General features: G+C 61.0%; 35 protein-coding genes. 17 read left to right on the top strand and 18 right to left on the bottom strand.

Going from position 1 to position 57,671, the window contains the following annotated elements; translation table 11 throughout:
- Positions 1–77: 77 nt before the first annotated feature.
- The 5 genes from BFP99_RS26885 to BFP99_RS26865 form a co-directional block, all read right to left on the bottom strand.
- Positions 78–1,388: an ABC transporter substrate-binding protein gene (locus BFP99_RS26885; protein WP_065948640.1), complete on the bottom strand. Its 1,311-nt coding sequence runs from the start codon at positions 1,386–1,388 to the stop codon at positions 78–80.
- A gap of 274 nt (positions 1,389–1,662) precedes the next feature.
- Complete coding sequence (locus BFP99_RS26880; RefSeq protein ID WP_065948639.1) at positions 1,663–8,055, bottom strand: hypothetical protein; 6,393 nt, start codon at positions 8,053–8,055, stop codon at positions 1,663–1,665.
- A 207-nt stretch (positions 8,056–8,262) separates the two neighbouring features.
- Positions 8,263–14,820, bottom strand: a complete 6,558-nt coding sequence (locus BFP99_RS26875) for a hypothetical protein (RefSeq protein WP_141690830.1) — start codon at positions 14,818–14,820, stop codon at positions 8,263–8,265.
- Positions 14,821–14,969: 149 nt separating this feature from the next.
- Positions 14,970–15,875, bottom strand: coding sequence for an AraC family transcriptional regulator (locus tag BFP99_RS26870; protein WP_027606399.1), 906 nt, complete (start codon positions 15,873–15,875; stop codon positions 14,970–14,972).
- 72 nt (positions 15,876–15,947) lie between these two features.
- Entirely contained in the window at positions 15,948–17,237 is a 1,290-nt protein-coding gene (locus tag BFP99_RS26865) for a glycosyltransferase (RefSeq protein ID WP_065948638.1), read from the bottom strand.
- A 159-nt stretch (positions 17,238–17,396) separates the two neighbouring features.
- Between BFP99_RS26865 and tpx the strand changes: the two genes are divergently transcribed.
- The 7 genes from tpx to BFP99_RS26830 all read left to right on the top strand — a co-directional run bounded on the left by tpx (position 17,397) and on the right by BFP99_RS26830 (position 30,271).
- Positions 17,397–17,897, top strand: a complete 501-nt coding sequence (gene tpx / locus BFP99_RS26860) for a thiol peroxidase (RefSeq protein WP_065927848.1) — start codon at positions 17,397–17,399, stop codon at positions 17,895–17,897.
- A gap of 232 nt (positions 17,898–18,129) precedes the next feature.
- A complete protein-coding gene (locus BFP99_RS26855) occupies positions 18,130–19,428 on the top strand; it encodes an MdtA/MuxA family multidrug efflux RND transporter periplasmic adaptor subunit (protein ID WP_065927847.1) in 1,299 nt (432 codons plus the stop codon).
- Positions 19,425–22,526 carry an MdtB/MuxB family multidrug efflux RND transporter permease subunit gene (locus BFP99_RS26850; RefSeq protein ID WP_065927846.1) on the top strand — a complete coding sequence of 1,034 codons (3,102 nt, stop codon included), beginning with the start codon at positions 19,425–19,427 and terminating at the stop codon, positions 22,524–22,526. The genes BFP99_RS26855 and BFP99_RS26850 overlap by 4 nt, the downstream gene beginning before the upstream one ends.
- Positions 22,523–25,630 carry an efflux RND transporter permease subunit gene (locus BFP99_RS26845; protein WP_065927845.1) on the top strand — a complete coding sequence of 1,036 codons (3,108 nt, stop codon included), beginning with the start codon at positions 22,523–22,525 and terminating at the stop codon, positions 25,628–25,630. The genes BFP99_RS26850 and BFP99_RS26845 overlap by 4 nt, the downstream gene beginning before the upstream one ends.
- Positions 25,627–27,192 (top strand): efflux transporter outer membrane subunit, encoded by a 1,566-nt coding sequence (locus BFP99_RS26840; protein WP_074846476.1) that lies wholly within the window; start codon positions 25,627–25,629, stop codon positions 27,190–27,192. Before BFP99_RS26845 ends, BFP99_RS26840 begins: the two co-directional genes overlap by 4 nt.
- A gap of 181 nt (positions 27,193–27,373) precedes the next feature.
- The gene (locus BFP99_RS26835) at positions 27,374–29,470 is read left to right on the top strand and encodes a putative bifunctional diguanylate cyclase/phosphodiesterase (RefSeq protein ID WP_065948637.1); all 2,097 of its coding nucleotides are present in this window, start codon (positions 27,374–27,376) and stop codon (positions 29,468–29,470) included.
- A gap of 54 nt (positions 29,471–29,524) precedes the next feature.
- Positions 29,525–30,271, top strand: a complete 747-nt coding sequence (locus tag BFP99_RS26830; protein ID WP_065927843.1) for an SDR family oxidoreductase — start codon at positions 29,525–29,527, stop codon at positions 30,269–30,271.
- A 221-nt stretch (positions 30,272–30,492) separates the two neighbouring features.
- Here the strand turns inward: BFP99_RS26830 and mapR are convergent, their stop codons facing one another.
- The 3 genes from mapR to BFP99_RS26815 form a co-directional block, all read right to left on the bottom strand.
- Positions 30,493–31,902 (bottom strand): GntR family transcriptional regulator MpaR, encoded by a 1,410-nt coding sequence (gene mapR, locus BFP99_RS26825; RefSeq protein ID WP_065927972.1) that lies wholly within the window; start codon positions 31,900–31,902, stop codon positions 30,493–30,495.
- 77 nt (positions 31,903–31,979) lie between these two features.
- On the bottom strand, positions 31,980–33,389 hold the full coding sequence (ccoG, locus tag BFP99_RS26820) for a cytochrome c oxidase accessory protein CcoG (RefSeq protein ID WP_065941279.1): 1,410 nt from the start codon (positions 33,387–33,389) through the stop codon (positions 31,980–31,982).
- Positions 33,390–33,573: 184 nt separating this feature from the next.
- Complete coding sequence (locus BFP99_RS26815; RefSeq protein WP_027606388.1) at positions 33,574–33,813, bottom strand: DUF3203 family protein; 240 nt, start codon at positions 33,811–33,813, stop codon at positions 33,574–33,576.
- Between the two features lie 118 nt (positions 33,814–33,931).
- On the opposite strand from BFP99_RS26815, the gene BFP99_RS26810 reads away from it, so the two are divergent.
- The gene (locus BFP99_RS26810; protein WP_065927841.1) at positions 33,932–34,429 is read left to right on the top strand and encodes an MgtC/SapB family protein; all 498 of its coding nucleotides are present in this window, start codon (positions 33,932–33,934) and stop codon (positions 34,427–34,429) included.
- Between the two features lies 1 nt (position 34,430).
- Here the strand turns inward: BFP99_RS26810 and BFP99_RS26805 are convergent, their stop codons facing one another.
- Complete coding sequence (locus BFP99_RS26805) at positions 34,431–35,039, bottom strand: hypothetical protein (protein ID WP_065948636.1); 609 nt, start codon at positions 35,037–35,039, stop codon at positions 34,431–34,433.
- A gap of 182 nt (positions 35,040–35,221) precedes the next feature.
- Positions 35,222–35,389 carry a hypothetical protein gene (locus BFP99_RS33370; protein WP_162844262.1) on the bottom strand — a complete coding sequence of 56 codons (168 nt, stop codon included), beginning with the start codon at positions 35,387–35,389 and terminating at the stop codon, positions 35,222–35,224.
- 204 nt (positions 35,390–35,593) lie between these two features.
- On the opposite strand from BFP99_RS33370, the gene BFP99_RS26800 reads away from it, so the two are divergent.
- From BFP99_RS26800 to BFP99_RS26785, 4 genes are all read left to right on the top strand, one after another.
- Positions 35,594–37,582 carry an alpha-1,4-glucan--maltose-1-phosphate maltosyltransferase gene (locus tag BFP99_RS26800; protein ID WP_065948635.1) on the top strand — a complete coding sequence of 663 codons (1,989 nt, stop codon included), beginning with the start codon at positions 35,594–35,596 and terminating at the stop codon, positions 37,580–37,582.
- Between the two features lie 94 nt (positions 37,583–37,676).
- Positions 37,677–41,024 (top strand): maltose alpha-D-glucosyltransferase, encoded by a 3,348-nt coding sequence (gene treS, locus BFP99_RS26795; protein ID WP_065948634.1) that lies wholly within the window; start codon positions 37,677–37,679, stop codon positions 41,022–41,024.
- Positions 41,021–43,258: a 1,4-alpha-glucan branching protein GlgB gene (gene glgB / locus BFP99_RS26790; protein ID WP_065948633.1), complete on the top strand. Its 2,238-nt coding sequence runs from the start codon at positions 41,021–41,023 to the stop codon at positions 43,256–43,258. Before treS ends, glgB begins: the two co-directional genes overlap by 4 nt.
- Before the next feature lie 51 nt (positions 43,259–43,309).
- A complete protein-coding gene (locus BFP99_RS26785; RefSeq protein WP_065948632.1) occupies positions 43,310–44,476 on the top strand; it encodes a GGDEF domain-containing protein in 1,167 nt (388 codons plus the stop codon).
- An 8-nt stretch (positions 44,477–44,484) separates the two neighbouring features.
- Here the strand turns inward: BFP99_RS26785 and BFP99_RS26780 are convergent, their stop codons facing one another.
- The 3 genes from BFP99_RS26780 to BFP99_RS26770 form a co-directional block, all read right to left on the bottom strand.
- Complete coding sequence (locus BFP99_RS26780; RefSeq protein ID WP_065948631.1) at positions 44,485–46,668, bottom strand: GAF domain-containing protein; 2,184 nt, start codon at positions 46,666–46,668, stop codon at positions 44,485–44,487.
- Between the two features lie 170 nt (positions 46,669–46,838).
- Positions 46,839–47,690, bottom strand: coding sequence for a CAP domain-containing protein (locus BFP99_RS26775; RefSeq protein WP_065927834.1), 852 nt, complete (start codon positions 47,688–47,690; stop codon positions 46,839–46,841).
- A gap of 81 nt (positions 47,691–47,771) precedes the next feature.
- Positions 47,772–48,980: an MFS transporter gene (locus tag BFP99_RS26770; protein ID WP_065948630.1), complete on the bottom strand. Its 1,209-nt coding sequence runs from the start codon at positions 48,978–48,980 to the stop codon at positions 47,772–47,774.
- A gap of 113 nt (positions 48,981–49,093) precedes the next feature.
- On the opposite strand from BFP99_RS26770, the gene BFP99_RS26765 reads away from it, so the two are divergent.
- Positions 49,094–49,978, top strand: a complete 885-nt coding sequence (locus tag BFP99_RS26765; RefSeq protein WP_065948629.1) for a LysR family transcriptional regulator — start codon at positions 49,094–49,096, stop codon at positions 49,976–49,978.
- Positions 49,979–50,034: 56 nt separating this feature from the next.
- Entirely contained in the window at positions 50,035–50,700 is a 666-nt protein-coding gene (locus tag BFP99_RS26760; protein WP_065927831.1) for a GNAT family N-acetyltransferase, read from the top strand.
- Between the two features lie 197 nt (positions 50,701–50,897).
- On the opposite strand, the gene BFP99_RS26755 is transcribed toward BFP99_RS26760, so the two are convergent.
- Positions 50,898–51,491, bottom strand: a complete 594-nt coding sequence (locus tag BFP99_RS26755) for a TetR/AcrR family transcriptional regulator (protein WP_065927830.1) — start codon at positions 51,489–51,491, stop codon at positions 50,898–50,900.
- A 72-nt stretch (positions 51,492–51,563) separates the two neighbouring features.
- Between BFP99_RS26755 and BFP99_RS26750 the strand changes: the two genes are divergently transcribed.
- Positions 51,564–52,163, top strand: coding sequence for an NAD(P)H-dependent oxidoreductase (locus tag BFP99_RS26750; protein WP_065948628.1), 600 nt, complete (start codon positions 51,564–51,566; stop codon positions 52,161–52,163).
- Position 52,164: 1 nt separating this feature from the next.
- On the opposite strand, the gene BFP99_RS26745 is transcribed toward BFP99_RS26750, so the two are convergent.
- The 3 genes from BFP99_RS26745 to BFP99_RS26735 form a co-directional block, all read right to left on the bottom strand.
- Positions 52,165–52,554 (bottom strand): hypothetical protein, encoded by a 390-nt coding sequence (locus BFP99_RS26745; RefSeq protein WP_065927828.1) that lies wholly within the window; start codon positions 52,552–52,554, stop codon positions 52,165–52,167.
- Positions 52,555–52,586: 32 nt separating this feature from the next.
- Positions 52,587–53,843: a 3-phosphoshikimate 1-carboxyvinyltransferase gene (gene aroA, locus BFP99_RS26740; RefSeq protein ID WP_065948627.1), complete on the bottom strand. Its 1,257-nt coding sequence runs from the start codon at positions 53,841–53,843 to the stop codon at positions 52,587–52,589.
- Between the two features lie 90 nt (positions 53,844–53,933).
- Positions 53,934–54,488 (bottom strand): UPF0149 family protein, encoded by a 555-nt coding sequence (locus BFP99_RS26735; protein ID WP_065948626.1) that lies wholly within the window; start codon positions 54,486–54,488, stop codon positions 53,934–53,936.
- Positions 54,489–54,673: 185 nt separating this feature from the next.
- Between BFP99_RS26735 and BFP99_RS26730 the strand changes: the two genes are divergently transcribed.
- Entirely contained in the window at positions 54,674–55,486 is an 813-nt protein-coding gene (locus BFP99_RS26730; protein ID WP_027606371.1) for a crotonase/enoyl-CoA hydratase family protein, read from the top strand.
- Between the two features lie 5 nt (positions 55,487–55,491).
- Complete coding sequence (gene nudC / locus BFP99_RS26725; protein ID WP_065927825.1) at positions 55,492–56,325, top strand: NAD(+) diphosphatase; 834 nt, start codon at positions 55,492–55,494, stop codon at positions 56,323–56,325.
- On the opposite strand, the gene BFP99_RS26720 is transcribed toward nudC, so the two are convergent.
- The gene (locus tag BFP99_RS26720; RefSeq protein WP_065927824.1) at positions 56,293–57,072 is read right to left on the bottom strand and encodes a TSUP family transporter; all 780 of its coding nucleotides are present in this window, start codon (positions 57,070–57,072) and stop codon (positions 56,293–56,295) included. The genes nudC and BFP99_RS26720 overlap by 33 nt on opposite strands.
- Positions 57,073–57,671: the final 599 nt, after the last annotated feature.

The raw sequence follows: 57,671 nt of genomic DNA, 5'->3' as shown, positions 1-57,671 counted from the left end.
CGCGAAGGTATTTCAGGCGCCTTGCGGCGTCGGATGTACCTTTTTCGCGAGCAAGCTCGCTCCTACAGGATCGGGGGTTACTTGGGGTAACCCGCCCGCTTCATTTCACGCTCGGTGGTGGTCTGCGCGGCGGTCAGTGCAGCATCGACCGTTTGCTGGCCGGTCAGCGCGCCGGAGAAGAACTTGCCGACCTGGGTCCCAATCGCCTGGAACTCAGGAATGGTCACCAACTGGATACCGATATACGGCACCGGCTTGAGGGTCGGTTTGGTCGGGTCGGCGACTTTCAGCGATTCCAGGGTCACCTTGGCGAACGGCGCGGCCTTCATGTACTCGTCGCTGTAGGTCGACTTGCGGGTACCTGGCGGCACGTTGGCAACGCCGTCGGTCTTGGCGACCAAGGCACCGTATTCCTTGGAGGTGGCCCAAGTGGTGAACACCTTGGCGGCATCCTTGGCCTTGGAGCTGGTCGGGATCGCCAGGCTCCAGGAGTACAGCCACGACGTGCCCTTGTCGGTTTTTTCGTGGGGGGCAAAGGTGAAGCCCACATGGTCGGCCACTTTGCTTTGGGTCTTGTCGGTGACGAACGAGCCGGCGACGCTGGCATCGACCCAGATCGCGCACTTGCCGCTGTTGAACAGCGCCAGGTTTTCGTTGAAACCGTTGCTGGAAGCACCCGGCGGGCCGGATTTCTTCATGTTGTCGACGTAGAAGTTCAGCGCGTCCTTCCATTCGGGGCCGTTGAATTCAGGCTGCCACTTCTCATCGAACCAGCGCGCACCGTAGCCGTTGGCCAGGGTGGTGATCAGCGCCATGTTCTCGCCCCAACCGGCTTTGCCGCGCAGGCACAGGCCGTATTGCTCTTTGCTCTTGTCGGTGAGTTTGGCCGCGAATTCGCCGATCTGGCTCCAGGTCGGGTGCTCGGGCATGCTCAGCCCGGCGTCCTTGAACAGGTCGGTGCGGTAGTAGGTGATCGAGCTTTCCGCATAGAACGGCAGGGCGTACAGCGAACCCTTGACCGACAAACCGTCACGCACGGAAGGGAATACGTCGTCGAGGTCGTAGGACGCCGGCAGGTCCTTCATCGGTTCGAGCCAACCCTTGGCGCCCCAGAGTGCGGCTTCGTACATGCCGATGGTCAACACATCGAACTGCCCGCCCTGGGTGGCGATGTCAGTGGTCAGGCGTTGGCGCAGCACGTTTTCTTCCAGCACCACCCAGTTCAGCTTGATCTCCGGATGCTCGGCCTCGAAGGTTTTCGAGAGCTTCTGCATGCGGATCATGTCGCTGTTGTTGACGGTGGCAATGGTCAGGGTTTGCGCGCCAAGGCTGACGGCGCTGAGGGTCATACAGGTACAGGCAAGCAGAGCTTTTGCTGTGAACTTCATCGCGCACTCCATTTCCGCGCCCAGGGGCTACGGAAGGACAGTTATTGTTGTTGTGTCTTCCTACGGGGAGTCAGGAAGAGTGTGCGTTGATTACAGCCTTCAAACGGGGTTGTGACAAATCCTTGGGAGCACTTGGACTGATACTTTTTTGCACTCGTTAGGTAAACAGCTGAAACCATCAAGCGTGGTGTGTCGCGTATTCACGCGGCAGCAGCGAGGGGGCACCGTTGCATTGGCTTCCCTCGCTTCTTTCATCATGCTAATGGTTCAGCGGTCAAAGCGTGACGGATTCCTTGGGTGCTTTGGCGGGGCCGAAACGTACAGGTCGATAATCGACTGGAAGCGTGACATATACCGGTTTTTTCGTTGTTCCCATATTGGCCTCGACAAGAGTGCCCACGTCCTTTCTAACGGTAAAGACTCTGAATTTATTATGATAGATTTTATTCAGGTCATTTTCCGCGATCCACTCGATGTCTTCTTGCTTGAATTTCGGGTACTTTGTCCTGGCGCGCTTTAATAGCAGTTGATATTGCTCATTCAGATCTGTACCCGCCATCCATTCGGTCGTTACCGGACCTTCAAATCCCTTTACGGGGACGCCCGTTAGCTTATTCAACTCGTTAGCGAACGAACGAGTGCCGCCACTTGCGGAGAAGCAGGTCAATGTCCGGACATTGGCGTAGTCACGAATGTCTACGCCTCGATCCAGCAGCTTTTGATTAACCTCTGCGGCCGAATAGCGTGCGTCATTGTCACCGACGATTTTTATCGGATCGCCTGGGTTTTCTGGCTCAGGGGCGTGTCCGATAATATTGAGCCGGGGCTTTCCATCATAAGTATCGACAAATGTCTGGATTTCGCCATCAAGTGGCCTGACCGTTTCCATCGGGCCTCCCAGCCTGATTCGGCCATACAGGGCGTCGGTGACGGCTTGCGTTGTGTCAAGGCTGATTGGCCGGGTCAGGTCTCTAACCCGGGCAATATCAAATCTGCGCTGTGCCATCGCATTGATATCAAAGACACCGACGTTATATTTTGGTCCCGTGAATGCGTTGCCAAAATGGTTGAGTCCTTTGCCGACTTTGCCACTGTTCAGTGTTTTTTCCAGCCCGGCTTTCATTGATGTTTCTGAATTGAATGTCGCCAAACCATAGTTGGGATCGTAATAAAACCAGCTTTTTTTGCTGGCGTCGGCGGGGTCGACCCTAACCCCCGCGAGCATGCCATGATCTTTCGCGCCGATCAGCAAGGTCTTCGAAGTCTCGGCGTTACCCAGTGTTGTGCCAATATCCTTGTAGGGCGTGAGGACGCCTGAGGTCCCGGTTTGAAAGGTGCTTTGTCTGTCTACGTTAGCTTGCAACGCTGACAGCTCTGAGATGAATTTTGAACCGCCAGCGGACTTCGGGTTGGCCATGGCCATATGCACGTTATCGATCAACGTGTTTTCGGTGCCCTCCGAGAGCGCGAGCGCCATCGTATTGGACAGGGCAGCACATTCACCGTCTGAGCCTGGTTGTGTCAGGGCAAGATAATAGCCTTGGGACATTCCACGACTGGTTCCGCCCGCACCCTCTACTTCTCGATTGAACGTCTCAATGTTGATGCGGGAATCGGCAATGATGAGTCTTTCCCGTTGCCGAACCAGGCTTCCCACTTGTTCGGCGCTTAGCGGGGTGTCTGCAATCAGTTGTCTGATTCGGTCTTTGCCCATGTCGCTGCGGTAGCCCGGTATAGTTTCCGGTTTCAAGCTGTTGTAGCCGGCTTTAAAGGCTTGCTCATCTCTTAGCTGCGCGTTCATGAGGTTGATCTCGAACCTAGCGGGTATATCCGGATCGGGTTTGGCATCGGAAAAAAAGTCAAACAGGCCATTGACGTTGCGTTGGTTACTTTCGGGCACGAACCCTTTTAGCGCAGGCCCATCAGCCGCCATTGTCTTGGGGTTATAGGCATACCACTCGCCGTCCTGGAAAATGGCCGTGAATTTGACAAGTGCAGAGGTATCGCCGTTTCTCACCGTGCCATCAACCATGTCCGCAGTCGGGACAAACGCCTCTCCAATTGGCTTTGTATATTGGCCGCCCTGCATTCGGCTCACTGAGCTGAACGCCTTCTCGGCGCCGGTGGTAGTCAGGTCTTGGAGCACAATGCTTTCTGTTTCCTCGATCCCAAACCTTTCGACGAATTTCGCCGAGGCCTTGGCCGCCGCCCAGGCCGCGCCGGATTTGGCCACATTGCAGAGTTTGCCGACGCCCTCGGTAAATACGTAGATCGCGATATCAACGCCCAGGTCTTTTACCGCCTCCGCATATTCACCGTGGTAGACGTCCACGAGGCTCGAGCCTCCCGGTAAGAAGCGCAAACCTTTTTGGAAGTAGTCACTGAGCTCCAAACCGTTTTCAACAGCGTTGTTCAGCCCACGTTGCGTAGCGAGTGCAGCCGCCTTGTTCAAGTACACACTGTCAACCAGCACCTCGGCGAGGTGCTGTATTCTTGTTCCGTCATAGCTGGAAAGGTCAGTTTTGTCGTTCTCCGCATATAAGGGCCGCCTGCCGTGTGCAAAGTGATCCGGGTCGACGAGGCTGTTTTGATCAAGGCGTGTTATGAGGACCTTGGATTTGATATCCGGTTTTGGCTGGGCGTTGGTTTTAAACGCGGCTGTGTCGACGGTTTCTTCGGTGGTTTGGCCGTAAGGTGCTCTCTGTTCGATATTGGGGACCGGCACTATTTTTCCATAGGCTGGATAGATCGCGAACGTTCTGGACTGGTCCTTATGGGTGAACTGCATCAGGATGCCACTACCGGTGCCTTTCACTTGCAGGATTGTCGCAGAGCCATTGTTGACGATGTCTCGGTCCGCCAGCGGTAGCTGGCTGAACATGTTTTTGAACAGGGAAATGGTGTGGGTCCTGCGTAGGGCGAAGTCTTCTTCAAATGCCTGATTGAATTTCGCGTTGATGTCAGGCAACTCGGAGGCGCGCGCGCGAAGTGCATCGAAGTCGGGCCCCCTCGTTGACTCCCAGCGCCAACTTTCACCCAGGCGGCCAGCTTCATAGACGTCGACAATACTTGCCCGAGTATTGGAAAACATTCCAAACGGGCCAACCATTTCAGTGAGGTACGGACGCTCATAGTGGGTATCGGTACCCCATTTTTCCCTCAGCTCTGACAGGGCCATTTCCCTTCTGCTTGGTGGGTTGAAATTACTCAAGTAGTGCCTGGCACTGGAGATATCATCATTTTGTTTTTTGAGCTTCTCCTGGCTGCTGGCGAGCTGTTCAAGGGTGTATTCGTCCTTGTCATTTCTCACGATATGGCCATTCACGATGGCCCAATCCAACACCGGGTTCATCCGGGCGACAGAGTGCAGTTGGGATTCACGTTCGGAAATGGGGCTGATCCGGTGAAGGTTCATGACTCGCCCGAAGGTCATACCCGAGGCGGCACCGGGAGCATTCAGTTCGATCCGATTGACGGCGGTCATAAAGCTGACCCAATCGGTCGAGCCCAGCGTCACGGTCGATGGCACATCGTTAACCAGCAGATGGGGCGCAGCGCCCGTCATCAACAGGTGCGCGGCTACTGGCGCAAGGTTTGCCGGGATTTTTCGATTTGTGGTCAAGTGGTTGTTGAACAGCTCACGAATCTTGTCCGTGCCCAACCCCCAATTATCCTTATGCATCAGATCAAAGCCTGCGAGGCTATTGCGTGAGGTGCCGGCCTCGGGATCAAGCTCCAGTACCAAAGCGGTCAGCAGCCACTGCTTGAGACTGGTCGAAGTGACTGCACCTTTCATCTCGGTTTGCAGATTCGTGGCCAGTTCCAGGGCGCTGTCACTGGACAGCAGTTGGTCCAGTGCTTGTGCAGGGCTGCTGCTGAGCTTGGGCACTTGGGCACTCAGGTGGCTCAGGAGGTTGGGATGGGGGCTGATGGATTGTTTTACGAAGGTACTCACGGCCTCGCGTTGGGCCTTGCTCAGCGGGAGGGCCGAGGCCAGAAACCCACAGTTATTACCCAGTGTCGGCGCTTGCGGCAGGGGAGTCTGCAGAGCCTGTAACAGGTTGTCGACCTGCGCTGCCGACTTCGCCTCGTACCAGCCCTGATCCGTGAGGAATTTCTGCACGGTCGTCACGCCTTTAGGGCGGTGGGATGAGCCCGGATCGACAATGAAACGGGTGGTGTCGTCGTTGTCGATATTGCCGTGCTTGAGCTGACTGATCAGTGCATAGCGATCATTGCTATCCCCCAATGCGGTTTTTTGCTGGTTCAGCCAATTCACCATTTGTTCCGGGTGGTCCGGGTTCCTTGGGAACTTCTTCATGCTTTCCAGCTGCGTCATGCTGCGTTCGAATGCCTGGCTGCGGGGGTGCGTAGTGATGCCATAAAAACGGCCTACCCATTCCAGCGGTGCGTTAGTGGTGCTGGCGTCAGACAGCGTGATCGGCCTTCCAGGCGTCGCAAATACCCTGGCGGCGTTGAGCACCGGCGCCAGCACGTCGAAATGCTCGGGGTAGTTTTTCGCAAAGTCGGCGGCGCTGAAGCGCTGGTCAACGCCGTTGACTTTGCCGATCAGCGCCTCGCGATTGGGGTCAAAGCGCAAGGAAGTCAAATCAACCTTGTGTTTCTCCGCCCACTCGATGAAACCGCGCGCCTTGATGGCTTTGTCCAGGTAGCTGCGCCATTGGCCGAACAGGCTGGCGGCCGGGATCGGTCCGATCATCTTCATCGAGGCTTGGGTCGGGTTGTTTTTCACCTCGCGCATTGCGCGATGCGTAGCGACGGCCAGTGCGCTTTCGGCGCTGGCCAGGGCGTCTTGCGGGGACCGTGCGCCGCCCACTGTCGCGCTGGAGCTGGGCTCGACAGCCGCCGCCAGGGTTTCAAGTTTAGAGAGGGGCGCGGGCGCGTCGGCACGCTGTTGCCTGATGGTGTATTGGCGCTCACGTACACCTTTAGAGAAGTTGTCGCCCGTGCTGGGGTCAATGAGTGCCTTGAAGCCATTGTTACGGGTCATCTCGGTACTTCGATCAAGCAGCGATATCAGCGCGCGTTGACGCCAGTCGGCTTGTTGGCCGTTTTGTTGGCGAGGGATCTCTTCGTTGTAAAACCTCATGACCTCATACAGCGATGCAGAGGGTGGGGAGGGGTATCGAACAGGTAGCTCCACTCCAGCCGCCATCTGCCGGACTGCATCTGCAATTTCTGCCCAGACAACACCCCAGCCCGAAAGATCGTTCGGGACAAAGGGGGTATCCTTTCCATTTACCTTGCCTGTCAGCTCACCGGTGACGGGGTGGATACGAACGCTGCCGGGCTCAACGTTGTGCTCTTGTGCAAAGGTTGTAAAGGCACTGCCGGTCAGCCCATCCAGAAGGTTTTTGCGCACCTGGTTGAAGGTCGAATACTCCGGAATCTCTTTGAGCACCGGCGGGAATGCTTCGCCTTCGACTCGGGCTTGAGGGGCGAGCCTCATCACGGCCTGGCTGCACTGCTGCGCCAGGGTTCGATCGGCGTCCTGGACCTTTCGTGCCGCAGTTGAAGATGTGAACCTATCAAGGCGTTGCGTCAACTGATCCGGCGGTAAATTCATAAGCCGCTGACTGGCTTCGTTTTGTCGCTGTTTGACCGGGGCGTAAACGGTCGCGTAGTGCGGATCGGTGCTGCTGAAGGCGGGGAAGGTACCCTCGCGCAGCAATTGTCCGATGCTGAACACCGTGTCGTCGCTGCGTATGCCGCCCAGTTGCAGGCCGTAAAACGAGGCTATGTTGTAAGCCGATGCGTGTTCCCTATCGCGAAACATGACAACGCCTTGTTTCCCCGCGAGGACTTTTCTGGCTGCGCTCATCACTTGGGTCGACGCCGCTGCCCAGTCCGCGTCCCGATGCAGGTAGAGGTTGACCGGCACGTTGTCGCGCATTTCGGTCAGTTGTCCACTGGAGTCGATCATCAATCCGCGAACATCGATCTTCCTGGCCTCGGCAAACGATTTAAAGGGTTCCGAGTGCAGCGCCTCGGCAAGTTCGGCCCAGGCTTGGCCGAAGGTTGAGTCGGCCGGGATGATCACCTTGTCCTCGGCATCGCTGGAGTGACCTTTCTCGACGGCAAGCCGTTGGCGCATCAAGCTATTGGCCACACCTATGGCCAACTGCCGGTCACCGCTGTCGATCAAGGCATCGGTGAATTGGCGAACCGCCGCATTGCGCGTAGCGGAGGCCGGTTCAGGGGCTTGCAGATCTCGGCGTAAGCGCAACGGGGCAGGGCGAGTGTTCGAAGTGTGGGAGGCCGAACTGTCGAGTATTTCCTGAAGAAGTTGAGCGTAGGTTTTTTGCGCGTCGAGGGCGCTTGGCTGGTTCAGGTGTTGCTCCACCTGATTGCGCAGCGCTGTGTCCGTCAGTGGCTCATGACTGCTTTTAATCAACTGGCTGATGCGCTCGGCTACGCTGGGGTATTCCTTTGTCACGGCGAATCTGAGCAATTGCTCGATACGTTTGCGGGCTGACGCCAGTCCATCACTCGATTGCGCGGACGCGGGGAACGTTTGAATATCCTGGAGGCGTTTATGAAAAAACTCGATGACTTTAGAGCTTACTGAGCCTATGGGGGGCGTGGACCGATTCATCTCGCTTGAAATCGTGGTGCTGACAGTGTGTGGCGGATTAAAGCTGATCATGGGACTGCCCCTTTACCGGCGTATTTATAAGAATGGCCTCTCGACAGATACAGAGAGGTACTTCAATACGTGGCCAAGGGACTGATGGGCGTTCCTGTGCAGGGCTGTGAGAACGTTGAGTGATTGTAAGTCTTTGCCTGGATTGGTCAGCGCAGGTTTTGTTGCGTGAAACGCTGCGCTGCCAAACGCCAGGCGTACGAGGGGGTCCTATCCCTGCGCGGCCAACCCGCCGATATACCCATGAGAATAGGGGGTCTTCGGTTTTACGATAAGCTTCTCCAACCATGTTGGGTCCAGCGGGTCAATGGATTTGCCTCCCTCCAAAATCTTCAGGTTTTCACGACTCCAGCGCTTCATGACTTCGCTCAATTTCTGTGTGTACTGGCTGGCTGGGCAGACGATATCTGCCCATGCATCGACAATCCAGGCATCCGCCCAAGCAGGTTCCGAGAAGTCTACTGTGCCTTGGGGGAGCGTGGAGGGACCTCCGACGACGGTGAACGCATGCGCATCTGAAGCTTTCCATTCGTAAGCGCTGCCACCGCTTTTTTCAATGATGTCCTTGGACAGCAAGGCCATTTCTCCACAGTTGCCAGCGCCGGCTTTCAAGATCAGGCTCGGGCGATTCAAGGCATGTTCCGGCACGGTTCTGCGTAACCATTCATTGGTCATGTTTGCCGCCTCTGCGCGTGCCTTGTCCGCTGTTGAGCGGATGATATTGCCGGGCCCCAGCCCGGTTGCCTTCATGGCGCGATCCACGCTGTTTTTTGCCTGGACTGCATAGAACTCGTTTTTTCGTCCTTGTGTCCAACCGGCGAAATCGCGGGGTGGGTTGACCCTGGCAACTTGGTTCGGCCGCAACGCTATATCCGGTTTGCCTATCGCCCTGGTCCGCTGCAACTGATAGATCACTTCGCGCTGTTGTTCGTGAGTAAGGCCTTTACACGATGCTTTTAGTTGATCGATGTCTTCTTTCAGGAAACCGGAACGCTCCAGCTCTTTAAAGGCTGAATCCAGTTTGGGCAACGCAATGAAGTTGGCATCAAAGGGCGCCTCATTGACAGCTTGACGAATACCGAACGCGCTTCGGTAACCTTCTACCAGCGGAAAATCCTGGGGCGTGCATTTATTGAACGTCAGCTCGCCGGTGGAGGCGTCATTCAGCTTGGTGTAATAAAACTCTGCGGTATCAGCCTCTATCACCAGGTATTTGGTTTTACTTGCGCCCCTCTCCACAATCACGCCTCGAAGTTCACGCTTGTCATTGCAGTCATCGCTGATTTTGTTGAGCTTGACCACCCGGGTTTCCTTCGCAAACGAATCACTGGCGTGTGCGCCGGAAAAACCAAAATTGGGATCGTGTTTCAGGCTGCCGCTGATCTGCGATTTGTAGACGATGGGTTTGTTCTGAGGCATCGGGACCAGTTGGGGGCCCATATCGCCATCGACCACCTTGTATCGACGTCGCTCGAAAATGACAACTTGGTCCCTTCTCAAAAAACCTGGCGTCGAGGGGAACAGGCGCTGGTGTTCAAGGGCTTGAAGATCCCGGCGCGATGTTTCGGCGACGATCTCTATTTCCTTGGAAAAGCACGTATCACTGGCCCCGCGCCTGACCCGGCCCAGTGCAACCGGAGGGGCTGGACAGGTCGCTTCAAAACCCTCCAGGGGCTTAAAGTGATCGGCTGACTCCAGATCGCTCAGCACGCCAGGGGTGCGGGTGTCGTAACGGTAAACCTTGCCCTCATTGACCAGATCAAAGCCATGGCTACGGGGCAGGGTATAGGCGTCGGCCGCCAGTGGTTTTTCCGTGACCAGTGCTTGAGTACCGTCCGAAAAGGTCTCTTGTCTCACGACTGAAGACGTATCAGAGACGAACCCTTCCAGGGCTGGCCCGTAAGCTGTCATGGTCTTGGCGTCGTAGGCGTACCATTCTCCATCTTGCCGCACCGCGGTGAGCCTGATCTGCTGCGCACTGCCGGATTGAATAAGCGCACCGTCGGCCCTGTCGGTCGCCATGTTCCATTCACCGTCCGTCTGTTCCACCAGAGGGCTGCCCTGCATACGGCTGACTGCGCCGGACGACTTCGCAGTATTGGCGGCAGTCACGTCTGTAACCGCCATTGAGGCGACGGCTCTTTCGGCTGCAGATTCAACGGCAGTTTCTCCAAACTTGACGGCTGCACGTTCGAAGGCCCCCGCGGCGACTGACCAAACCTTTCCTAATGCACCAGGGACGACAATGCTCAGCGCATCAAATAAGAGGTCCCGGCCGGCCTCGGCGTAGTTGCCTTCGTAAAGGTCTTCGACGCTGCTGACGCCAGGGATCATGCGCGCCAGGGAATTGAGCCGTTCAAGAAACGTGGGGCCTTCTGTTTCCAGAGGGTTATGACCATGATTGATCGCCTTGTACTCGTCTTTGCGCAGGAAGTGTGAATCGACGCAGATGGTGGCGATTTTCTCGAGTTGCTCATTGAAGAACGCGGGCGCCGCGTTTGAGCGGGTGTCGCCGAATGTGGCCCGACCGTCATTTACCAGCTCCCCATTCACCAGCGTGCTCGGTGTGACGCGGTCGACGATGACCTTGGAGATCATTCCGTCTCGTGGCGCCGCCGCCGAATCGAAGGCGGCGAAGTCCAATGGCAATTCATGGGGGCCTTCATCGGCGCCGTCATAAATTTTGCCGAAATGCTTGTTCGTACCGCCTATGGGCATGGGGTTCGGCAGTTTCGACATTGTTTTTACCGTGCCCGCATCGGGGAAGACGGCTACATCGGTGATGTTCCCGTTGTGTCCGGTCGCACGAATCAGTAGGCCATGGCTGCCTTTTTTACCGGTTTTGGCGCTGAGGTTTTGCCATATGCTGGTGTCTGATTCGCGAACGCTGTAGTACTCAATCCTGCCGTTGGCCAGATGGTTGCGGACTTCGGCCGGGAGCCTGGACAGCAGGTCCTTGATAATCACGATCGAGTGCGCGCGCCGAGGGACGAAATCGCTTTCGATCGCTGCGTCGTACTGTGTATTGACGTCGGGCAATTGGTTCGCCTGATCATGCATTGCCTGGATAGGGATACGCGCATCCCTGGCTTCCCAGGCAGGAGTGGTCGAGCCACTTGTCAAACTATCGATCAGGTTTGTTGGCTTGTACGTATCCCCCAATTGTCCGGCTTCATAGGCTTCGACCACGCTCGCCAGGGTGCCGTATAACTGATCGCTCTCTCTCCAGAGGCTGCGTTGTTCATAGGGGATTCCCTTACCAAATTTTTGCTCGAGGTTCTCAAGTGCCAGGGCTCGTCGTGTGGGCTCAGGGTTATCCTTGATATAGCGTTTGGCCTGCGCCACAGCAGTGGTTTGTTCACCCAGTGCCTTGATACACGCTTGCAGCAGCTCTGGCGTGTACTCGTCATTTGAATTCCTGCCGATGATGTCATTGATGATCCCCCAATCAATCAGAGGGTTCATTTGCGCTCTGAGCAATTGCAGCTGTTCATGGGAGGAGAGAGGCTTGACCTTGTGGTAATCCATCACTTGCTTGAAATTCATGTGCCGCGTGGCGCCGGGCGCTATTTGTTCGATCCGGTTTACAGCCGTATGAAACATCGCCCATTGGGGTGTGCCCTGAACAAGGGACGGGGGCAGATCGTTAACCAGAAACTGCGGTGCGGCACCTGACATCAGCAAATGCGCCGCAATCATTGCCTTCTGAGACGGCACGTCGCCGGTGCCGGGCTGATCAAGGTGGAGTGCAAAGCCTTGGCGTATTTCATGCGCAGGCCTGCCCCAGTTTTGCGCCTGCATGAAGTCATAACCCGCCACACGATTGCGCTGCGTGCCGGCCGCGGGATCAAGCTCCAGTACCCACGCGGTCAGTAGCCACTGCTTGAGACTGGTTGAAGTGACTGCACCCTTCATCTCGGTTTGCAGATTCGTGGCCAGTTCCAGGGCGCTGTCGCTGGACAGCAGTTGTTCCAGCGCGCGTGCAGGGCTGCTGCTGAGCTGAGGGGTTTGCGCACTCAGGTAGCTGAAGAGGTTGGGATGGGGGACGATGGATTGTTTCACGAACCTACTCACGGCTTCGCGTTGGGCCGTGCTCAGCGGGAGGTCCGTGGCCAGAAAACCCCAGTTGTTGCCCAATGTCGGAGCTTGCGGCGTAGGTGTCTGCAGTGCCAGTAACAGGTTATCGACCTGCGCTGCCGACGTGGCTCCAAACCAGCTCTGATCCGCGAGGAATTTCTGCACGGTCGTCTCGCCTTTAGGCCGATGGGACGAAGCCGGGTCGACAATGAAGCGCGTGGTGTCGTCGTTAGAAAGGTTGCCCTGCTTGAGCTGATTGATCAGTGCATACCGATCGTTGCTGTCACCCAATGCGGTTTTTTGCTGGTTCAGCCAATTCACCATTTGTTCCGGGTGGTCGGGACTCCTTGGGAACATCTTCATACTGTCCAGCTGCGTCATGCTGGTGTCGAATGCCTGGCTGCCGGGCTGCGTAGTGATGCCATAAAAGCGGCCTACCCAGTCCAGCGGCACGGTGTTGCTGCTGGCTTGAGACAGTGTGATCGGCCTTCCAGGCGTCGCAAATACCCTGGCGGCGCTGAGCACCGGCGCCAGCACGTCGAAATGCTCGGGGTGGTTTTTCGCAAAGTCGGCGGCGCCAAAGCGCCGGTCAACGCCGTCGATTTTGCCGATCAGCGCCTCGCCATCGGGGTCAAAGCGCAGAGAGGTCAAATCAACCTTGTGTTTCTCGGCCCACTCGGTGAAACCACGCGCCTTGATGGCTTTGTCCAGGTAGCTGCGCCATTGGCCGAGCAGGCTGTCAGCCGGGATCGGTCCGATCATCCTCGTCGAGGCTTGGGCGGGATTGTTTTTCAGCCCGTGCATTGCGCGATACGTGGCGGTGGCCAGTGCGCTTTCGGCGCTGGCCAGGGCGTCTTGCGGGGACGGTGCGCTCTCCACCGTCGCGCTGAGACCCGACTCCACAGCGGCCGCCAGGGTTTCAAGTTCAGAGCCGGTAGTGGGCGTGTCGGCAAGCTGTTGGGTGATGGCGTATTGGCGCTCACGTACAGCCGTATACCAGGTGCTGTCCGCGTGGGGGTCTGTGAATGCCTTGAAACCGTTGTTACCGGTCATCTCGATACTTCGATCGAGAAGCGAGACCAGGGCGGGTAGGCCGTTTTGTTGACGAGGTATCTCTTCCTTGTAAAACCACATGACCTCATACAGTGATGCAGAGGGTGGGGAGGGGTATCGAACGGGGCGTTCCGCTCCGGCCGCCATCTGCCGGATTGCATCGGCTATTTCTGCCCAGACGCCACCCCAGCCCGAAAGATCGTTCGGGACAAAGAGGGTGTCCCTGCCATTCACCTTGCCTGTCAGCTCACCGGTGACGGGGTGGATACGCACGCTGCCGGCCTCAACGTTTTTTTCTTGTGCAAAGGTGGTAAAGGCACTGCCGGTCAGCGCATCCAGGAGGTTTTTGCGCACCTGGTAGAAGGTCGAATACTCCGGAACCTCTTTGAGCACCGGCGGGAAATCGTCGCCTTCGATTCGCAATTGAGGTGTGAGTTTCAGCATGGCCTGGCTGCACTGTTGTGCCAGGGCCCGATCGGCTTCCTGGACCTTTTGCTCCACGCTTGAGGGTGTGAACTGCTCGAGGCGCAGTTTCAATTGATCCGGCGGTAAATCCATGATTCGTTGGCTGGCTTCTCGCTGTCGCTGTTTGACCGGCGCGTAAAACGTGGCGTAGTTCGGATCGGTAGTGTTGAACGCGTGGAAGTTGCCCTCGCTCAGCAGTTGTCCGATGGCAAGCAAGGTGTGGTCGCTTTCGATTTGACCCAGTTGCAAGCCGTAGAAAGTGGCGACGTTGAAGGCCGACGCTTGATTGCGCCCATGGAAATCAACGGCCAGCGAGGTGTTCCCGGCGATCCTTTTGACTGCGGCCAATACCGCCCCTGACGCGGCTGCCCAGCGGGCGTCGTTACCCAGGGAGAAGTCGGCAGGCGGCTCCTTGCCTGTTTCGATCAGGCGGCCTTCGGGAGTCATGGTCAGTTGGGAGAGATCGAGCTTCCTGGCCTCGGCAAACGATTTGAACGGTTCCGAGTGCAGCGCTTCAGCCAGTTCCGCCCAGGCGTGGCCGAAGGTGGAGTCGGCCGGGATGGTCACCTTGTCCTCGGCATCGCCGGAGTGACCTTTCTCGACGGCAAGCCGTTGGCGCATCAAGCTATTGGCGACGCCTATGGCCAATTGTCGGTCACCGTTTTCAACCAAGGCTTCGGCGAACTGGCGAACGGGTGCAATGCGTGGGGCGGAAGTTGATGAAGTATCACGGCGCTTTCGGCTCAGGCGCGGCGGGGCAGGGTAAGTGTTTGGTGCACTGGGCGAGGCGCCATCCAGTATCTCCTGAATAAGCTGGGCATAGGTTTTTTGCGGATTTATTGCGCTGGGCTGGTTGAGTCGCTGTCCCACCTCATTGTGCAGCGCTACGTCCGCCAGCGGTTCACGTGTGTTCTTGATCAACTGGCTGATTTGTTCGTCCAGGCTGGGCTGTTCTTTGGTGACCGCAAACCTGAGCAACTGCTCGATGCGCGTGCGGTCTGGCAAGGGTATATCACTCGCTTGGGCGCTCGCCCGCATGGGTTGAGCATCGTTCAAGCGTTTAAGAAACAGCTCGATGACTTGGGGTGTCACTGACCCGGCAGGTTTTGTGGGCAGATTCAGTTCCTTTGGAATGAAGAAACCTGGCGTGTGCGACGGCCGAACATTGATCATGGAACTACCCTATGCCTGCGTAGATTGAGTTCCCCTCTTGCTGGTTAAACGAGAGAGGCACTTCGCTAAGTGGCCTGGGGCTTGTTCCACGTTCCTGTTTGGGGTGGGAATTGCCGACACGCTTTGTAAGCACCTGTTTAGGTGCTGGGTCAGGCCAGGTTTTGTTCCGTCAGACGCTGAACTGCCAAACGGCGGTAGTGAGAGGGGGTCATCCCCTTGAGCTGCTGAAAGCGCCGGTTGAAGTTGGAAATATTGTTGAAACCCGACTCGAAACACACATCCGTCACGGCCTTGTCGCCATCGGCCAGAAGCTCGCAGGACTTGCTGATGCGCAGCCGATTTACAAACTCGATAAACGTGCGCCCGGTCGCCTGCTTGAACACCCGGGAAAAGTACGTCGGCTTCATCCCCAGGTGTTCCGCCACTTCCTCCAGGGGCAACTCGCGCGCGTAGTGGGCGAAAATGTAGTCCACCGCGCGGTTGGTGCGGTCGATACTATGTTCATCCGCCAGTTGCGGCGTGGTCACGCCGGACAGCAACTGGTAGTCCTCACAGCTACTCAACACTTCCAGCAGGATAAAGAAGTGCCCCAGGCGCGCCATGCCCCGGGCGTCTTCGATACGCTGCATCAGGGTCATGGCCTGGGCGATGGTTTTCTTGCAGCGAAACTCAATGCCGGACTGCGCGCGTTCCAGCATGGGCGTCAAGGTCTTGAGCTCGGCAAAAATATGGCTGCCCTGCTCGAACAGCTCATCGGTGAAGTTCACCAGCATGTCGCGCTTGGGCACCACTTCGTCTTCCTCCACCTGGCTGATCCAGTTGTGGGGCAGGTTGGGCCCCGTGAGGAACAGGCTCTCCGGATAGAAGTTGCCGATATAGTCGCCAATAAACACCTTGCCGGAACTGGCGACGATCAGGTGAAGCTCGTATTCCTTGTGGAAATGCCAGCGCACCAGCGGGCAGGGGAAACCATGCTGGCGATAGATGATGGACAGGCCGTTGTGATCGTCCATCAGCTCGTAGGAAGGGTCGGTGATTCGCGTTGCTCGGGTCATGCTGCCGTCGCTTTATTGTGGTTGCTGCTTGGGATAATGCCCCCTCGCGCACGACCTCGCCAGCGCCGCGGTTTACAGGCTACGGTTTTTCGCCTCGATCCACTGGGACATGTACTGCGTACTTTTATGCGCATGGTGGCGCAGCATGCTGCCGGTGAAGTTGCTGCGGCGATGGGCGGCGAGGTGGCTGCGGCAGTGTTCCAGGCACTCCACCAGTGCAGGCCCGTGGACAGTGCGGTCATAACGGCCGGCAATCAGTTGGCGCCCATCCTGCTGGGCCTGGGTCCAGCGTTCGCGATCCTGATAAAGCGCCACGGCCGCCGCCGCCAGGGCTTCGGCGCATTGCTCGATGGCGCCGGGCCATGGCCGCTCATCGCCCATGGCCTCCGCGCCGATGGGGGTAGTGATGTTGGGCGTGCCGCACAGCATCGCATCGGCCAGCTTGCCCTTGATACCCGCGCCAAAGCGCAGGGGCGCGAGGCAGATGCGCGCGGCGCTCATCACTTGCAGGGCATCTTCGGCCCAGTTCATCACATGAAAGCCCTGCGCCGGGTTGTGCAGGGCGGTGGCCTTGGGCGGGGTGTAGGCGCCGTAGATATGCAGCTGGGCGCCCGGCAATTGCTGGCGAATTATTGGCCAGACGCTGTTCTTCATCCACAGTACGGCGTCCCAGTTCGGCGCATGGCGGAAGTTACCGATGCTGAGGAAGTGCGCACGCTCTTCGAACGGTACGAAGGCCTCGGTTGGCGGCGTCATCATCAGCGGGCACCAGTGGAGCAGGGCGGCGGGTAGCTTGAATTGTTCGGTGAGCAGGCGGATTTCCACGTCGGAGATCATCAGGCTGATGTCGCAGCGATAAATCGCGGCGATTTCGCGCTTGGCGAGGTCGGTGTCGGCCATCAGTTGGAACGCCTGCTCCAGGGCCGGGGCGAACAGCGCGCTGAAGTCGTCGCTGCCCGGGTGGGCCTTGAGGTGCGCCTTGAGGCGCCGCTGACGGGCGTCGCGCAGGCTTTGCAGGTCGGAGGTTTCCAGCACGCGCAGGGCGTCGGGGCAACACTTCTCCACGCGCCAGCCAAACTGTTCTTCCATCATGAACCGGTCGAACAGCACGATATCCGGAGCCAACTCGCGGACAAAGTCGTCAAAGCTGCTGCTATTGAGCTCGATCGCGCATTCGGCGATGCCCAGCGCCAGCAGGTCGGCCTTGTGCTCGCCCAGTGCTGCCGGGCTGCTGAAGGTAATATCCCAACCTTGTGTAAGAAAAGTTTCAAGGATCTGCATCATATGCCCGCCCGCGGCCGAGGAACGGGGCTCCGGCCAGACATAACCAATGACCAGGACTTTGGTGGCGGGCTGATTCATTAGCAACGGTTTCCTTGGAGGGCAGGCGCAAAGCGCGCAATTAAACCACAACCGCGTGGCATGACAATTTGTGTCTGGCGGTAGGTAGCCACGGTACTTTGTGGTTAACTTCCGCCTCTCGAATTCGTTTAACCAAAACCCAGCATAAGGATTCTGTTCATGGCTCAAGTCACTCTTCGCGGTAACCCTGTCCAGGTTGAAGGCGAATTGCCGAAAGTCGGCTCTGAAGCAGCAGACTTCACCCTGACCGCCGGCGATCTGTCGGATGCAACCCTGGCTACCTTTGCCGGCAAGCGCAAAGTGCTGAATATCTTCCCAAGCGTCGACACCCCGACCTGCGCCACGTCGGTACGCAAGTTCAACGCCCAGGCCAACGAGCTGAACAACGCCGTCGTACTGTGCATCTCCACCGACCTGCCATTCGCCCAGGCGCGTTTCTGCGGCGCCGAAGGCCTGGAAAACGTGAAGAACCTGTCGGACTTCCGTGACCCTGGTTTTGCCGTCGATTACGGCGTAGCGATTACCGATGGCCCGCTCAAGGGCCTGACCGCCCGTGCGGTCGTGGTGCTGGACGAAAATAACACCGTGCTGCACAGCGAACTGGTTTCGGAAATCGGCCAGGAGCCGAACTACGAAGCGGCCCTGGCTGTTTTGAAGTAACTGTTGCGGCGCGTTACTGTCGTTTTGCAGTAACACCCGTAAGACATGATTGCGGCCTGGCCTAGTCCAGGCCGTTTTTATTTGTGGCTCAGACGTTTAGCGAAATAGCCCACAGACTAAGCCGCAGAAGTTAAAAGTTGTAAGCCCAAGGTAAATAGCCGGTAAAGGCGCTTTTCTTAACGCGCTCCAGTGCTTATCTTTCAGCCTCCCGAAGAAGAAGCTCTCGCGCCCAATGGTTGATCACTCCATGCAATCCTCCCCCCGCAACTCCCGCCGCTGGCTGTTCGGCCTGCTCGTGCTGCTGGTTATCGCCGGCCTGTGCTGGAAATTCTGGCCAGGCGGCGCCGCCCACAAAGACGCACCGGCCGGGCATACCGGTAAAACCGGCATGGCGCGCCCGGGGTTCGGCGGGTCCACCGGCCCGGTGCCGGTGCGTGTAGCGCCAGCGGTGCTGGGGGAGTTCCCGGTGTACTACAAGGCCTTGGGCACGGTCACCGCGCTCAATACCATCAATGTGCGCAGCAGGGTGGGTGGCGAGCTGGTCAAGATCGCCTTTGAAGAAGGGCAGATGGTCAAGGCCGGCGACCTGCTGGCCGAGATCGACCCGCGCAGCTACCAGAATGCCTTGCTCCAGGCCCAGGGCACGCTGATGCAGAACCAGGCCCAGTTGAAAAACGCCCAGGTCGACGTGCAGCGTTATCGCGACCTGTACACCCAGGACAGTATCGCCAAGCAGACCCTGGACACCGCCGAAGCGCTGGTCCTGCAATACCAGGGCACGGTCAAGACCAACCAGGGCGCGGTGGACGACGCCAAGCTCAACCTCGAGTTCACCAAGATCCGCGCGCCTATCAGCGGTCGCGTCGGCTTGCGCCAGGTCGATGTGGGCAACCTGGTGGCGGCCAACGACACCACCTTCCTCGCGGTGATCACCCAGACCCAACCGATCAGCGTGGCCTTCACCCTGCCGGAAAACACCCTGGAAACCGTGCTCGCCCGTTATCACGCCGGCAACAAGTTGCCGGTGGAAGCCTGGGACCGTGGCGACGTCAAGCGGCAGGCCACTGGTGTGCTGCAAAGCCTGGACAACCAGATCGACGTCACCACCGGCACCCTGAAATTCAAGGCGCGTTTCGATAACAAGGACCAGGCGCTGTTCCCCAACCAGTTCGTCAACGTGCATTTGCTCGCCGATACCTTGCACAACGTGGTGCTGGCGCCGTCCGCCGCGATTCAGTTCGGCAACACCGGCACCTTTGTCTACAAGCTCGATGGCGACAAGAAGGTCAAGGTCCAGCCGCTGGTGGTGGGTGACACCGATGGCGACAACACTGTGATCAAGGAAGGCCTGGTCGCCGGCGACCGTGTGGTGCTGGAAGGCACCGACCGCCTCAAGGACGGCAGCGAGATCGAAGTGGTCAACGACAGCAGCGAAGTGCCGACGACGCCCACCGAACACCTGCAAGGCAAGCCGGCGGCTAAAGGGGAGACCGGCACCACCGCCGGCAAGGCGCAAAAGGTCGGTTCATGAACCTGTCGCGACTGTTTATCCTTCGTCCGGTCGCCACCACGCTGAGCATGCTGGCGATTGTTTTGGCCGGCATTATTTCCTACCGCTTGTTGCCGGTCTCGGCGCTGCCTCAGGTGGATTACCCGACCATCCGGGTGATGACCCTGTACCCCGGTGCCAGCCCCGATGTGATGACCAGCGCGGTCACCGCGCCCCTTGAGCGCCAGTTCGGGCAGATGCCCGGCCTGACCCAGATGGCGTCCACCAGTTCCGGCGGCGCCTCGGTGCTGACCCTGCGTTTCAACCTCGACATCAATATGGATGTCGCCGAGCAACAGGTGCAGGCTGCGATCAACGCCGCCACCAACCTGCTGCCCAAGGATTTGCCGGCACCGCCGGTGTACAACAAGGTCAACCCGGCGGATACCCCGGTGCTGACCCTGGCCATTACCTCCAAGACCATGCTGCTGCCCAAGCTCAATGACCTGGTCGACACACGCATGGCGCAGAAGATCGCGCAGATCAGCGGCGTCGGCATGGTCAGCATCGCCGGTGGCCAGCGCCAGGCCGTGCGCATCAAGGTCAACCCCGAAGCCCTGGCGGCCAACGGCTTGAACCTCTCCGATGTGCGCACCCTGATCGCCGCGTCCAACGTCAACCAGCCCAAAGGCAACTTCGACGGCCCCACGCGGGTGTCGATGCTCGATGCCAACGACCAGTTGGTGTCGCCCCAGCAATACGCCGAGCTGATCCTGGCCTACAACAATGGCGCGCCTCTGCGCCTCAAGGATGTGGCGCAGATCGTCGACGGCGCCGAAAACGAACGCCTTGCCGCCTGGGCCAATGAAAACCAGGCCGTACTCCTCAATATCCAGCGCCAACCGGGCGCCAACGTGATCGAGGTGGTCGACCGCATCAAGGCGCTGCTGCCGAGCATCACCGACAACCTGCCGGCCGGCCTCGACGTGACGGTGCTTACCGATCGCACCCAGACCATCCGCGCCTCGGTCACCGATGTGCAGCACGAATTGCTGATCGCCATTGCCCTGGTGGTGATGGTGACGTTCCTGTTCCTGCGGCGGGTCAGCGCCACGATCATCCCGTCGATTGCCGTGCCGCTGTCGCTGGTGGGCACCTTCGGGGTGATGTACCTGGCCGGGTTCTCCATCAATAACCTGACGCTGATGGCCCTGACCATTGCCACCGGTTTCGTGGTGGACGATGCCATCGTGATGCTGGAGAACATTTCCCGCTATATCGAGGAAGGCGAGACGCCGCTGGCCGCCGCGCTCAAGGGCGCCAGGCAGATCGGCTTCACCCTGATCTCCCTGACCCTGTCACTGATCGCCGTATTGATCCCGCTGCTGTTCATGGCTGATGTGGTGGGACGGCTGTTCCGCGAATTTGCCATCACCCTGGCGGTGGCGATCCTTATTTCCCTGGTGGTGTCCCTCACGCTCACGCCGATGATGTGCGCGCGTTTGCTCAAGCGCGAGCCCAAGGAAGAAGAGCAGAGCCGTTTCTACAAGGCCAGCGGCGCCTGGATCGACTGGCTGATCGAAGCCTACGGGCGCAAGTTGCAATGGGTGCTCAGGCACCAGCCGCTGACCCTGCTGGTGGCCATCGCGACCCTGGGCCTGACCGTGGTGCTGTACCTGGTGGTGCCCAAGGGCTTTTTCCCGGTGCAGGACACCGGGGTGATCCAGGGTATTTCCGAAGCGCCGCAGTCGATTTCATTCGCCGCCATGAGCCAGCGCCAGCAGGAACTGGCGCAGATCATCCTCACCGACCCGGCGGTGGAAAGCCTGTCGTCCTATATCGGCGTGGATGGCGATAACGCCACCCTCAACAGCGGCCGCTTGCTGATCAACCTCAAGCCCCACGGCCAGCGCGACTTGAGCGCGGCCCAGGTGATCACGCGCCTGCAACCGCAAATCGACAAGCTGGTGGGAATCCGCCTGTTCATGCAGCCGGTGCAGGACCTGACCATCGAAGACCGTGTCAGCCGCACCCAGTACCAGTTCAGCATGTCCTCGCCGGACGCCGACCTGCTGGCCCTGTGGAGCGGCAAGCTGGTGCACGCACTGAGCCAGATGCCGGAGCTCACAGACGTCGCCAGCGACCTGCAGGACAAGGGGCTGCAGGTGTACCTGGTGATCGACCGCGATGCGGCCTCGCGCCTGGGCGTCAGTGTGTCGACCATCACCGATGCTCTGTATGACGCGTTCGGCCAGCGGCAGATTTCCACCATCTACACCCAGGCCAGCCAGTACCGCGTGGTCTTGCAGGCCCAGTCTGGGGAAACCCTGGGCCCGGCGGCGCTGAACCAGATCCATGTGAAGACCACCGACGGCGGCCAGGTGCGCCTGTCCAGCCTCGCCCATGTGGAACAGCGCCAGGCGCAGTTGGCGATTGCGCACATCGGCCAGTTCCCGGCGGTGATGATGTCGTTCAACCTAGCCCCCGGCGTTGCCCTGGGCAAAGGCGTGGAGCTGATCAACCAGGCGCAGAAGGACATCGGCATGCCGGTGGGGGTGCAGACCCAGTTCCAGGGCGCTGCCCAGGCATTCGAAGCGTCGCTGTCGAGCACCTTGCTGCTGATCCTGGCAGCGGTGGTCACCATGTACATCGTGCTGGGCGTGCTCTACGAGAGCTATATCCACCCGATCACCATTCTCTCGACCTTGCCGTCGGCGGCAGTGGGGGCCTTGCTGGCCTTGCTGCTCAGCGGCAATGACCTGGGCATGATCGCGATCATCGGCATCATTTTGCTGATCGGTATCGTCAAGAAGAACGCGATCATGATGATCGACTTCGCCCTCGACGCCGAACGCAACCAGGGCCTGGACCCGCAGACCGCGATCTACCAGGCGGCGCTGCTGCGCTTCCGGCCGATCCTGATGACTACCCTGGCCGCCCTGTTCGGTGCAGTGCCGTTGATGCTCGCTACCGGCTCCGGTGCCGAACTGCGCCAGCCCCTGGGCCTGGTGATGGTCGGCGGCCTGCTGGTGAGCCAGGTGTTGACGCTGTTCACCACGCCGGTGATCTACCTGTATTTCGATCGCCTCGGCCGCCGCTGGCGCAAAGAGCCGCAAAGCCTGGAGCCGGTTGAGTCATGAACCTGTCCGGACCTTTCATTCGCCGGCCGGTAGCGACCCTGCTGCTGAGCCTGGCGATCATGTTGCTGGGCGGGGTCAGCTTCAACCTGCTGCCGGTGTCGCCGCTGCCACAGATCGATTTCCCGGTGATCGTGGTCTCGGCCAGCCTGCCCGGCGCCAGCCCCGAGGTGATGGCCTCCACGGTGGCCACGCCGCTGGAGCGTTCCTTCGGCGCGATTGCCGGCATCACCACCATGAGCAGTTCGTCGAGCCAGGGCTCCACCCGGGTGATCCTGGCGTTCGACTCCGATCGTGATATCAACGGCGCCGCGCGGGAAGTGCAGGCGGCGATCAACGCTTCGCGCAACCTGCTGCCCAGCGGCATGCGCAGCATGCCCACCTACAAGAAGATCAACCCGTCCCAGGCGCCGATCATGGTGCTGTCGCTGACCTCGGACGTGTTGCAGAAGGGCCAGCTGTACGACCTGGCCTCGACCATCCTCTCCCAAAGCCTGTCCCAGGTGCCGGGGGTGGGCGAAGTGCAGATCGGCGGCAGCTCCCTGCCGGCGGTGCGTATCGAGCTGGAACCCAAGGCCCTCGACCAGTACGGCGTGGCCCTGGACGACGTGCGCAACACCATCGCCAATGCCAACCAGCGTCGGCCCAAGGGCTCCCTGGAAGACGGCGAGCGCAACTGGCAGATCCAGGCCAACGACCAGCTGGAAAAGGCCAAGGATTACGAGCCGCTGCTGATTCGCTACCAGGACGGCGCCGCCCTGCGCCTCAAGGATGTGGCGAAGATCAGCGACGGCGTGGAGGACCGCTACAACAGTGGCTTCTTCAACAATGATTCGGCGGTGCTGCTGGTGATCAACCGCCAGTCCGGCGCCAACATCATCGAGACCGTCAGGCAGATCAAGGCGCAACTGCCGGCGTTGCAGGCGGTGCTGCCGTCCAGCGTCAAGCTCAGCCTGGCCATGGACCGCTCGCCGGTGATCACCGCGACCCTGCATGAAGCCGAGATGACCCTGCTGATTGCGGTGGGGCTGGTGATCCTGGTGGTGTACCTGTTCCTCGGCAACTTCCGCGCCTCGCTGATTCCAACCCTGGCGGTGCCGGTGTCGCTGGTGGGCACGTTCGCGATCATGTACCTGTACGGGTTCTCACTGAACAACTTCTCGCTGATGGCGCTGATCCTGGCCACCGGCCTGGTGGTGGACGATGCCATTGTGGTGCTGGAGAACATTTCCCGGCATATCGACGCGGGCGTGCCACCGATGAAGGCCGCCTACCTGGGTGCCGAGGAAGTCGGGTTTACCTTGCTGTCGATGAACGTATCGCTGGTGGCGGTGTTCCTCTCGATCCTGTTCATGGGCGGGATCGTCACCAACTTGTTCCGCGAGTTTTCCATCACCTTGTCGGCGGCGATCATCGTTTCGCTGATCGTGTCGCTGACGTTGACGCCGATGCTCTGCGCCCGTTGGCTCAAGCCCCACGTGAAAGGGCAGATGACCGGCCTGCAGCGCTGGAGCCAGAAGATCAACGACCGCATGGTGGCCGGCTACGCCACCAGCCTGGACTGGGTGCTGCGCCATCGCCGCCTGACCTTGCTCAGCCTGCTGCTGACCATTGGCGTGAACGTGGCGCTGTACGTGGTGGTCCCGAAGACCTTTATGCCGCAACAGGACACCGGCCAATTGATCGGCTTTGTGCGCGGGGACGACGGCCTGTCGTTCAGCGTCATGCAGCCGAAGATGGAAATCTTCCGCAAGGCGGTGCTCAACGACCCAGCGGTGCTCAGCGTGGCCGGCTTTATCGGCGGCAACAACGGTACCAATAACGCGGTGATGCTGGTCCGCCTCAAGCCCATCAGCGAACGCAAGGTGTCCGCCCAGGCGGTGATCGAGCGCCTGCGCAAGGATGTACCGCTGGTGCCGGGCGGGCGCCTATTCCTGATGGCCGACCAGGACCTGCAATTCGGCGGCAGCCGTGACCAGACCAGCGCGCAGTATTCCTACATCCTGCAAAGCGGCGACCTGGCCGCGCTGCGCCTGTGGTACCCGAAAGTGGTTGCGGCGCTGCGTGAGCTGCCGGAACTGACCGCCATCGACGCCCGCGAAGGCCGGGGCGCGGCCCAGGTCACGCTGATTGTCGACCGTGACCAGGCCAAGCGCCTGGGCATCGACATGGACATGGTCACCGCGGTGCTCAACAACGCCTACAGCCAGCGGCAGATTTCCACCATCTACGACAGCCTCAACCAGTACCAGGTGGTGATGGAGGTCAACCCCAAATACGCCCAGGACCCGATCACCCTCAACCAGATGCAGGTGATCACCTCCAGCGGCGCGCGGGTGCCGTTGTCGACCATTGCCCATTACGAGAACAGCCTGGCGGACGACCGCGTCAGCCACGAAGGCCAGTTCGCCTCGGAAAACATCGCCTTCGACATGGCCCCCGGGGTCACGGTGGAGCAGGGCACGGCGGCCATCGAGCGGGCGATTGCCAAGGTCGGCCTGCCGGAAGATGTGATCGCCAAGATGGCCGGCACTGCCGATGCCTTTGCGGCCACGCAGAAGGGCCAGCCGTTCATGATCCTCGGCGCGCTGGTGGCGGTGTACCTGGTGCTGGGCATTCTGTATGAGAGCTACATTCATCCGCTGACGATCCTCTCGACCCTGCCGTCGGCCGGCGTCGGCGCGATGCTTGCCATCTACCTGACGGGAGGGGAGTTCAGCCTGATTTCCCTGCTCGGCCTGTTCCTGTTGATCGGGGTGGTGAAGAAGAACGCGATCCTGATGATCGACCTGGCGTTGCAGCTGGAACGCAACGATGGGCTAGGCCCGCTGGAATCGATTCGCAGCGCCTGCCTGTTGCGTCTGCGGCCGATCCTGATGACCACCCTGGCGGCCATCCTCGGCGCCTTGCCGTTGCTGCTGGGCACCGGCGATGGCGCGGAAATGCGCCATCCCCTGGGCCTGACCATCATTGGCGGCCTGATTTTCAGCCAGGTCCTGACCCTCTACACCACCCCGGTGGTTTACCTCTATCTCGACCGCGCGCGCCACCGTTTCAATGCCTGGCGCGGCGTGCGTACCGATGCTGCCCTGGACACTGCGCTATGACCGATTCAACCAACGCCAATGCACTGCGGGCTTCCGACACGGCACTCATCCCTGTAGGAGCGAGCTTGCTCGCGAAAAAACGGCAGGCACCGCGTTCATTCAGGCTCGGCGCGTTATCGTTAACGACCTTCGCGAGCAAGCTCGCTCCTACAGTAGGGTTGGCGTTGTTGCTCAGCGCCTGTGCCGTCGGCCCGGATTACAAACGCCCGGAAGTCACTGAACCCGCGCAGTTCAAGGAAGCCCAGGGCTGGCGCCAGGCCGCGCCGAGTGATTCCCTGGCCCGTGGCGCCTGGTGGGAGCTGTATGGCGACCGCCAACTCAACGACCTGGTGCTGCGCCTGAATAATTCCAACCAGACCGTGGCCCAGGCCGAAGCGCGTTTTCGCCAGGCCCAGGCCCTGGTGCGCAGTTCACGCGGGGCGTTTTACCCCAGCGTCGACCTGAGCGCGGGCAAAACCCGCGCCAGCCAGGGCACCGGCAGCAGCAGCGCCAGCCTCAGCAGTTCCAGCAGCGGGATCCGTGACACCCTCAATGCGCAGCTCGGCGTGAGCTGGGAAGCCGATATCTGGGGCAAGTTGCGCCGTGGCCTGGAGGCCAACGAGGCCAGTGCCGAAGCCAGCTCGGCGGATCTGGCCGCGATGCGCCTGAGCCAACAGTCGGAACTGGTGCAAAGCTACCTGCAACTGCGGGTCATGGACGAGCAGACCCGCCTGCTGCAAGCCACGCTGGACACCTACCAGCGCTCCCTGCAAATGACCGAAAACCAATACCGCGCCGGGGTTTCCGGCAAGGACGCGGTGGCCCAGGCGCAAACCCAGCTCAAGACCACCCAGGCCAGCCTGATCGACCTGATCTGGCAACGTGCCCAACTGGAAAACGCCATCGCCGTGTTGATCGGCGAGGCACCGGCCAGCTTTAGCCTGGCGGTGAGCAAGGACATCCCGGCCCTGCCGCAGATTCCGGTCAGCCTGCCGTCGCAATTGCTTGAACGGCGCCCGGACATCGCCTCGGCCGAACGCTCGGTGATCGCCGCCAACGCCAATATCGGCGTGGCCAAGGCCGCCTATTACCCGGACCTGACGCTGAGCCTAGCCGGCGGCTATTCCAGCAGCACCTATGCCGACTGGATCAGCCTGCCGAACCGCTTCTGGTCGGTAGGGCCGAAACTGGCCATGACCCTGTTCGACGGCGGCCAACGCTCGGCGGAAGTCGACCGCACCGTGGCGTCCTACGACGAAACCGTGGCCAAGTACCGCCAGACCGTGCTCGACGGCTTCCGTGAAGTGGAAAACTACATGGTCCAGCTTAAGGTGCTGGAAGACGAGGCGGTGGTCAGCAACGAAGCCCTCGAGGCCGCCCGAGAATCGCTGCGCTTGACCCAGAACCAGTACAAGGCCGGGCTGATTGCCTATCTGGATGTGGTGACGGTCCAGGCCACGGCGCTGAGTAACGAGCGCACCGTGTTGACCCTGTTGCAGAGCCGCCTGGTGGCCAGCGTGCAACTGATCGCCGCGCTGGGTGGTGGTTGGGATGGGCAGACGCCGATTGCCGAGAAGGATTGATCGATCGTTCTCACGTGTGTGGGAACGCAGTGTGTGGGTAATTTCAATCAGTAGATTGGCGTCAAACTGCCACTAATGGCCCTCTGATAATTAATCAACTGTTCAAGAATTATTCTCGCTACAATCGCCCGCTTTGCCACTTGGTACGGGCGTTTCGGGTCCGTTGCCCACGAGAAGTCCCATGCTTATCGGTAGCTATTCCCCCTCGCTGGTCGCGATCTCGCTGTTTGTCGCGATCCTCGCTTCCTACACCGCCCTGGACCTCACCGGCCGCATCGCGACCGCCAAGGGGCGCGCTGTGTATTTATGGATAGCCGGCGGGGCCATGGCGATGGGGGTAGGCGTCTGGTCCATGCACTTTATCGGCATGCTGGCGTTGCGCCTGCCGTTTGCCTTGGGCTTCGACATCGGTATCACCGCGCTGTCGTTGTTGATCGCGGTATTGTCCTGCGGCTTTGCATTATGGCTGGTCAGCCAAGCGCGTTTGCCTGCCTGGCAACTGGCGTTTGGCGCGCTGGTCATGGGCAGCGGTATTGCCAGCATGCACTACACCGGCATGGCCGCGATGCGCATGACGCCGGGCATCGACTATGACCCCACGCTATTTGGCCTGTCGTTGCTGATCGCGGTGGTGGCGTCCGGAGCCGCACTGTTGATTGCGTTCAACCTGCGCCGCAACACGCCTTATGTACGCCTGGCCCGTGGTGGTGCGGCGGTGGTGATGGGCTTTGCAATCGTCGGCATGCATTACACCGGCATGGCGGCCGCACGCTTTGCCGATGAAAGTTACTGCGCCGCCGTGCTGGATGGCTTGAGTGGCAAGGGCCTGGATAACCTGGTGTTGGTGACGACCCTGGCGGTACTGGCCATCGCGTTGCTGACGTCGTTGCTCGACGCGCGCCTGGAAGCCCGTACTGCGGTGCTCGCCGACTCGTTGACCCAAGCCAACCAGGAACTGACCCACCTGGCCCTGCACGATATGCTCACCGGCCTGCCCAATCGCACCTTGCTGGCCGATCGTATTCAACAGGCCATCGAGGCGGTAAAGGAGCAGGGCGGTTGCTTTGCCCTGATGTTCATCGACCTGGATGGCTTCAAGCCGGTCAACGATGCCTTTGGCCATCACATGGGCGACCAGCTGTTGCGCGAAGTCGGCCTGCGCCTGCGCGAAGACCTGCGCAGTCACGACACCCTGGCGCGCATCGGCGGCGATGAGTTTGTATTGCTGGTGCAGTTGACCCAGCCCGACGATGCCCTCGGCCTTGCCGAACGCCAGGTGGTGCTGATCAACCGCGCGTTCCAGGTGGCCGAGCATGAGCTGAAGATTTCCGCCAGCGTCGGCATCGCCATGTTCCCGGGCAATGGCAACACCCCCCAGGAACTGCTGATGAACGCCGACGCCGCCATGTACCATGCCAAGGGCATGGGCAAGAACGGCTACAGCTTCTTTGATGTGTCGATGAACACCAATGCGCGCAAGCAATTGCAGCTGCTGCAAGACCTGCGCAATGCTCTTGAGCACGAGCAGTTCCGGCTGTATTACCAGCCCAAGTTTGATGCGATCAGTGGGATCCCGGTGGGCGCCGAAGCGCTGGTGCGCTGGGAGCATCCGCAACAAGGCTTGTTGTTGCCGGCGACCTTTATCGAACTGGCGGAAAAAACCGGCCTGATCATCCCCATCGGCGAATGGGTGCTCAATGAAGCCTGTCGCCAAATGAGCCTGTGGTACGCCCAGGGTTATGAGCACTGGCGCATCGCGGTGAACTTGTCGGCGTTGCAGTTTTGCCACGCCGGGCTGGTCAACAGCGTGGCCGGCGCCCTGGCGCGGCACCGGTTGCCGGCCAACAGCCTGACCCTGGAAATCACCGAGACCACCGCGATGAGCGACGCCGATGCGAGCATGACGGTGTTGCAGCAGCTGTCGGACATGGGCGTGGACCTGTCCATCGACGATTTCGGCACGGGCTACTCCAGCCTGATGTACCTCAAGCGCCTGCCGGCCAACGAGTTGAAGATCGACCGTGGTTTTGTGCGTGACCTGGAGCATGACAGCGACGACGCCGCCATCGTGTCTGCCATTGTTGCCTTGGGCCAGGCGCTGGGGCTGCGAATCGTCGCCGAAGGCGTGGAAACCGATGTGCAGCAGAGTTTTCTCACGCGGTTGGGGTGTAACTCCCTGCAAGGCTACCTGCTCGGCCACCCGTTGCCGGCGGACGGTTTCATGGCCCATATCCAGCGCGGCGAAGATGCAGCGGCGCCTGACAAAAGCCGTGCGTGACGGTTAGTATCGGATCCAACCCTAAACACCAGGTTGGATCAGGAGACCGCACGCATGGACAAAGTCCTCATCATCACCGGGGGGAGCCGTGGTATCGGCGCCGAGACGGCATTGCTGGCTGCCCGCGAGGGCTATCGCATCTGCATCAACTATCACTCCGATGAAAAAGCCGCCCACAGCGTGCTCGAGCAGGTTCGCGGCCTCGGTGCCCAGGCGATTGCGGTGCGCGCGGATGTCAGTATCGAAGATGAAGTGATTGCGCTGTTCCATCGCGTGGACGCCGAACTGGGCCGGGTCACCGCGCTGGTGAACAATGCCGGCACCGTGGGGCACAAGTCGCGGGTGGATGAGATGTCCGAGTTCCGCATCCTGAACATTCTCAAGACCAATGTGCTCGGTCCGATCCTGTGTGCCAAGCACGCGGTGCTGCGGATGTCGCCCAAGCATGGCGGGCAGGGCGGCAGTATCGTCAATGTGTCGTCGGTGGCTGCACGCCTGGGTTCGCCGGGTGAGTACGTCGACTACGCCGCATCCAAGGGCGCACTCGACACCTTCACCCTCGGCCTGTCGAAAGAAGTGGCGGGCGAGGGCATCCGCGTCAACGCGGTGCGCCCCGGCTACATCTTCACCGACTTCCACGCCCTGAGCGGCGACCCGGACCGGGTCAGCAAGCTCGAGTCCGGTATTCCCATGGCCCGTGGCGGGCGGCCGGATGAAGTGGCGGAAGCGATTATCTGGCTGCTGTCGGACAAGGCTTCGTATGCCACGGGGACTTTTCTGGATTTGGGTGGCGGTCGCTAGTGATGCAGTGCCTGTACCGGCGCCATCGGGGCATAGGTATCTACACAACTCTTAAAGGCTGACACATAACTCTGTGGTGAGCGGGCGGTGCGACGATTCGACAAGCCCGCTCACCACAGAAGCCTAATTGCCATAGATTCCGTATTCACTGGAAGTTGTGTAGATACCCATGGCCATCGGGGGCTTGCCCCCGATGGCGTCAGAAAGCGCAACGCCATCCCTCAAAACGACCGCACAATCCGCCCCAACGTCTCCATCGCCTTCTCCGAGACCTCGGTCCACGGGCTGCCGTAGTTCAGGCGAATACAGTTGCGAAAGCGCTGGGTCGCAGAAAAGATCGGCCCCGGCGCAATGCTGATGCCTTGCGCCAGCGCCATCTGGAACAACTTCAACGAATCGGTCTGCTCCGGCAATTCCAGCCACAGGAAATACCCGCCGGCCGGCTGGCTCACCCGTGTCTGCGCCGGGAAGTAGCGGGCGATAGCCGCCAGCATGGCGCTTTGCTGTTCTTCCAGGGCATAGCGCAGTTTACGTAAGTGGCGGTCATAGCCGCCGTGTTGCAGGTAGTCGGCAATCGCCGCTTGCGCCGGCATCGAAGGGCACAGCGAGGTCATCAGCTTCAAGCGCTCGACCTTCTGCGCATAGCGCCCGGCCGCCACCCAGCCGACGCGATAGCCCGGCGCCAGACTCTTGGCGAAGGAGCCGCAGTGCATCACCAGGCCTTCGTTGTCGAAGGCCTTGGCCGGCTTGGGTGCCTGCTGCCCGTAGTACAGCTCGGCGTACACGTCGTCCTCGATCAACGGCACTTGGTGGCTACGCAGCAGTTCCACCAGCGCCTGCTTCTTTGCTTCCGGCAATGTGGCGCCCATGGGATTCTGGAAACTGGTCATGGTCCAGCAGGCCTTGATCGGGTAGCGCTCCAGGGTTTGCGCCAGGGCGTTGAGGTCGATGCCGTCGCGCGGGTGCACGGGGATTTCCACCGCCTTGAGCTTCAGGCGTTCCAGCACTTGCAGGCAGGCGTAGAACGCCGGGGCCTCGATGGCCACCAGGTCGCCCGGTTCGGTGACCGCTTGCAGGCACAGGTTCAACGCTTCCAGGGCGCCGTTGGTGATCAGCAGCTCCTCCATGGGCAGCATCAGGCCGCCGACCATATAGCGCAGGGCAATCTGCCGACGCAGTTGCGGGTTGCCCGGCGACATGTCGGTGACCACCAGACGCGGGTCCATCTCGCGGCTGGCGCTGGCCAGGGAGCGGGCCAGGCGCGGCAGCGGGAACAGCATGGGGCTGGGGAAGGCCGAGCCGAAGGGCACGGTGTTGGGGTCTTTGATCGAATCGAGTACCGAGAACACCAGTTCGCTGACATCGACTTCGGTGGACTCATGCACCTGCTCGCTCACCACCGGTTCGGAGAACGGGCTGGGTGCATGGGTGTTGACGAAATAGCCGGAGCGCGGCCGTGCCCGGATCAGCCCGCGACGCTCCAACAGGTAGTAGGCCTGGAACACCGTGGACGGGCTGACGCCATAGGTCTGGCTGGCATAGCGTACCGACGGCACACGCTGGCCGGGGCCGAGCACGCCGGAGCGGATCAGTTCTGCGATGTCATCGGCGAATTTTTCGTAGCGTTTCATGTTGGCCTTAAACAAATAGGTAATATGAGTCCAGCCCCCTCCCACATTTGATCTGCATCATTTTCGATAGCGAGGTCTCAGCGGTTGAGCGGTGCCACAAAGCGACTGTCGGCGGCGCTGTAGATCCACGGCTCGTCCACATCCGAAACCTTGAAGCGCACTGTCTGCGAACTGCTCGCCGGCTTGTCGGCCAGCAATGCCACCGAAACCGGCACATCGACGATTTCCCCCGGTGCCAGGCTGATCTCGGTCTTGCCTTGCAGTTGGAAACCCTCTGCATCCAGCAGCTCCACCCGGTATTCCTGGCGCTGCTGTGTCTTGTTGATGACCTTGAGGCTGTAGATGTTTTCGATCTGGCCCTGGGCGTTCTCGCGGAACATGCCACGGTCCTTGGTCACGTCCAGCGACACCATTGGCCGCTCCACCAATGCCACCACTAACGCCGCAATCATCACCAGCAGCACCGCACTGTAGCCGATCAGGCGCGGCCTGAGCAGGTGGGTCTTGCCGCCTTGGAGTTGATGCTCGGAGGTGTAGCTCACCAAGCCCCGCGCATAGCCCATCTTGTCCATGATCGAATCGCAGGCGTCGATGCACGCCGCGCAGCCGATGCACTCCATTTGCAGGCCGTCGCGGATGTCGATGCCGGTGGGGCAGACCTGCACGCACAGCTGGCAGTCAATACAGTCACCCAGGCCGACAGCGGCCGGCGTGACCTCGCGTTTACGCGGGCCGCGATGCTCGCCACGGGCGCTATCGTAGGAAATGGTCAGGGTGTCTTTATCGAACATCACGCTCTGGAACCGCGCATACGGACACATATGCATGCACACCGCTTCACGCAGCCAGCCGGCGTTGATGTAGGTGGCGGCGGTAAAAAACAGCACCCAGAAGAGACTCACGCCCCCCATTTGCCAGGTCAGCAGTTCGGCGGCCAGGGGGCGGATCGGCGTGAAGTAGCCGACAAAGGTCAGCCCGGTGAGCACGCTGATGCCCAGCCACAACGTGTGTTTGGCCGAGCGTCGCGCGAGTTTGTTCAGGCTCCAGGGCGCCGCTTGCAGCTTGATACGCTGGTTGCGCTCGCCCTCGGTGACCTTTTCGCACCACATGAACAGCCAGGTAAACGAGCTTTGCGGGCAGGTGTAGCCACACCACACGCGGCCGGCGAACACCGTAATCGCAAACAGGCCGAAGGCACAGATGATCAGCAAAGCCGATAACAGGATGAAGTCCTGGGGCCAGAAGGTGGCGCCGAAAATATGGAATTTACTCTCGGCCAAATCCCACAGCACGGCTTGCCGCCCACCCCAGTTCAGCCACACCGTGCCGAAGAACGCCAGGAACAGAAAGCCCGCGCCAGCTACGCGCAAGGTGCGGAACAGGCCGGTGAAACTGCGGGTATGGATCAGGTTGTCGCTGGATTTGGCCTTCACCTTCTTTGGGTGGATCGGCTCAAAGGTTTCCACGGTTGGGATTCGTTCGCTCATGGTCGTTCGCTCATCAGCCTCCATCAGGCCGATGAACTATGCGCGTCGGTCTGTTTGCATAACAGGCTCAGGTATGGCGATAAAAAGCGGATCAGATGGGCTTTGGCCATGGGCCTGCGTCAATGTGCTGCACCCCATGGCGCTGGAGGTGCAGCTAGATCTGGCGCGTGCTGATACAGATCAATTAAATCAGCGAACCAGGTTCTTCAGCCTTTACATGTTGGCGCCCATCATGGGCACCTGCCACCGTCAGGGCGTCGGCCTCGGCTTCGGTGATATAGATCCGCTCGGCGGCCAGTTCCACGTACGACATGGATTTGTCGGTGTCGGTAACGATATGGACGCGGGTCGCCGGCACGCTCTGTTCCTGGCCATTGTCATCGAGCATGAAGTAGCACAGTTGGTTTTCGATACGCAGGGGCATGCCGGTCTCCTTTTTCATGGGGTATGAAGGTTAGGGTGCAGCAAGGTGTGTGGGTTCAAGGCAACTGACTGGCGGTCGCCGCTGTCCATCCTTTATCCATAAATAAAGGACAGCATCCATGGACGCCTGGTGGCACGAAGTGTGGCAAACCCTGCAGGCCGAATTCGCCGACCTTGGCGACGCGAAACAGCTCACTCAAATCACTGTTCGCCTGCTGATCGCAGCGCTGTTGGGCGGCATCCTCGGGTTTGAGCGCGAGCACAAGGGCAAGGCTGCCGGTGTGCGCACCCATATGCTGGTGGCAATGGGCGCCGCATTGTTTGTGCTGGTACCGCAGATGTCTGGCAACCAGGCGGATGCCATGAGTCGTGTGGTCCAGGGGGTGATCGCGGGGATTGGTTTCCTCGGCGCAGGGACGATCCTCAAGGGCAAGGAAGATGAAGAGGGCCAGCACGTCAAAGGCCTGACCACCGCTGCCGGGTTATGGATGACCGCCGCCATTGGGGTGGCGGCGGGAATGGGTCGCGAGTCGACGGCGGTGTTGAGTACCTTGCTGGCCCTGGCGGTGTTCAGCGTGATGCCAAGGATCGTCAAGCTGTTGGACAAGGAGACCTGACTTAATAAGGGACCTTCATGTTGACGCTGTAGGTTTCAGGACCGTGTTGGCGTTCGGCGGGCACTCGTTCTGTGCGTAAAGAGTCGAGCCTGCGCATGTTCAACAGACTACCAAACCCAGTCAAGAACCCAGCTATACGTCCCATTGCTGAATGGTTCTTGCCAAGGGTCTCCACATCGTCTTTCGACTTATGATAAGCGTTCAGCAGATCTGCGGTGTCACTGCCAGAATATGCTTTCATCAAGTTTTCAAGCCCTTTCAACCTGAGCTCCTTGATCAGGGTTTCTTCCGCATCACGCCTGGCGGATTCCAGGTTGGTGCTGATCATGTCCGGATTTAACTGTTTACCGAGCGCTTCGAGGGTTTTGGCGTTCGCTTCAGCATTCTCACCGTGCAACATCAACCGGATGTTGTCTTCAGTTAACAGTCTGCGGACTTTGTCAAGCTGTGTGCGGGAATGAAAGGAGTTCGGGGCGTGCAGAATACAGTGGATGTTGTGCTGGGATAACAGCGAGTTCAGCTCAGCCAGAGGCGTTGCATCGGTGTGCGCCGGAGTGACGGGGGTGGACGGTACGTAGTTCGGGGTCAGCTGAGGAGGGATGGTCGACATATATAACCTCACGAAGAATGGACTGAAACGCCTTATCCCAAAGGGTGGGGGGAGCATTTCGCGAGGTCAGTATATAAAGCTGGGCTTAAGCAATATTTTCTTAATAGCGAAGGAAATTTCGGTTTTTCATGAGGTCCGCTCGAAGGACGATATCTTGTTTTCGAGCGAGCCTCCCGTCGCCGTCAGCTGGTTCTTACAATTACCGGTGGCATTGTCGTTGGTGGTTCTTCCACCGCTGGCGGTTGGGTTTCCGGCGGTTCCTTCTCGGGAATCGGCTCCGGCTCCGTGGGGGGCAGGGTCGGGTTGTCGATATTCGGGTCCGGGGTTTCAGCCGGGATCGGGATATTCATCGGTGTGGCCTCCTTTGTGCTTTGCTCCAGCGGTGGACATCCACCGAGGCCAATTGATTCCCCGCCCAATGGCGGAACATCCAGCTGAACTTTTAACCTTGGCCCAGGCTCGGACCTATAGCGGCCCTGCTCAGGGAGAGCGCTGCCGTATCGGAATTCGGATCAAGCAAAGAGCGTCCACAGGGCGTAAGGGGAAGATGCTCGATGACTGCTGAAACACTGGCTCCAGAAGACTCCATATTGCCGCTGTCCCAGGCGCTGTTGCTGCCCAGGATCGCGATCGAAAGCACTTCACCCGTGATCGACGGCGGCGAATTTGCCGTCAAGGCTGTGGTGGGCCAGCGGGTCAACGTCACCAGCAAGGTATTCGCCGATGGCCACGACAAGCTGGCCGTATTGATCCGTTGGCGCCCGCTGCATGACGAAAGCTGGCACAGCGTGGTCATGAACGACGTGGGCAACAATGGCTGGGAAGGGGCGTTTACCGTCACCGTCCAGGGCCCTCACGAATACTGCATCGAGGCCTGGATCGATACCTACGCCAGCTTCTGCTATGAACTGCGCAAAAAACATGAAGCCGGGGTGCCGGTCAGCCTGGAGTTGCAGGAAGGCCGCAGCCTGGTGCTGCAGGCCGCCGAACGCAGCGACAACGAACTGCGTGACCGCCTGATGCTGTTGCACCACGAACTCTCCGGTTTGCTGGAAACCGAGCAGGTCGCGCTGTTTTTGCACGAAGACAGTGCACACCTGATGACCCAGGCCGACCACCGCGCCTACTTGAGCATCAGCACCGTCTACCCGATTGATGTGGAGCGCGAGGCGGCGCAATTTGCCAGTTGGTACGAGCTGTTTCCCCGTTCGATCACCGACGATCCGGCCCGCCACGGTACGTTCAACGACGTGCACTCGCGCCTGTCGATGATCCATGACATGGGGTTCGACGTGCTGTACTTCCCGCCGATCCACCCGATCGGGCGCAGCCACCGCAAAGGCAAGAACAATTCCCTGACCGCAGGCCCCGATGATCCGGGCAGCCCCTATGCCATCGGCAGCGAGGACGGCGGCCACGAGGCCATCCACCCGCAGTTGGGCAGCCGCGAAGACTTCCGTCGCCTGGTCAAGGCCGCCGCCGAGCATGGCCTGGAGATCGCCCTGGATTTCGCCATCCAGTGCTCCCAGGACCACCCGTGGCTCAAAGAGCACCCGGGCTGGTTCAACTGGCGCCCGGACGGCACGATCAAATATGCCGAGAACCCGCCAAAGAAGTACCAGGACATCGTCAACGTCGACTTCTATGCCGCGGATGCGATCCCAGGCCTGTGGACTGAACTGCGCGACATCGTGGTGGGCTGGGTGGAAGAGGGCGTGAAGACCTTTCGCGTCGACAACCCCCACACCAAGCCGCTGCCCTTTTGGCAGTGGCTGATCGCCGATGTACGGGCAAAGCATCCCGAGGTGATCTTCCTCGCCGAAGCCTTCACCACCCCGGCGATGATGGCGCGCCTGGGCAAGGTCGGTTACTCCCAGAGCTACACCTACTTCACCTGGCGCAACACCAAGGCCGAACTGGCCGAATACCTGGCGCAATTGAACGAGTCGCCGTGGCGCGAATGCTACCGGCCGAATTTTTTCGTCAATACACCGGATATCAACCCAGGGTTCCTGCATGAATCCGGGCGCCCGGGCTTTTTGATCCGCGCCGCGCTGGCCACCATGGGCTCGGGCCTGTGGGGCATGTATTCGGGCTTTGAGCTATGTGAAGCGGCACCGGTGCCGGGCAAAGAGGAATACCTGGACTCGGAGAAATACGAGATTCGCCCTCGGGACTTCACCGCACCCGGCAATATCATCGCCGAGATCGCCCAGCTCAACCGCATCCGCCGCCAAAACCCGGCGTTGCAGACTCACCTGGGCCTGAAGCTCTACAACGCCTGGAACGACAATATCCTGTACTTCGGCAAGCGCAGCGAGGACGGCAGCAACTTCATCCTCGTAGCCGTCAACCTCGATCCGTTCAATGCCCAGGAGGCCCACTTTGAGTTGCCATTGTGGGAATTGGGCCTGCCGGACGATGCGCAGACCCAGGGCGAAGACCTGATGAACGGCCACCGCTGGACCTGGTATGGCAAGACCCAGTGGACGCGGCTGGAGCCGCAGATGCCGTTCGGGATCTGGCGCATCAGCACCTCCTGAGCCTGGTGAAGATCAACATGTGGGAGGGGGCAAGCCTCTCCCACATTGACCCGGTTCAGTCTGCACGATTTTTCGAGTATTTCAGGAGTTTCCAATGGCGAAGAAACCCAAGGCTGCCACCTTCATCAAAGACCCGCTCTGGTACAAGGACGCGGTGATCTACCAGGTTCACGTCAAATCCTATTTCGACTCCAACAACGACGGCATCGGTGATTTTCCCGGCCTGATTGCCAAGCTCGACTACATCGCCGACCTGGGTGTCAACACCATCTGGCTGCTGCCGTTCTACCCCTCGCCACGCCGCGATGACGGCTATGACATTGCCGAATACCGGGGCGTGCACAGCGACTACGGAACCATGGCCGATGCCCGGCGCTTTATCGCCGAAGCCCACAAACGCGGGTTGCGGGTCATCACTGAACTGGTGATCAACCATACCTCCGATCAGCACCCGTGGTTCCAGAGGGCGCGCAAGGCCAAGCCGGGCTCGGCGGCGCGGGACTTCTACGTGTGGTCCGATGACGACCAGAAATACGACGGCACCCGCATCATTTTCCTCGACACCGAAAAGTCCAACTGGACCTGGGACCCGGTCGCCGGCCAGTACTTCTGGCACCGTTTTTATTCCCACCAGCCGGACCTCAATTTCGACAACCCGCAGGTGATGAAAGCCGTGCTGTCGGTGATGCGCTACTGGCTGGACATGGGCATCGACGGCCTGCGCCTGGACGCCATCCCTTACCTGATCGAGCGCGATGGCACCAACAACGAAAACCTGCCGGAAACCCACGACGTCCTCAAGCAGATCCGCGCCGAGATCGACGCCCATTACCCCGACCGCATGCTGCTCGCCGAGGCCAACCAGTGGCCGGAAGACACGCAGCTGTATTTCGGCGACCGCAAGGGCGATGACGGCGATGAGTGCCACATGGCGTTCCACTTCCCGCTGATGCCGCGCATGTACATGGCGCTGGCCCAGGAGGATCGCTTCCCGATCACCGATATCCTGCGCCAGACCCCGGAGATCCCCGCCAACTGCCAATGGGCGATCTTCCTGCGCAACCACGACGAACTGACCCTGGAAATGGTCACCGATAAAGAGCGCGACTACCTGTGGAACTACTACGCTGCTGACCGCCGCGCACGCATCAACCTGGGCATTCGCCGGCGCCTGGCGCCCTTGATGGAGCGCGACCGCCGCCGTGTGGAGTTGCTCAACAGCCTGCTGCTGTCGATGCCCGGCACGCCGACCCTGTATTACGGCGACGAAATCGGCATGGGCGACAATATCTACCTCGGCGACCGCGATGGCGTGCGCACGCCGATGCAATGGTCCATTGACCGCAACGGCGGTTTCTCCCGCGCCGACCCGGCCAGCCTGGTGCTGCCACCGATCATGGATCCGCAATACGGCTATCTGTCGGTCAACGTCGAAACCCAGGCCCAGGACCCGCACTCACTGTTGAACTGGACCCGCCGCATGCTGGCGGTGCGCAAGCAGTCCAAGGCGTTTGGGCGCGGCAGCCTGAAAATGCTCTCGCCAAGCAATCGCCGCATCCTGGCGTATACCCGCGAATTCACCGGCGAAGACGGGCGCAACGAAATCATCCTGTGTGTGGCCAACGTCTCGCGCAGCGCCCAGGCGGCCGAGCTGGACCTATCGGCCTTTGCCGGCATGGTCCCGGTGGAGATGCTCGGCGGCAATGCGTTCCCGCCCATCGGCCAGCTGAATTTCCTGCTGACCCTGGCGCCGTATGGCTTCTATTGGTTCGTGCTGGCGGCGGAAAACCAGATGCCCAGCTGGCACGTGGAGCCGGCGCAAAGCATGCCGGACTTCACCACCCTGGTATTGAAAAAACGCATGGAAGAGCTGCTCGACGAACCGTGTCGCACCGCCCTCGAACAGACCTCGCTGCCCGCCTGGCTGCCCAAGCGCCGTTGGTTTGCCGGCAAGGACACCGCCATCGACAGCGTGCGCATCGCCTACGGTGTGCGCTTTGGCGACCCCCAGCACCCGGTCTTGCTCAGCGAGCTTGAGGTGACCGCCGGTGGCCAGGTCAGCCGTTATCAGCTGCCGTTCGGTTTTCTTGGCGAAGACCAGTTCACCAGCGCCTTGCCGCAACAGTTGGCCCTGGCCCGGGTACGGCGGGTGCGTCAGGTCGGCCTGGTGACGGACGCCTTCAGCCTGGAGCACTTTATCCGCGCGGTGATCCAAGGCCTGCAGGCCGGTACCGTGTTAAACGGCAGCGACGGCGACCTGCGTTTTGAAGCCACGCCACACTTGGACACGCTGCAACTGACGGACGAGTCGCCGGTACGTTACTTGTCTGCCGAGCAGTCCAACAGCTCGGTGGTGGTGGGCGAGAGCCTGGTGCTCAAGCTGATCCGCAAAGTCAGCGCCGGGGTGCACCCGGAGCTGGAAATGAGCGCGTACCTGACGCAGGCGGGTTACCCGAATATCTCGCCGCTGATGGGTTCGGTGATTCGCCATGATGGCGCAGGCGAGGACAACCTGCTGATGATCGCCCAGGGCTACTTGAGCAACCAGGGTGACGCATGGAGCTGGACCCAGAACAACCTGGAACGTGCCATCCGCGATGAACTGGCCGAGGCCATCTCCGAACAGGAACAGCATTACAACGCATTGGGCGAGCTGGCGGACTTCGCCGGGCTGCTCGGCCAGCGCCTGGGTGAAATGCACGGGGTACTGGGTGCCAACACGACCAATAAGGACTTCAAGCCCGAACCGACCAGCGCCAAGGATACCCAAGCCTGGGCCAAGGACGTTGGGGCGCAGATCGACCGTGCATTGCAATTGCTCAAGCTGCATCAAAGCCAATTGAACCCTGCCGATCAGGCGCTGGTCAGTGAATTGCTGGCGCAGAAAAAAGCCATCGGCGCGCATGTCCAGGCGCTGGCGAAAGCCACCTTGGGCGGGCTGCGCATTCGGGTTCATGGTGACTTGCACCTGGGCCAGGTGCTGGTGGTGAAGGGCGATGCCTACCTGATCGACTTTGAAGGCGAACCGGCGCGGCCGCTGCATGAACGGCGCGGCAAGCACAGCCCGTATAAAGATGTGAGCGGCGTGTTGCGCTCCTTTGACTACGCGGCGGCCATGGCCTTGAACGTACAAGGGGTGGATCACTCGCCCGCAGCGGACCAGGCGCGCAGGCGCGTGACCGATCGCTACCTGAAAGAGGCCCGCCAGGCATTTATCCAGGCTTATCAGGCCGCTGCGTCTACACTGGCGCATGACTGGCAGGATGCCAAGGGCCAGGACGCCGCGCTGACGTTGTTCAGCCTGGAGAAGGCCGCGTATGAGGTAGCGTACGAAGCGGAAAACCGCCCGACCTGGTTGCCGGTGCCCCTGCGGGGCTTGCACGGGTTGTTGAGCGGGATTACATCTAAATCGAACACTGCACGCGGTGGGGAGACGTCATGAGCTTTACGAATAAAGAACCGCTGCAACCGAAGTTGACAGCCATGCCGGCGTCCAAGGACGTCGAAGCGCTGGTGCGCGCCGAGCACCACGACCCGTTTTCCATTCTCGGGCCACACGATGACGAGCAGGGCGGCCAATTTATCCGCGCGTTCCTGCCGGAGGCCTTGAGTGTCCAGGTGCTGAGCCGCGATGGCGGTGAACAGATCGGCAGCCTGGATGCGACCCAGGTGCCGGGCCTGTTCGTCGGGCAGTTCAACACCCGCCAGGCGTACTTGCTGAAAATCCAGTGGGCCGGTGGCGAGCAGATCACCGAAGACCCTTACAGCTTCCAGCAACTGTTGCTGGGGGAGATGGACCTGTACCTGTTCGCCGAAGGCAACCACCGTGACCTCAGCAGTTGCCTGGGGGCCCAGGTGACCAGCGTCGATGGCGTAGACGGCGTGCGTTTTGCCGTGTGGGCGCCGAATGCGCGGCGGGTCTCGGTGGTGGGGGACTTCAATATCTGGGACGGCCGCCGCCACCCGATGCGCCTGCGGCATCCGTCGGGCGTGTGGGAGATCTTCATTCCCCGCCTGCAACCTGGCGCCGCCTACAAGTACGAAATCCTCGGCGCCCACGGGATTCTGCCGCTCAAGGCCGACCCGATGGCGCTGGCGACCCAGTTGCCACCCGATACCGCCTCGAAAGTCGCCGCGCCGTTGCAGGTGGACTGGCAGGACCATGAGTGGATGCAAGCGCGGGTCGAGCGACAGAAGGGCACGGCGCCGCTGTCGATCTACGAGTTGCATGTGGGCTCCTGGCAGTGCGAGCTGGACGAGGCCGGCGAAGTAGCGCGCCAATACACCTGGCGCGAGCTGGCCGAGCGGTTGGTGCCGTATGTGCAGCAACTGGGCTTCACCCACGTCGAATTGATGCCGATCATGGAACACCCGTTCGGCGGTTCGTGGGGTTACCAGGCGCTTTCACAGTTCGCACCGACGGCGCGTTTTGGCTCGCCGGAGGACTTCGCCTATTTCATCAACGCGCTCCATCAGGCCGATATCGGCGTGATCCTCGACTGGGTGCCGGCGCATTTCCCCACCGACACCCACGGCCTGGCGCAATTCGACGGCACTGCGTTGTATGAATACGCCAACCCGCTGGAAGGCTTCCACCAGGACTGGGACACGCTGATCTACAACCTGGGCCGCACTGAGGTCCACGGCTTCATGCTGGCCTCGGCACTGCATTGGCTCAAACACTTCCACATTGACGGGCTGCGCGTGGACGCTGTGGCGTCAATGTTGTACCGCGACTATTCGCGCAAGGCCGGCGAATGGGTGCCCAACCGCCATGGCGGGCGCGAGAACCTGGAAGCCATCGATTTCCTGCGCCACTTGAACGACGTGGTGGCACTGGAAGCGCCCGGCGCCCTGGTGATCGCCGAAGAGTCCACCGCCTGGCCCGGCGTCAGCCAGCCCACCCAACAGGGCGGCCTGGGCTTCAACTACAAGTGGAACATGGGCTGGATGCACGATTCTTTGCATTACATCCAGCAGGATCCGGTCTATCGCGCCCATCACCATAACGAGCTGAGCTTCGGCCTGGTGTATGCGTGGTCCGAGCGCTTCATCCTGCCGATTTCCCACGATGAAGTGGTGCACGGCAAGCACTCGCTGATCGACAAGATGCCGGGCGACCGTTGGCAGAAGTTTGCCAACCTGCGCGCCTACCTGGCGTTCATGTGGATGCATCCGGGCAAGAAGCTGCTGTTCATGGGCTGCGAATTCGGCCAGTGGCGCGAGTGGAACCACGACCAGCAACTGGACTGGTACTTGCTGCAGTACGCCGAGCACAAAGGCGTGCAAAAGCTGGTGGGTGACTTGAACCGCCTGTATCGCGAAGAGCCGGCGCTGCACGAGCAGGATGATGCGCCTCAGGGGTTCCAGTGGCTGATCGGCGACGACGCGATCAACAGCGTCTACGCCTGGCTACGCTGGAGCAAGGACGGCAAGCCGGTGCTGGTGGTGGCCAATTTCACCCCGGTGCCCCGTGAGGCCTACAAGGTGGGCGTACCGTTCGGTGGGCGTTGGAGCGAGGTGATCAACAGTGACGCCGATACCTACGCGGGTTCCAATTACGGCAATGGCGGTGGCGTGTTCACCGAGGATGAGCCACGCCATGGGCAACCGGTGTCACTGTCGTTGAACCTGCCGCCGTTGGGGGTGCTGATTTTGCGGCCTGACGGGAGTTAAAGGCTCTACCCTGCTGGATTCAGTTGTCCACGCTGGTGGCAGGGTGCCACAATGGCGCCTTTGTCATGGCAGTCGAATCAGGCGAATTTCATGAATGGCCTTGGGCATGGGCGGGATCAGGATTGCTTTATAGAGGCACAGGTGCGAACCGACCGTTTGCACCAGTTGTTTCGCCAGTCATTTGCAGCCATTTTCGGCAGCTACATGGCAGCCGCCATGCTCTGCTGGCTGTGCTGGGAGCGCTTCGATCACACGTTCATGGTGGTGTGGCTGGTGGTGCTGGGCGCGTCGTCGCTGCTGCGGGTCAAGATGTTCCTGGACTGGTTCCGCTGCCCCAACAGCGAACGCACCCCGGATCGCTGGGAGCGCCGCTACTGGGTCACGCTGGTACTGTCCGCGAGCATTTGGGGGGCTGGGGCACTCGCGCTGATGCCCCCCGATGATCGGTTGTCCCAGGCGCTGGTGATGCTGTTCACCGTGGGGATGTCGGTCAGTGCCGTGTCGTGTTATTCGGCCTATCGCTATATGACCCTGGTGTCCATCGGTCTGGTGTTGCTGCCGTGCACCCTGTGGCTGTTGTTCCAGCCGACATCGATGCAAGTGGGTATCGGCATCGCGGTCCTGGTGTTTTCCACGTTTGTGGCCAGTGCCACGCGCAAGTTGTCCGATGCACTGGAGAAAGCCTTTCGCCTGACCCGGCAAATGGAACGGGCCCATAACATCTCGACCCGTGCCGCACAGACCGATGAGCTGACCGGCCTGATGAACCGCCGGGCGTTTTTCGAACATGCGCAATTGCTGTATGCGCAATGCCGTCATAACCAGCAGCCGCTGTGCGTGCTGATGATGGACATGGACCACTTCAAGCAAATCAACGACACCTATGGGCACCAGGCCGGCGATCAGGTCTTGCGCCAGATTGGCGGGGTGATCAGTGCGTCGTTCCGCAAGGCCGATGTGTATGGTCGCTTGGGCGGCGAAGAGTTTGCCGTGTTGTTGCCCAATACGTCGTTGGACACCGCGCGCAATATTGCCGAGGATCTGATCAAGGCTATAGCCGGTTTGGCCGCCGAGCCGGTCAAGGGGCTGTCAGCCAGCCTTGGGGTGGCGTTTACCCATGCCGTGGACGAGGACCTGCACGGCCTGATGAACAGCGCCGACAAAGCGCTGTACCGGGCCAAGGCATTGGGCCGCAACCAAGTGGCCGTCGCGGAGTAGGGCGCTGCTCAATCCTTGTGCATGGCCTTGATCAATACCCGCGAAACCTGCTCGGCAGAGTAAGGCTTGGGCAGGAACTCGAAGCCGTCATAGCCATTATCGGCCAGCTCTTCGCTGTAGCCCGAGGTCAGTATCACCGGCAGGTCCGCTCGACGCTGGCGCAGCAGCTTGGCCATGGCGACGCCGGTGATACCGGGCATGACCACGTCGGAGAAGATCACATCGAAGGCCCTCCCATCGTGCCCGGCAAGGGTCAGGGCCTGTTCGGCATCGGTCACCCAGCTGGCCTGGTAGCCCAGGTCTTGAAGAATCTGGCTGGCAAACCGCCCGATCTCCAGATTGTCCTCCACAATCAGCACCCGGCACTGTGATGTGTCGTGGGACGACGCCAGCGTTTCCTCGCAGGGGGGCGGCGCTGCTTCGGCTTCGACCTGGGGCAGATACAAGGTGAATACGCTGCCTTGGCCAGGCGTGCTGGTCACATCGATATTGCCCTCCGACTGCTTGGCGAAGCCGAAGACTTGCGACAGGCCCAGGCCGGTGCCTTTACCCACCGCCTTGGTGGTGAAGAACGGCTCGAAAATGCGTTCGACGGTGTCTTCGGGAATGCCGGGGCCGGTATCGGCGAGCGAAATGGCGACATACGCCTTACCCGACCCGGCGTCGCCGCGAATGTGGGGCAACGGCTGTGCCCCGAGGACCTTCAGGGTCAGGGTGCCCTGGCCCTCCATTGCGTCCCGTGCATTGAGGGCGATGTTGATCAGTGCGGTTTCAAACTGGCTGGCATCAATCCGCGCAAAACACGGCTGCGAAGGCATCTCGACACGTACATGAATACGCGCGCCTGTGACGCTCTCCAGCATCTCGCCGATGTTCTGTACGCGCTGGCCCACGTCGAAGACTTCCGGGTTCAGCGGTTGGCGGCGGGCAAAGGCGAGCAATTGGCTGGTCAACTTGCTCGCCCGCTCTACGGTATCCGCCACTGCGCCCATATAGCGCTGGCGACGCTGTTCCGGCAGGTCTGGCTGACGCAGGAAGTCCACCGATGAGCGAATGATGGTCAGCAGGTTGTTGAAGTCATGGGCCACGCCGCCGGTGAGTTGGCCGATGGCTTCGAGTTTCTGCGACTGGCGCAGCGCGGCTTCGGCCTTGGCCAGCGCCAGGGTGCGTTCTTCGACGCGCTGTTCGAGAGTGGTGTTCAGTTCGGCATAGGCCGCCAGGCCCTTGCGCACATCGGCATCGGCACGCACGCGCTCGATATGCGCCCAGGAGCGCTCGGTGACTTCCCGCAACAGGGCCAGGTCGTAGGGTGACCAGGCGCGTGGGTTTTTGTCATGGACGGCCATCAGGGCGGTCAGGCGACCGTTCTTGATCAGCGGCATGCAGATGGTCGCCGTCACCCCAAGGGCCTGGAAGGTGGCGGACTCTGCGGGTGGCAACTCGCGCAGATTGTCGTGGATCACCAGGGGCTCGCCGGCGCGCAGGCATTTGACGGCCATCTCGCCGAACGCCGCCAGGCTGTAGCGGCCGATGATGCTGGGCGAGCCGGGCGCGGTCCAATTGTCACGAATGGTAAAGCCGTCTTCATCGGCGTCCATGTCGGCGTAGGCGCAATTGCTCACCTGCAGGTGCTCGGCCAGCAAGCGGGTGGTGCTGGTCATGATGGCTTCGGCATCGACGGCGTTGACCACCGCGTTGCCGATGGCGTCCAGCACCGCCAGGCGGCGTGCCAGGAACACCGTGGCGGTGGTCTCGGTGACGGTGTCGAGCATGCCGACCACCTTGCCTTGGGGATCGCGGATCGGGCTGTAGCAGAAGGTGAAGTACGCCTGCTCCCGCCTCGGGCCGCGTTCAATCACCAGGGGAAAGTTTTCGATATAGGTGGCGTGGCCCTCGAAGGCGGCGTTGGCGATGGGGCTGACGTCATCCCACACCTCGGCCCACACTTCGTTGAACGGGCGCCCCAACGCGTAGGGCTTGCTGCCCAGGATCGGGATAAACGCATCGTTGTAGAGCGTGATCAGCTGCGGGCCCCAGACAATCGCCTGGGGAAAGCTGGAGGCGAAGCACAGCGCCACGGTGGTCTTTAACACGTCCGGCCACTGTTCCAGCGGTCCTAGGGGCGTATTGGCCCAATCATGCTGACGTACTTGCTCAGCCATGTCGCTGCTGCTTTGCAGCCAATTCATCATTGGGAGAACACCTTGTATTCCGGAATCTTCAACGCGCCCGCAAGGATGTGGCGTAAAGCTACAGACCTGTCTGGTCGCTGCCAGTTCAGCACGATTATCCGCTAGATGGCATTTTGATGCTGTATTCGTTTGAAAGAGCGAAGGCCGGGGGGCGGGCGATTGCCCAACCCTTACTGCGTGCCGAATAAAGCGGTCCAGTAGATGCCCGCGTCACTCTTCGGGTCCATGGCATAGGCCGAGCCCAATTCGCGAAACTGCGGGTTCATCAGGTTGGCGCAATGACCTGGGCTGGCGAGCCAGCCGTCGACCACCTTGCGCGGGGTGTCCAGGCCGGCGGCGATGTTTTCGCCGATGTTCTTCGCGATATACCCGGCCAGTTCCGCGCGGTCGCCAGGCGTGCGGCCGTCGTGGTCCAGGTGGTCGAAGAAATTGCCGTTGGCCATGTTGCGCGTGTGGCTGTTGGCGGCCCCGGCCAGCGCCTCGTTCCACGACAATGGCGTGGTCGCGGTAAACGCCTGGGTACCGCACTGGCGCGGTTGCGTGCGGGCGGCATTGATCAGGTCGAGCAGCTTGCGGCCTTCGGTTTGCCAATCGCCCAGGCCGCTGGACAGCAACGGGCGGGCCAGCACGATGCGCCAGTCCTGGCCGCTGTTGCTCACGCCGATGTCGACGAATTGCGGGTCCAGCACCACCCGGCAGAAACTCTCGCGCACGGCTTTCATGGCTGCCTGGGCGTCCTTGGGCCCGGACAGGCTGATCGCCTGCACATTGACCATCGGGTACGCGGCACGGGCCAGGGCCTGCTGCAGGTCGCCGACGTTATTGGCCGGCAGCACCAGCCGTGTATCGTTGGCCAACGGTGGCAGTTCCTGGGAACCCTGGTCGCCGCAGCGCTGCACCTGGCTGCGGTACTCGTTGATCTGTTGCACCAACTGACTTTCTTCATTCGCCATCGCGCTGGCGCAGAACACCGTACTGGCGGCCAGCGTCGTAAGACCCATCATCAATGACAGAACGCGCATGGACGTTACCCTTGAGCTTGAAAGTGCCCATGATGCGCGATGTAACCCCGTCTGGCGCAACGCCTTTTTTGTTTTTTTGCCTCAACGGGTATTCTGTGGGGCATTCACGGCGCGGATGCGGCCCGTTGCCATCGCGGTGGCCAGCAGGATCAAGCCCACGGCGACGGTGAAAGTCGCATGCAGGCCGCTGGTCACGGATTGCGCGTTGGCGCGGGTGACATCCGGGGTCGCCCAGGCGAACACCGCCCCCAGGGCCGAGGTACCGAAGATCAGCCCGATATTGCGTGACAGGTTGAGCAAGCCTGCGACCGTACCTCGGCGCGCACCGTCTACATCGCACATCACCGCAGTGTTGTTGGCGGCCTGGAACAGACTATAGCCCGTCGTCAGAATCACCAGCCCCCCAAGGTAGGCGATCAATCCCGAGGCCAACGACAACAGTAATGCGCCGCAAAACAGGATGCCCAACCCGGCGAAAGTCATAAGGCGCCAGCCCTGGCGGTCGGTGAGGCGCCCCGCCGGTACACCGCTGAGCGCCGCGACACAGGGCCCGACGGCCATGGCCAGGCCCATCCATTGCGGGTCCAGCCCCAGCCCCTTGGACAGGTAGAAAGGGCCGACCACAAAGGTTGCCATGATCACCGCCGCTACTAACGCACTCATCGCGAGACTCGTGCGCAAGGGTGCTTCCTTCAACGGTGACCAGACGCTGGAAGGTGAGCCTGCTTGGCGTCGATCAACCGGCAAGTAGCGCCACGCGAGGCTGGCCGTGAGTAATCCCAAGGGCATGCCCACCAGAAACAGCGCGCGCCACCCCCATACACTGAGCAATAACCCGCCAGCGGCGGGGCCCATGGCGGTACCGACGGCTGACATCGTGCCCAGCAGGCCCATCACCCGGCCGATGCGTTCCTTGGGCACCGTGTCGCCGACCATCCCCAGCGCCATGGCCATCATGCTCGCCGCGCCCAAGCCCTGCAGGAGGCGTGCGGCAATCAGCCAGCCCAGCGAGGGCGCGCCCGCACACAGCCCACTGCCCAGCGCAAACAACAGCAGCCCGGCGAGCAACAGCCGGCGACGGCCCAGGCGATCGCCCATTCGGCCGGCCATGACAATCACCGCCGTGATCGCCATCAGGTAGGCCAGCACCACCCACTGCACGGCATGAAACGACGCATCGAATGCCTGTACCAGGCTGGGCAGGCCGACATTGGCGATGCTGGTGCCGAGGGCGGCGAGCAACATGGACAGCGACAGGCTGGCAAGGCCGCCGCGTGAAGACGTATGCATGGAAGATTCCTTGGGTGGACGCAACTGTCACAAATCTACGGCCTGGCCTAACATGGCGGAAGACGCAGGGTTTGCAGTTAATACCTGCGTCAAACGCCTGCTAAGGAGCGCCCATGTCCGACTTTAATCTGCTGATTACCCTGGATGTCTTGCTGGCCGAAGGCAGTGTCGCCCGAGCGGCCAAACGCTTGCAGTTGAGCCCCTCGGCCATGAGCCGGGCGCTGGCGCGCTTGCGCGAGACCACCGGCGATCCGCTGTTGGTCCGCGCTGGGCGCGGGCTGGTGCCGACGCCGCGGGCGCAGGCATTGCGTGAGCAGGTCAGCCGCCTGGTGCAGGACGCCCATGCGGTGCTGCGCCCGGCACACGCCCTGGACCTGGCCCAGGTGGAGCGCACGTTCACCTTGCGCACCAGTGAAGAGTTCGTCGAAAACTTCGGTCCCGTGTTGCTGGCGCGCATCGCACGGGAGGCGCCCGGTGTACGCCTGCGTTTCGTCAGCAAGACCGACAAGGACAGCACGTTACTGCGCCAAGGCAGCGTCGACCTGGAAACCGGCGTGGTCGACCCTGACGCCAGCCCCGAAGTGCTGACCCAGGCGCTGTTTCGCGACCGTTTGATTGGCGTGGTGCGCAGCGGCCATCCCCTGAGCCAGGGCGACATCAGTGCCGAGCGGTTTGCCCAGGGGCGCCACGTCTACGTCTCGCGGCGCGGGCAGGAGCGCGGCCAGATCGACGATGGGCTTGAAGCCCTGGGCTTGACGCGGCAGATCGGCACCATCGTCGCCGGGTTCGCCACGGCCATCGCCCTGGCCCGCGACACCGACCTGATTGCCTGCGTGCCCGAACGCTACACCGCCCATCAGCGCGAAGGCCTGTACAGCTTTGCGTTGCCGTTGACGCTGGCACCGTTCACCGTGGCGATGCTCTGGCATCCGCGGCTGGATGCCGACCTGGCCCACCGCTGGTTGCGCGGGTGCGTGCGTGAGGTGTGCGGACACTGAACGGCCTGCAACAGGTACAATCGCCGCTGCCTTGACGCGAAACCCCAGGAATCTGCATGTTCAGCCTTACCCGCTACACCACACCGTGCCCCGAGCCCATCAATGCCCAGATCCTGCAGATGGTGGTGGACAACCTCACCGACATCAGCAGCGTCGCACTGCCGCCGAGCAACCTGCTCTACAACATCTACCAATATGCCATCGGCTTTGAGGTGCACCTGTACCTGGAGGCATTGGGCGGGTCGAAGGGGATTGCCGTTGAGTTGATCGTGGCGATGCTCGAGGAGCAGGTGATTGGCTTTTGCCTGTACCTGCCGGTGAAAGATGATCCTGAAGCCTGTGGCATCGCCTTTATGGCGGTACAGGCCGGTTTCCGGCGTCAGGGTGTGGCGCGCGGGATGATGGCGGACGTGGTGGCGCGCTATCCCCATGCCGAGTTGGCATGTGCCGTGGAGAAGGTAGCGGCCTTCGAGGCCATGGGTTTTCAAGTGCGGGGTGCGCGGGGCACCCAGGTGTTGATGAATACCCGGGCCTACGGCACCGATGGCTTGATGGGCGTGTTGGATGTGGCGGCAATCTACAGTTCGCTGGAGGTACGCCAGATCCATACCTACCTGCTGCAAAAACACGGCAAGCGGGCGATGGTGGATGCCGAGAAACAGCGGGACCGGCACCTCGATCAACTGGCACGCAAGGTCCAGCTGTTTGTGGCAGGGCGTTAGCCTGGCCTGCTTGGCTTTTTTGTAGTGCTTCTGTAGTGAGCGGGCTTGCCCCGCGCTGGGCTGCGAAGCGGCCCCAGAAACAGCCCCTGAGCTGCCTGGCACACTGCAGTGCTCTTATTGGGGCTGCTTCGCAGCCCAGCGCGGGGCAAGCCCGCTCACCACAACAAGCCCGCTCACCACAGAAGCTTCTTCAGTCTTCAACGCTGTGCGCGATTGACCATCGCCAGGATGGTTGCCAGTAGTTCCTGTTGCGCTTCTTCCCGGCTGATCTCGCCGCTCGCCGCAGCATCGGACAACGCTTCCGCCGCCCCCAGCATCGCCCGTAATCCTGGCTGTGAAACCTGGCCAAAGGGCGCCAGCGCGGCGCGGCATTTGTCGAGAAAAATCGCCTCATACTTACGCTTGAGCGCTTCCAGCTCCGGCGAGCTGCTCAGTGCGGCAATCACCCCCGGAATTTCCCGGCCCTGCAATAACACGCAATCGACATAGCACGAGGCGATCACCCAGGCACGTTCTTCCAAGGTCGCGCTGCTGGCGTCGAGGGCTTCGGCAAACACCTGGGTCTGACGCGCGTCAAAGTCTTCATACAGCGCGGCGAGCAGCCCGGCACGGGTGACGAAGTGGTCGTAGACCACCGGTTTGGTGACGCCGGCCAGTTCCGCCAGGCGGCCCAGGGTCAGGGCTTCGGTGCCTTCCTCGCGCACCAGTTGCCAGGCCACCTCCAGTAATTGACGCAGGCGATCTTCACGGGACAGGCGACGACGTGGGGCAGGGGATTCAGGGCTTGACATGCTTATATACCAAAAGTAACTTGTTGGTGTTAACTTACCAAAAGTAGATTAAACCCAAAGGGAGTCAAAGTCATGCACGCACTCATCGTCGTTGCCCATCACGACCCACAATCCCTCACCCACGCCGTGGCCGCGCAGGTGGCTGCCGGGCTGACTGCTGAGGGCCACACCTTCGAAATCGCCGACCTCGCCGCCGAAGGCTTCGACCCGCGCTACACCGCCGCCGACCACCTCGTACACCACACCCGCGCCACGCCCCCGGCCGACGTGCTGGCGGAACAGGCACGCATCGACCGCGCCGATGCCCTGGTGCTGGCGTTCCCGATCTACTGGTGGTCGCTGCCGGGCCTGCTCAAGGGCTGGGTCGACCGCGTGTTCGTCAACGGCTGGGCGATCGATTACGGCCCGGACATGCCCGTGGTGAAAAAACTGCGGCACTTGCACGTGCACCTGTTGGCCCTGGGGGCGGCCGATGAAAGCGCGTTTGACCGACACGGCTACGCCAAGGCGATGCGCACGCAGATCGACTACGGGATTTTTGATTACTGTGGAGCGAAAGTGGTGACGTCGGCGTTGTTGCTGGAGTCGGAAGATGGCGCGGCGACCGCGCATCTGCAAGCAGCCAGGGCGGTAGGGCAGAAACTGTTCGAGGCCGAGACGGTCGCCGGTTGATTCAACCTTCGCGAAACAGGTCGTGGGCGTCCAGCAGGCGGTAGGCAATTTCCGGATTTTTCTCCAGGCCCCGGCGAATCGCCGCCGGGATCGCTTGCCGGGTCTTGCGGCACATGCCTGGCAGCTCGTCGATGACGATCTGGATACCGCGCATGCTCTTGACCTCGTTGTGCCCCGGCGCGATATGCACGCGGATGCCCAATAGCTCGTGCATCCGCTGTTGCATGCGCTCCAGGTCTTGCAGGCTTTGCAGGTTTTCCAGGCGCTCGACCAGGCGTTTCTCTTCCTGCCGCGTCAGGCTGAGGATACGCAGGTCCGCGCCGGGGGCTTCCAGCAGTTGTTCACGGTCGCAGACACAGGCACCGGGTGGGCAGGGTTGGCGAATGGTCATGATCCTTACCTCCCCATTCCGACGCCGTTGAGTCAGTCGCTCAACGCGACCCCAAGGCTGCCCAGGGCCTTCCAGTACCCAGGATAGGTCTTGGCCACGCAGTCCGGGTCCTGAATGCGGATTCCCGCGATTTTCAACCCCGCGAGTGCAAAGCACATGGCGATGCGGTGGTCGGCATGGGTGTCGATCAGGGCGTTGCACGACGTGCCGGCCAGCGCCGGGTCGGCCGCGACCAGCAGGTCATCGCCTTCAATGCTGGCGAGGCCCGGACGGATCGCATTGAGGCCGTCATGCAGGGCCTGTACGCGATCGCATTCCTTGACCCGCAGGTTGGCCAGCTCAGTGAAACGCACCGGGGTGTTGTTGAAGGCAGCCAGGACCGCCAGGGTCGGGATCGCGTCCTGCATCTGCGAACCGAGCACGGTGGCCTGCATATTCGGGAACTGCGCGATCACGGCCTGGGCCTTGGCGTCTGGTTGGGTGAAGGCCTGGGCGGCCACGCCGATGTCGATGCGGCCACCGGTCAACACTTCGGCAGCCCACAAGTAGGTGGCGGCGGAAGCGTCGGGTTCGATCAGGTAATCATGGGCGGTGTAGCCGGTGGGGGCCACGCGCCAGGTGGTGTCGTCGAGCACATCGACCTGGGCGCCGAAGGCCCGCATGCAGTCCAGGGTCAGGTCCACGTAGCCACGGGCACCGATGTCCTTGCCGGTCAGTGCCACTTCAATCGGCGCTTCGCCGCACGCGGCCAGCATCAACAGGGCCGATACATACTGGCTGGACAAGCCGCCGTCGATCTCGAAGCGCTTGGCCTGGACCGTGCCCACGCCGTGCACCGTCACCGGCGGGCAACCGGTCGGGCTGTCGACCTGGATACCGTTCTGGCCGAGGGTGGCCAGCAGCGGGCCAATCGGGCGTTTTTGCATATAGTCGTCGCCGTCCAGTACCACGGTGCCTTGCACGGTAGCCACGGCGGCCGTCAGGAAGCGCATCGCGGTGCCGGCATTGCCGAGGAACAACGGCTGCGCCGGCAATTGCAGCTTGCCGGTGCCGGTGACCACGAAGGTGGTGTCGTCCGGCTCGTCGATGGTCACGCCCATCTGGCGCAGGGCCACCGACATATGCCGGGTGTCGTCGCTCTTCAAGGCGCCGCTCAGGCGGCTGGTGCCCTTGGCCAGCGCCGCCAGCAGCAGGGCGCGGTTGGTAATGGATTTGGAGCCGGGGGGCGCGACCTTGCCATTCAGGGGGAAGTTGGGCGGTGTAACGGTCACGGTTTTCTGCGAACTCAAGGTGCAAGGCTCCTGATCAAGGCAAGGTGGTACGGAGTGGCCGACGGGCGGACCCGAATAATCGGCCAAAGCAGCGGTGCTTGTCGAGGCTTAGCGCAAGGCCAGCCAGTAATCATGCAGGGCCCGCGCCGCCGGTTCGATTGCGCTGACGCGTTGTTGATGGGCCGGCACATCGAGGTCGGCCGGCAACTCGAAGTTGTCCTGTTCGGCGCACCAGGAGATTTTCTCCAGCTGTGCGGCTTGTTCGGCCGGCAATTCCGGCCAGTTGCCGATCGCCGCGCCACGGATATAGCCAAAGCACCACTCTTCGGCGAGGGTCACGTCCTGGCCCTGGTGTTCGGTTTCATCGAAGCGCGCCTTGAAGCCCTCGGCGTCAGTCGCCAGTTGTCCGGCCAGGGTGTTGATATGACGCACGCACAGGTCAAGGAACTGCTGGGCCTCTTCGGCGTTTTCCCACTCCGGGTTCTGCCCGCCCCAGATCGCCGGGAACCACTCGGCGATGTCCACCTGTGCCGGGCTGGACACCAGCGCGGTGAAGTAGCCGTCGAGTTCGGCCAGGTTCAGCACCGAATGGTCGTCGCCGTATTTCAACAGGGTTTCTTCGATGAATTCGAAATCGGCGGGGGCGAGGGGTTGGGCGTGCATGGGCATATCCTTTAAACGTCGAACGCCGCTGATGGGGCGGCTCAAAGCGCGAAGGATGGCGTGTGCCGGGGCTTTTATCCAGCGTCTTTTCCATCGCCGTTGCCAGTCCCGCTTTTGGCCGATGCGCCGTCACGTACCCTTGTTATAGTTCAGGCCTTATCACTCGCCAGCCAGGGATCACTGCCATGTCCGAATATCAAGCTTTCGTCGTCGAACTCAGCGGCAACGTAGCCCATGTGCAGATCAACCGCCCGGAAAAGATCAACGCGATGAACGCCGCGTTCTGGACCGAGATCATCGACATCTTCCAATGGATCGAAGACACCGACGCCGTACGCGCCGTGGTGCTCAGCGGTGCCGGCAAGCATTTTTCCTCCGGCATCGACCTGATGATGCTGGCCTCGGTGGCCAATGACTTCGGCAAGGATGTGGGCCGCAATGCACGCCTGCTGCGGCGCAAGATCCTCGAGCTGCAAGCCTCGTTCAATGCCGTCGACAACTGCCGCAAGCCGGTACTGGCAGCGATCCAGGGTTACTGCATCGGTGGCGCCATCGACCTGATCAGCGCCTGCGACATGCGCTACGCGGCTGAAGACGCGCAATTCTCGATCAAGGAAATCGACATCGGCATGGCCGCCGACGTCGGCACCCTGCAACGCCTGCCACGCATCATCGGCGACGGCATGCTGCGTGAGCTGGCCTACACCGGCCGCCCGTTCGGTGCCGAGGAGGCGCGCAGCATCGGCCTGGTCAATCGCGTGTATGCCGACCAGGAAAGCCTGTTGGCCGGCGTGTTCGAGATCGCCCATGAAATCGCGGCCAAATCGCCGATTGCGGTCACCGGCACCAAAGCCATGATCAGCTACATGCGTGACCATACGGTCAATGACGGTCTGGAATACGTTGCCACCTGGAACTCGGCTATGTTGCAATCCAACGACCTGCGCGTGGCCATCGCGGCCCATATGAGCAAGCAGAAACCCGAATTCGTGGATTGACTGACATGACCCCAGGCTGGATTACCACAACGCTGCTGGACAACGACGCCCCCGGCGGCTGGGCCGTCGCCCGCAGCCGCGACGGCTTTTTGCATGACGCCAACGGCCCGCTGTTCCCTCGGGAATGGCTCAAGCGCCAGGAGCTTTCGGTGTTTGCCGAACATGGCATCGGCCACCTCGACGGTGAGCCGGTGTATCTGCTGGAACTCGACTCGGCGGGCGAAGTGCCTGGTTGCAGCTGGCAGGGCCTGCGCGGCTTCATGCTGCAAGGTGATCACACCCTCTACAAAGTGCTGGGCTACGCCGCGCAGATCGGCACCTGGGCGCGGGAGCATCGGTTCTGCGGCAGTTGCGGCCAGGCCATGGTCCAGGTGCCACGGGAACGGGCGATGTATTGCCAGGCCTGCGACCTGCGCAGCTACCCGCGGATTTCGCCGAGCATGATCGTGCTGGTGACCCGTGGCGACGAGATCCTGCTGGCGCGCTCGCCACGGTTTGTCACCGGGGTCTACAGCACCTTGGCGGGCTTTGCCGAGCCGGGGGAGTCGGCCGAAGACTGCCTGATCCGCGAGGTGCGTGAAGAAGTGCAGGTGGAGGTCAGGAACATCCAGTACATGGGCAGCCAGTGCTGGCCGTTCCCCCATTCGATGATGCTGGGCTTCCATGCCGAGTACGCCGGTGGCGACATCGTGCCCCAGGCCGACGAGATCGAGGACGCGCAGTGGTTCAGCATCCACGACCTGCCGCCGTTGCCGGCGTCACGCTCGATTGCGCGTTACCTGATCGACCTCTACCTGGCCCGTCGCCTAGGCCACGCTGAACCAGTGCTGCCAGGCTAGGCGCACGGTCAGGCCGAGAACCACGGTGATAAACACCGGGCGAATGAATTTGGCGCCGCCGCTGATCGCGCTGCGCGCGCCAAAGAACGCGCCACACATCACCGACACGCCCATCGCCAGGCCGACAATCCAATCCACCGAGCCGTTGAAGATAAACACCGACAGCGCCGCCGCGTTGCTGACGAAGTTCATGCTGCGCGCCACGCCGCTGGCCTTCACCAGGTCGATGGGGTGCAACAGCATGGTGCTCACGGTCCAGAATGCACCGGTACCGGGGCCGGCCACGCCGTCGTAGAAGCCCAGGCCGAAACCCTGGGTGCCTTGCCATTTCTTCTTGATCGGCGCGTCGGCGTCCAGTGGCGCCTTGGGCGTGCCACCAAACAGCAAATACACGCCGCAAGCGAATACGATCACCGGCAGCATTTTGTTCAGGGTTTCGGCGGGCAGGTAGTGGGCAACCACCGCACCGGCCAGCGCACCGATCAACGTGCCGATGATCGCATGCACCCACTGACGCGGGTGGAACAGCTTGCGACGGTAGAAGGTGAAGCTGGCCGTGGCCGAACCGAAGGTGGAGCTGAGCTTGTTGGTACCCAGTACCAGGTGGGGCGGCATCCCGGCGGTGAGCAGCGCCGGGGTGGTAAGCAGGCCGCCGCCACCGGCGATGGCGTCGATAAAGCCGGCGATAAAGGCCACGACGGCGAGAATGGCGAGGGTGGTGAGGTCTACGCTGAGTTCGAAGGGCATTGGGCAGGGCTTATGGTTGGCAGTGCGCAGCAAAACGCTGTGCGAAGGGCTGCCATCTTACCTGCCTGATGTACGCAGAACCAAATGTGGGAGGGGGCTTGTTTCCGTGGCGGCCTTCGGGCCGACCATGTCGTTGGTTTTGACCGAGTACATATCCGTTGCTGCGGTAACGGCCACTTATGGTTTCGCTTTTACAGCGACTCACTTTTGGAGGGACCCAAAAGTAAGCAAAAGGTCCTCGCCCCAACACTCGGCACCTCGCTTAGGCTCGGTGTGCCCTCACTCCGGCTTTGGAGCGTGGGCCGCCGCAATGGGCCATCCTTGGCCCAGTGCGGCTAACCCGGCGTCCTGCCGGGTTACCCACGCTCCAAAGCCTGCGTTCGGCCAGCGTGTTTGACGGGGCGATCCCAGATCAAAAACAAAGCGAGGCGGCCTTAAAGCCGACCTGATCTTTGACGCGTACGCGGTGTGGCTTCTACTTCCTTAACCGCTGACGAAGTCAGCAATCTTTTGATCTGCTCTGGCTCTGGCTTTTGATCTTGATCTCAGGCGCCCCGTTAACCACGCTGGCCGAACGCAGGCTTGAATCCGTGGGTAAC

It is taken from the genome of Pseudomonas sp. 1 R 17 (assembly GCF_900067035.1).
In the GTDB taxonomy this organism is placed as follows: domain Bacteria; phylum Pseudomonadota; class Gammaproteobacteria; order Pseudomonadales; family Pseudomonadaceae; genus Aquipseudomonas; species Aquipseudomonas marginalis.
Note: the sequence above shows the minus strand (reverse complement) of the source record. Positions and strands in the feature narration are given on the sequence as shown.

What these genes read in the sequence shown, in the direction of transcription:
- BFP99_RS26855 (WP_065927847.1), top strand. Translation starts at nt 18,130, where the DNA reads ATGGTTGATCACTCCATGCAATCCTCCCCCCGCAACTCCCGCCGCTGG.
- BFP99_RS26750 (WP_065948628.1), top strand. Translation starts at nt 51,564, where the DNA reads ATGCACGCACTCATCGTCGTTGCCCATCACGACCCACAATCCCTCACC.
- glgB (WP_065948633.1), top strand. Translation starts at nt 41,021, where the DNA reads ATGAGCTTTACGAATAAAGAACCGCTGCAACCGAAGTTGACAGCCATG.
- BFP99_RS26780 (WP_065948631.1), bottom strand. Translation starts at nt 46,668, where the DNA reads ATGATGAATTGGCTGCAAAGCAGCAGCGACATGGCTGAGCAAGTACGT.
- ccoG (WP_065941279.1), bottom strand. Translation starts at nt 33,389, where the DNA reads ATGAGCGAACGAATCCCAACCGTGGAAACCTTTGAGCCGATCCACCCA.
- BFP99_RS26865 (WP_065948638.1), bottom strand. Translation starts at nt 17,237, where the DNA reads ATGAATCAGCCCGCCACCAAAGTCCTGGTCATTGGTTATGTCTGGCCG.
- BFP99_RS33370 (WP_162844262.1), bottom strand. Translation starts at nt 35,389, where the DNA reads ATGAATATCCCGATCCCGGCTGAAACCCCGGACCCGAATATCGACAAC.
- BFP99_RS26775 (WP_065927834.1), bottom strand. Translation starts at nt 47,690, where the DNA reads ATGCGCGTTCTGTCATTGATGATGGGTCTTACGACGCTGGCCGCCAGT.
- BFP99_RS26745 (WP_065927828.1), bottom strand. Translation starts at nt 52,554, where the DNA reads ATGACCATTCGCCAACCCTGCCCACCCGGTGCCTGTGTCTGCGACCGT.
- BFP99_RS26875 (WP_141690830.1), bottom strand. Translation starts at nt 14,820, where the DNA reads ATGATCAATGTTCGGCCGTCGCACACGCCAGGTTTCTTCATTCCAAAG.
- BFP99_RS26810 (WP_065927841.1), top strand. Translation starts at nt 33,932, where the DNA reads ATGGACGCCTGGTGGCACGAAGTGTGGCAAACCCTGCAGGCCGAATTC.
- BFP99_RS26845 (WP_065927845.1), top strand. Translation starts at nt 22,523, where the DNA reads ATGAACCTGTCCGGACCTTTCATTCGCCGGCCGGTAGCGACCCTGCTG.
- BFP99_RS26805 (WP_065948636.1), bottom strand. Translation starts at nt 35,039, where the DNA reads ATGTCGACCATCCCTCCTCAGCTGACCCCGAACTACGTACCGTCCACC.
- BFP99_RS26765 (WP_065948629.1), top strand. Translation starts at nt 49,094, where the DNA reads ATGTCCGACTTTAATCTGCTGATTACCCTGGATGTCTTGCTGGCCGAA.
- treS (WP_065948634.1), top strand. Translation starts at nt 37,677, where the DNA reads ATGGCGAAGAAACCCAAGGCTGCCACCTTCATCAAAGACCCGCTCTGG.
- BFP99_RS26870 (WP_027606399.1), bottom strand. Translation starts at nt 15,875, where the DNA reads ATGACCCGAGCAACGCGAATCACCGACCCTTCCTACGAGCTGATGGAC.
- tpx (WP_065927848.1), top strand. Translation starts at nt 17,397, where the DNA reads ATGGCTCAAGTCACTCTTCGCGGTAACCCTGTCCAGGTTGAAGGCGAA.
- BFP99_RS26735 (WP_065948626.1), bottom strand. Translation starts at nt 54,488, where the DNA reads ATGCACGCCCAACCCCTCGCCCCCGCCGATTTCGAATTCATCGAAGAA.
- BFP99_RS26770 (WP_065948630.1), bottom strand. Translation starts at nt 48,980, where the DNA reads ATGCATACGTCTTCACGCGGCGGCCTTGCCAGCCTGTCGCTGTCCATG.
- BFP99_RS26885 (WP_065948640.1), bottom strand. Translation starts at nt 1,388, where the DNA reads ATGAAGTTCACAGCAAAAGCTCTGCTTGCCTGTACCTGTATGACCCTC.
- BFP99_RS26880 (WP_065948639.1), bottom strand. Translation starts at nt 8,055, where the DNA reads ATGATCAGCTTTAATCCGCCACACACTGTCAGCACCACGATTTCAAGC.
- BFP99_RS26815 (WP_027606388.1), bottom strand. Translation starts at nt 33,813, where the DNA reads ATGCCCCTGCGTATCGAAAACCAACTGTGCTACTTCATGCTCGATGAC.
- BFP99_RS26730 (WP_027606371.1), top strand. Translation starts at nt 54,674, where the DNA reads ATGTCCGAATATCAAGCTTTCGTCGTCGAACTCAGCGGCAACGTAGCC.
- BFP99_RS26760 (WP_065927831.1), top strand. Translation starts at nt 50,035, where the DNA reads ATGTTCAGCCTTACCCGCTACACCACACCGTGCCCCGAGCCCATCAAT.
- BFP99_RS26800 (WP_065948635.1), top strand. Translation starts at nt 35,594, where the DNA reads ATGACTGCTGAAACACTGGCTCCAGAAGACTCCATATTGCCGCTGTCC.
- BFP99_RS26850 (WP_065927846.1), top strand. Translation starts at nt 19,425, where the DNA reads ATGAACCTGTCGCGACTGTTTATCCTTCGTCCGGTCGCCACCACGCTG.
- nudC (WP_065927825.1), top strand. Translation starts at nt 55,492, where the DNA reads ATGACCCCAGGCTGGATTACCACAACGCTGCTGGACAACGACGCCCCC.
- mapR (WP_065927972.1), bottom strand. Translation starts at nt 31,902, where the DNA reads ATGAAACGCTACGAAAAATTCGCCGATGACATCGCAGAACTGATCCGC.
- BFP99_RS26785 (WP_065948632.1), top strand. Translation starts at nt 43,310, where the DNA reads ATGGCGCCTTTGTCATGGCAGTCGAATCAGGCGAATTTCATGAATGGC.
- BFP99_RS26840 (WP_074846476.1), top strand. Translation starts at nt 25,627, where the DNA reads ATGACCGATTCAACCAACGCCAATGCACTGCGGGCTTCCGACACGGCA.
- BFP99_RS26835 (WP_065948637.1), top strand. Translation starts at nt 27,374, where the DNA reads ATGCTTATCGGTAGCTATTCCCCCTCGCTGGTCGCGATCTCGCTGTTT.
- BFP99_RS26720 (WP_065927824.1), bottom strand. Translation starts at nt 57,072, where the DNA reads ATGCCCTTCGAACTCAGCGTAGACCTCACCACCCTCGCCATTCTCGCC.
- BFP99_RS26755 (WP_065927830.1), bottom strand. Translation starts at nt 51,491, where the DNA reads ATGTCAAGCCCTGAATCCCCTGCCCCACGTCGTCGCCTGTCCCGTGAA.
- BFP99_RS26830 (WP_065927843.1), top strand. Translation starts at nt 29,525, where the DNA reads ATGGACAAAGTCCTCATCATCACCGGGGGGAGCCGTGGTATCGGCGCC.